The sequence below is a fragment of the Shewanella psychrotolerans genome (assembly GCF_019457595.1).
Lineage (GTDB): Bacteria > Pseudomonadota > Gammaproteobacteria > Enterobacterales > Shewanellaceae > Shewanella > Shewanella psychrotolerans.
In genome coordinates this window covers 2,595,221-2,652,891 of record NZ_CP080419.1, presented here as the reverse complement: position 1 = coordinate 2,652,891, position 57,671 = coordinate 2,595,221, and the positions used below count along the sequence as shown (strand labels likewise).

The 57,671-nt window shown below is 44.1% G+C and carries 44 protein-coding genes and 1 other annotated feature (2 of these 45 running past the window's edge); of the genes, 21 read left to right on the top strand and 23 right to left on the bottom strand.

What is annotated here, in order from left to right; all coding sequences use genetic code 11:
* The 8 genes from K0I62_RS11620 to K0I62_RS11585 form a co-directional block, all read right to left on the bottom strand.
* Positions 1-2,598, bottom strand: the 5' portion of a protein-coding gene (locus tag K0I62_RS11620; protein ID WP_220068300.1) for an efflux RND transporter permease subunit. It extends 663 nt beyond the left edge of the window; 2,598 of the gene's 3,261 nt are visible here — the first part of the coding sequence; it begins with the start codon at positions 2,596-2,598; its stop codon lies beyond the left edge, outside the window.
* A gap of 14 nt (positions 2,599-2,612) precedes the next feature.
* Complete coding sequence (locus tag K0I62_RS11615; protein WP_220068299.1) at positions 2,613-3,677, bottom strand: efflux RND transporter periplasmic adaptor subunit; 1,065 nt, start codon at positions 3,675-3,677, stop codon at positions 2,613-2,615.
* Between the two features lie 577 nt (positions 3,678-4,254).
* Positions 4,255-6,126 (bottom strand): DUF4097 family beta strand repeat-containing protein, encoded by a 1,872-nt coding sequence (locus K0I62_RS11610; protein WP_220068298.1) that lies wholly within the window; start codon positions 6,124-6,126, stop codon positions 4,255-4,257.
* Between the two features lie 7 nt (positions 6,127-6,133).
* Positions 6,134-6,721, bottom strand: a complete 588-nt coding sequence (locus K0I62_RS11605) for a hypothetical protein (RefSeq protein ID WP_258404989.1) — start codon at positions 6,719-6,721, stop codon at positions 6,134-6,136.
* A gap of 178 nt (positions 6,722-6,899) precedes the next feature.
* On the bottom strand, positions 6,900-7,310 hold the full coding sequence (locus tag K0I62_RS11600) for a PulJ/GspJ family protein (protein ID WP_220068296.1): 411 nt from the start codon (positions 7,308-7,310) through the stop codon (positions 6,900-6,902).
* Entirely contained in the window at positions 7,294-7,773 is a 480-nt protein-coding gene (locus K0I62_RS11595; RefSeq protein WP_220068295.1) for a pilus assembly FimT family protein, read from the bottom strand. Before K0I62_RS11595 ends, K0I62_RS11600 begins: the two co-directional genes overlap by 17 nt.
* The gene (locus K0I62_RS11590) at positions 7,767-8,177 is read right to left on the bottom strand and encodes a type IV pilin protein (protein WP_286670315.1); all 411 of its coding nucleotides are present in this window, start codon (positions 8,175-8,177) and stop codon (positions 7,767-7,769) included. Before K0I62_RS11590 ends, K0I62_RS11595 begins: the two co-directional genes overlap by 7 nt.
* 592 nt (positions 8,178-8,769) lie before the next feature.
* Positions 8,770-10,056: a citrate synthase gene (locus K0I62_RS11585; protein WP_220068294.1), complete on the bottom strand. Its 1,287-nt coding sequence runs from the start codon at positions 10,054-10,056 to the stop codon at positions 8,770-8,772.
* Positions 10,057-10,468: 412 nt separating this feature from the next.
* Here K0I62_RS11585 and sdhC point away from each other — a divergent pair, with 412 nt between their 5' ends.
* The 8 genes from sdhC (at position 10,469) to sucD (ending at position 20,085) form a co-directional block, all read left to right on the top strand.
* On the top strand, positions 10,469-10,864 hold the full coding sequence (gene sdhC, locus K0I62_RS11580) for a succinate dehydrogenase cytochrome b556 subunit (protein ID WP_220068293.1): 396 nt from the start codon (positions 10,469-10,471) through the stop codon (positions 10,862-10,864).
* Positions 10,858-11,205, top strand: a complete 348-nt coding sequence (gene sdhD / locus K0I62_RS11575) for a succinate dehydrogenase, hydrophobic membrane anchor protein (RefSeq protein WP_220068292.1) — start codon at positions 10,858-10,860, stop codon at positions 11,203-11,205. The genes sdhC and sdhD overlap by 7 nt, the downstream gene beginning before the upstream one ends.
* Positions 11,206-12,972 (top strand): succinate dehydrogenase flavoprotein subunit, encoded by a 1,767-nt coding sequence (sdhA, locus tag K0I62_RS11570; protein ID WP_220068291.1) that lies wholly within the window; start codon positions 11,206-11,208, stop codon positions 12,970-12,972.
* Positions 12,973-12,981: 9 nt separating this feature from the next.
* Positions 12,982-13,689, top strand: coding sequence for a succinate dehydrogenase iron-sulfur subunit (locus K0I62_RS11565; protein WP_220064302.1), 708 nt, complete (start codon positions 12,982-12,984; stop codon positions 13,687-13,689).
* Between the two features lie 211 nt (positions 13,690-13,900).
* Complete coding sequence (sucA, locus tag K0I62_RS11560) at positions 13,901-16,723, top strand: 2-oxoglutarate dehydrogenase E1 component (RefSeq protein WP_220068290.1); 2,823 nt, start codon at positions 13,901-13,903, stop codon at positions 16,721-16,723.
* A gap of 31 nt (positions 16,724-16,754) precedes the next feature.
* Entirely contained in the window at positions 16,755-17,945 is a 1,191-nt protein-coding gene (odhB, locus tag K0I62_RS11555) for a 2-oxoglutarate dehydrogenase complex dihydrolipoyllysine-residue succinyltransferase (protein WP_220068289.1), read from the top strand.
* A gap of 101 nt (positions 17,946-18,046) precedes the next feature.
* Complete coding sequence (gene sucC, locus K0I62_RS11550; RefSeq protein WP_220068288.1) at positions 18,047-19,213, top strand: ADP-forming succinate--CoA ligase subunit beta; 1,167 nt, start codon at positions 18,047-18,049, stop codon at positions 19,211-19,213.
* Complete coding sequence (gene sucD / locus K0I62_RS11545) at positions 19,213-20,085, top strand: succinate--CoA ligase subunit alpha (protein ID WP_220068287.1); 873 nt, start codon at positions 19,213-19,215, stop codon at positions 20,083-20,085. Before sucC ends, sucD begins: the two co-directional genes overlap by 1 nt.
* Before the next feature lie 568 nt (positions 20,086-20,653).
* On the opposite strand, the gene K0I62_RS11540 is transcribed toward sucD, so the two are convergent.
* On the bottom strand, positions 20,654-21,973 hold the full coding sequence (locus tag K0I62_RS11540; protein ID WP_220068286.1) for a dicarboxylate/amino acid:cation symporter: 1,320 nt from the start codon (positions 21,971-21,973) through the stop codon (positions 20,654-20,656).
* A gap of 216 nt (positions 21,974-22,189) precedes the next feature.
* Between K0I62_RS11540 and K0I62_RS11535 the strand changes: the two genes are divergently transcribed.
* Positions 22,190-24,646, top strand: a complete 2,457-nt coding sequence (locus tag K0I62_RS11535; protein ID WP_220068285.1) for an Ig-like domain-containing protein — start codon at positions 22,190-22,192, stop codon at positions 24,644-24,646.
* A gap of 178 nt (positions 24,647-24,824) precedes the next feature.
* Here the strand turns inward: K0I62_RS11535 and astB are convergent, their stop codons facing one another.
* Positions 24,825-26,162 carry an N-succinylarginine dihydrolase gene (gene astB / locus K0I62_RS11530; protein ID WP_220068284.1) on the bottom strand — a complete coding sequence of 446 codons (1,338 nt, stop codon included), beginning with the start codon at positions 26,160-26,162 and terminating at the stop codon, positions 24,825-24,827.
* Between the two features lie 359 nt (positions 26,163-26,521).
* On the opposite strand from astB, the gene topA reads away from it, so the two are divergent.
* From topA to K0I62_RS11500, 6 genes are all read left to right on the top strand, one after another.
* Positions 26,522-29,176 (top strand): type I DNA topoisomerase, encoded by a 2,655-nt coding sequence (topA, locus tag K0I62_RS11525; protein WP_220068283.1) that lies wholly within the window; start codon positions 26,522-26,524, stop codon positions 29,174-29,176.
* 739 nt (positions 29,177-29,915) lie between these two features.
* Positions 29,916-30,491: a YceI family protein gene (locus K0I62_RS11520; protein WP_220068282.1), complete on the top strand. Its 576-nt coding sequence runs from the start codon at positions 29,916-29,918 to the stop codon at positions 30,489-30,491.
* Positions 30,492-30,605: 114 nt separating this feature from the next.
* Positions 30,606-30,953: a DUF3802 family protein gene (locus K0I62_RS11515; RefSeq protein ID WP_220068281.1), complete on the top strand. Its 348-nt coding sequence runs from the start codon at positions 30,606-30,608 to the stop codon at positions 30,951-30,953.
* Positions 30,954-31,054: 101 nt separating this feature from the next.
* Positions 31,055-31,342: a hypothetical protein gene (locus K0I62_RS11510; RefSeq protein WP_220068280.1), complete on the top strand. Its 288-nt coding sequence runs from the start codon at positions 31,055-31,057 to the stop codon at positions 31,340-31,342.
* A gap of 29 nt (positions 31,343-31,371) precedes the next feature.
* Positions 31,372-31,746, top strand: a complete 375-nt coding sequence (locus tag K0I62_RS11505; RefSeq protein WP_220068279.1) for a SpoIIAA family protein — start codon at positions 31,372-31,374, stop codon at positions 31,744-31,746.
* A gap of 70 nt (positions 31,747-31,816) precedes the next feature.
* A complete protein-coding gene (locus K0I62_RS11500; RefSeq protein ID WP_220068278.1) occupies positions 31,817-32,686 on the top strand; it encodes a putative ATP-dependent zinc protease in 870 nt (289 codons plus the stop codon).
* Between the two features lie 71 nt (positions 32,687-32,757).
* On the opposite strand, the gene K0I62_RS11495 is transcribed toward K0I62_RS11500, so the two are convergent.
* Positions 32,758-35,373 carry a PAS domain-containing protein gene (locus K0I62_RS11495; protein ID WP_220068277.1) on the bottom strand — a complete coding sequence of 872 codons (2,616 nt, stop codon included), beginning with the start codon at positions 35,371-35,373 and terminating at the stop codon, positions 32,758-32,760.
* Between the two features lie 510 nt (positions 35,374-35,883).
* Here K0I62_RS11495 and pheS point away from each other — a divergent pair.
* From pheS to lpxM, 4 genes are all read left to right on the top strand, one after another.
* Positions 35,884-36,867, top strand: a complete 984-nt coding sequence (pheS, locus tag K0I62_RS11490) for a phenylalanine--tRNA ligase subunit alpha (RefSeq protein ID WP_220068276.1) — start codon at positions 35,884-35,886, stop codon at positions 36,865-36,867.
* A gap of 15 nt (positions 36,868-36,882) precedes the next feature.
* The gene (gene pheT / locus K0I62_RS11485; RefSeq protein ID WP_220068275.1) at positions 36,883-39,270 is read left to right on the top strand and encodes a phenylalanine--tRNA ligase subunit beta; all 2,388 of its coding nucleotides are present in this window, start codon (positions 36,883-36,885) and stop codon (positions 39,268-39,270) included.
* A 4-nt stretch (positions 39,271-39,274) separates the two neighbouring features.
* Entirely contained in the window at positions 39,275-39,571 is a 297-nt protein-coding gene (ihfA, locus tag K0I62_RS11480) for an integration host factor subunit alpha (protein ID WP_220061103.1), read from the top strand.
* 264 nt (positions 39,572-39,835) lie between these two features.
* Entirely contained in the window at positions 39,836-40,771 is a 936-nt protein-coding gene (gene lpxM, locus K0I62_RS11475; RefSeq protein ID WP_220068274.1) for a lauroyl-Kdo(2)-lipid IV(A) myristoyltransferase, read from the top strand.
* A 281-nt stretch (positions 40,772-41,052) separates the two neighbouring features.
* Here lpxM and K0I62_RS11470 read toward each other — a convergent pair whose 3' ends face one another.
* The 10 genes from K0I62_RS11470 to hisG all read right to left on the bottom strand — a co-directional run bounded on the left by K0I62_RS11470 (position 41,053) and on the right by hisG (position 52,348).
* Positions 41,053-43,191 carry a M3 family metallopeptidase gene (locus K0I62_RS11470; protein ID WP_220068273.1) on the bottom strand — a complete coding sequence of 713 codons (2,139 nt, stop codon included), beginning with the start codon at positions 43,189-43,191 and terminating at the stop codon, positions 41,053-41,055.
* Positions 43,192-43,727: 536 nt separating this feature from the next.
* The gene (locus K0I62_RS11465; RefSeq protein ID WP_220068272.1) at positions 43,728-44,834 is read right to left on the bottom strand and encodes a phosphoribosylaminoimidazolesuccinocarboxamide synthase; all 1,107 of its coding nucleotides are present in this window, start codon (positions 44,832-44,834) and stop codon (positions 43,728-43,730) included.
* 247 nt (positions 44,835-45,081) lie between these two features.
* Positions 45,082-45,702: a bifunctional phosphoribosyl-AMP cyclohydrolase/phosphoribosyl-ATP diphosphatase HisIE gene (hisIE, locus tag K0I62_RS11460; RefSeq protein ID WP_220068271.1), complete on the bottom strand. Its 621-nt coding sequence runs from the start codon at positions 45,700-45,702 to the stop codon at positions 45,082-45,084.
* Between the two features lie 32 nt (positions 45,703-45,734).
* The gene (gene hisF / locus K0I62_RS11455) at positions 45,735-46,508 is read right to left on the bottom strand and encodes an imidazole glycerol phosphate synthase subunit HisF (RefSeq protein ID WP_220068270.1); all 774 of its coding nucleotides are present in this window, start codon (positions 46,506-46,508) and stop codon (positions 45,735-45,737) included.
* Positions 46,490-47,227 (bottom strand): 1-(5-phosphoribosyl)-5-[(5-phosphoribosylamino)methylideneamino]imidazole-4-carboxamide isomerase, encoded by a 738-nt coding sequence (gene hisA, locus K0I62_RS11450; RefSeq protein WP_220068269.1) that lies wholly within the window; start codon positions 47,225-47,227, stop codon positions 46,490-46,492. Before hisA ends, hisF begins: the two co-directional genes overlap by 19 nt.
* Entirely contained in the window at positions 47,224-47,895 is a 672-nt protein-coding gene (gene hisH, locus K0I62_RS11445) for an imidazole glycerol phosphate synthase subunit HisH (RefSeq protein WP_220068268.1), read from the bottom strand. The genes hisA and hisH overlap by 4 nt, the downstream gene beginning before the upstream one ends.
* The gene (gene hisB, locus K0I62_RS11440) at positions 47,892-48,959 is read right to left on the bottom strand and encodes a bifunctional histidinol-phosphatase/imidazoleglycerol-phosphate dehydratase HisB (RefSeq protein WP_220068267.1); all 1,068 of its coding nucleotides are present in this window, start codon (positions 48,957-48,959) and stop codon (positions 47,892-47,894) included. Before hisB ends, hisH begins: the two co-directional genes overlap by 4 nt.
* An 81-nt stretch (positions 48,960-49,040) precedes the next feature.
* Positions 49,041-50,087: a histidinol-phosphate transaminase gene (gene hisC, locus K0I62_RS11435; protein WP_220068266.1), complete on the bottom strand. Its 1,047-nt coding sequence runs from the start codon at positions 50,085-50,087 to the stop codon at positions 49,041-49,043.
* 1 nt (position 50,088) lies between these two features.
* A complete protein-coding gene (gene hisD / locus K0I62_RS11430; RefSeq protein ID WP_220071364.1) occupies positions 50,089-51,405 on the bottom strand; it encodes a histidinol dehydrogenase in 1,317 nt (438 codons plus the stop codon).
* 43 nt (positions 51,406-51,448) lie between these two features.
* Positions 51,449-52,348, bottom strand: a complete 900-nt coding sequence (gene hisG, locus K0I62_RS11425) for an ATP phosphoribosyltransferase (protein ID WP_220068265.1) — start codon at positions 52,346-52,348, stop codon at positions 51,449-51,451.
* A gap of 62 nt (positions 52,349-52,410) precedes the next feature.
* Positions 52,411-52,531 (bottom strand) — a sequence feature (His leader region).
* Positions 52,532-52,791: 260 nt separating this feature from the next.
* Here hisG and yoaA point away from each other — a divergent pair.
* Positions 52,792-54,720, top strand: a complete 1,929-nt coding sequence (yoaA, locus tag K0I62_RS11420; protein WP_258404988.1) for a DNA repair helicase YoaA — start codon at positions 52,792-52,794, stop codon at positions 54,718-54,720.
* Positions 54,721-54,826: 106 nt separating this feature from the next.
* Here yoaA and K0I62_RS11415 read toward each other — a convergent pair whose 3' ends face one another.
* Together K0I62_RS11415 and K0I62_RS11410 are read right to left on the bottom strand one after the other, a co-directional pair.
* A complete protein-coding gene (locus K0I62_RS11415) occupies positions 54,827-56,128 on the bottom strand; it encodes an NAD(P)/FAD-dependent oxidoreductase (RefSeq protein ID WP_220068264.1) in 1,302 nt (433 codons plus the stop codon).
* Positions 56,129-56,162: 34 nt separating this feature from the next.
* Positions 56,163-57,056, bottom strand: coding sequence for a DMT family transporter (locus K0I62_RS11410; protein WP_258404987.1), 894 nt, complete (start codon positions 57,054-57,056; stop codon positions 56,163-56,165).
* 469 nt (positions 57,057-57,525) lie between these two features.
* Between K0I62_RS11410 and tsaB the strand changes: the two genes are divergently transcribed.
* Positions 57,526-57,671 carry the 5' end (the start) of a tRNA (adenosine(37)-N6)-threonylcarbamoyltransferase complex dimerization subunit type 1 TsaB gene (tsaB, locus tag K0I62_RS11405; protein WP_220068263.1) on the top strand. Its footprint extends 568 nt past the window's final position, so 146 of the gene's 714 nt are visible here — the first part of the coding sequence; it begins with the start codon at positions 57,526-57,528; its stop codon lies beyond the right edge, outside the window.

Sequence of the window (57,671 nt, the reverse complement as noted above, 5' to 3'; positions counted from 1 at the left end):
CAGGTTTGCAGAGACAATGGCTACGCGTTGTTGACTGATCCGGTTAATGGCAGAAGGGCCTAAATTTAGTGATACTTTAGCTACAGCGCTGAGTGGAATTGGCTGATTGCTATTGGGGTTAATAATCATTGAATCGATATCACTTATTTGATTGCGCTCCTCGATTTCACTGCGAACCAGGATATCTATTTTTCGGTCTCGAACAGTGTACTGACTGGCAACTGTGCCACCTATGCGCTGTGCAATACGGTTGGCAACTGTTGGGGCATCCATCCCTAATGCGGCTAAACGCGCATGATCAAAACGTATGCTGAGCTCAGGTTGACCATCGCGTAGACTGGTGTTGAGGTCGGCAAAGCGATCTGAATCGGAAAGGGCGCCCACTAAATTATCGGCTGTTTGTTTTAGTTGGGTAAGATCATAACCAATGACTTCAATTTCCAGAGGGGTTTTAAAGCTAAACAGCTCCGGGTGTTGGATTTTTGCTTCAAGCTCAGGTATGCGCATTGCCGTGGTTCGTAACACTTGGGTAACGGCATTAAAGGCTTGGTGATCGGCCAGTACGACTTGTAATCGGCCCCAGTTTTCACCGCCGCGCGAGGTGTCAGATGTCATTAGTCCACCGCTACCTGCTTGACTGTAAGCATGTTTTACATCTTCTCTGTCCTTGATCGACAACGCGAGTTTTTGCAAAATTTTGTCGGTTTCATTTACCTCTGTACCCGGTGGCAGAAGCACTTCAACATAGAATTCCCCCTGATTCATTGGTGGGATCAGTTCCATGCCTAAACGTGGCACTAAGCTCATGGTGCCAGCCGTAACAGCGATAGCAATGGCTAGTGTCAGCCAAGTCATTTTCAGTGCTTGGCCTAGTAAACGATGGTAAATCTTCTCTACCCCGTTATAAAGCCAATTAAATAAGCTACTTAACGGGCGCATCACTAACCCAGCTAACCAAGATAAGGCGCGAGTCAGCATCAATCCTAGGGTGAGTAACAGTGATGGCAGATAACTAAATAGCACCACAAATGGAAATGAACATATGGTCGCGCCATAGTGCTTGAACTTGGCCATCTTAGTATCAAGGACCGGTTTTTCACTCTTTTGCATAAGGTGTGGCAGTGTCTTAAAGCCTTCACGAGAGGCGAGCATCGGAATCGTGGTTAATGCCACTAACAGCGAGGCGAGCAGGGCAAAGGTCACTGTCAGTGCTTGATCTGAGAACAGCGCGCCAGCAACGCCATCAACAAAGACTAAGGGCACGAATACGGCTAGGGTGGTCATTGTTGATGCGAAAATCGCGCCTGCCACCTCTTTGGTTCCAGTCACTGCGGCATCCAATTTGCTCATTCCTAGCTTTTTGCAGCGGTCGATGTTTTCAAGGACGACGATGGCGTTATCAACCAGTAAACCAACCGCCAGCGCAATACCTCCTAATGACATGATATTTAAACTGATGTTAGCGAAATACATCATGTTGAAGGTGGCGATGACAGAAAAGGGAATAGAGATTGAGATGATAAGTGTGGGTACTATGTCGCGTAAGAAAAGATAGATCACCAACATGGACAGTAAGCTACCGATCAAGGCCGCAGAGGTCACTTCACTTACTGCGCTTTCGATAAATTCAGATTGGTCATAAATTACTTTTAGATCCGCTTTTTCACTGAGCTTATTGAGTTTCTCCAGTTCTGCATTCACTTTACGCGCTACTGCGACGGTATTAGCATCCCCCTCTTTATAGATGGCCAGTTCAATCGATTCTGCCGAGCCGATGCGGGTGATATCATTGCGCTCTTTATGGCTATCGATAATATCGGCAACTTCGAATAAGCGTACTAAGGTTTGGTTGTCGCGATAGATGACGATTTGACCAAGTTCTTCGAGTGAATTGAATTGGTTTAATGTACGAACTAAATACTCTTTTTCGCCTTGAACCACTTTGCCTGCTGACAAATTGATATTTTCCGCTGCAATACGCTCACGGATCTTGTCTGCATTGAGGTTAAGCTGAGTTAACTTTTGCTGATTGAGCTGGATATGAACCTCTTGTTCAAGCCCACCGGATAATCTTACCGCGGCTACGCCAGTTAATGACTCTAATTGACGCTTTAACTCCTCTTCGGCAAAGGTTCGCATCTGTTTTAGTTCGTTAGGTGTTGCATCAGGTACCGAAAGTGCTAAGCGAACGATAGGGTCAAGGTTGGGATTGAAGCGCAGCAACAATGGTTTCTTTACGTCTAAAGGCAACTCAATGGTGTCGAGTTTTTCTCGTACGTCTAAGCTCGCCATATCCATGTCGGTGCCCCATTCAAACTCAAGCACTACATCTGACATACCTGAGCGTGAGATAGAACTGATTTTTCTTAAGCCTTTTACTATCCCAGCGGCCTCTTCAATCGGCTTTGACACCAGTTGTTCAACTTCAACTGGTGCTGCTCCCACATATTGACTACGAATAGTGATTGTTGGATAGCTCAGATCGGGGAGCAATTTAACTGCAAGTCGTGAAAATCCGACCATGCCAAATAGCATCACCGCAAACATAAACATCCATACGGACACGGGACGCTTTACCGAAGTGTTAATTATTGACATAAACTTGCTTCCCGTTACTGTTGTGCTCGAGCGACGTCAAGCTCGCTGATCACTTCTACTAGAGATTGATCTTTAAGATTCTGATGACCGCGAATAACGATCTGTTCACCCGGCTCGATACCAGCCGTGACTTCTACAGTGTCAGCTTCGCGATAGCCTAGGGTGACTTCTCTACGGGAGGCGTTCTCTCCATCAATCACATACAGCGCGAATTGATTATCTTGGTTGACCACGGCGTTGTATGGCACAGTGATCACATTGGTATGGGTGTCATAGCGAAGTTCTACTCGGGTAAACATTCCCGCTTTAAGTTTTGCATCTTGATTTGGCACCGAAAGGGTGACTTTGAAAGTACCGCTTTGAGGGTCGACAATCGGGCTGATACGCAGTACTTTTGCATCGATGCTGTTATCGGTTTGCTTATTGGCAAAGAGTTGGGCGTCTTGGCCCAGGCGTAAACTATTGAGTTGAATTTCAGGCAGGTGAACAATACCGTATAACTCATCTTGATTGACCACATAGAATAGATCGTCAAATTCTTTTGCCATGTTGCCTTGTTTTACAAAACGTTTTGCGACAACACCTTCGATAGGTGAGCGAACCATGCTTTCTTCAACTTGTAGCGCGGCCAAATCTCGTTTGGCGATGGCAGCTTGAAGGTTGTATTCAAGTTTTGCCATAGAATCAGCGCTGATGAACTCTTTATTGCTCATTTTTTTCAAGCGATTGAGTTCTTGCTGAATAATTTCGACTTCGGCCTGTGAGCGTGCTAAATCGTATCGTTGGCGCTTGGCGTCAATCACGGCTAAGAGTTGGCCTTTGGTGACACGGTCACCTTCCTCAACATTAATCGATTCGATTAGCCCTGATATTCGGGTGACGACGTTGGCTTCGAGTGGAGCTTCAAGCGTGGCGGTTGTGCTATAGAAAGAGGAAACATCACCTTGTATGACCGTTGTCGTTTCAACGGGGATGGCGTACTTCTCTTCCTCTTTGGCTTTTTCCTCATTCCCACAGGCACTAAGGACGGCAACAAAAAGTAGTGGAAGGGCAAGTTTAAATTTTGATAGAGATTCCATGTGAGCTTACCTATTTTATTTATCCAATTAACACTAGTAAGCACAATCTGTGCCACTAGGTAAATCCGCGTTAAATCAGAGTTTTACATCTTTGTGTTGCAAGAAGGACTATGGTGTTAGACCTATGTGTAGCGAATTTGTTTAATTTGTGATGTTTTTGACTAATAGCAATCAGTATATAGAAGTATTTTCTACTCAGTTTTTTTGGGCAACTCATTCAAGGCGAATAGATGGATGAAGGAATGCGTGTTTTCTTGTGAGGCCTTTCAACGCAGAAGTAGGAAGGTAAAAAACGCCTAACAGGCGAGTTTTAGCACGCTTAATGCACGACTATAGGGATTTAGGAGGTAGGGTAACGCATGGCGCAGTTGCCGAGGATACTAGAGCCGAGGAGCAATTAAAGACCTTGCCTCATCAGCGCTAACCTTTAGTGCTAAATCGTCGCTGAGCGATCACATCTTTATACTAATTGGTATAAATATAGCCAGTAGATGATGGCAATATAAGCGTGAAAGCTCGACACTTTCGGGGGATCAGCCAAAGATTCATCGCCATTAAGATAGCGTTGTGGAATCAGTTAAAGGTAACGAGACCATAGTTGGGTTACATTGGTAATCGTTGAACCATTGCCATTTTCGTTAGTCTCAGAGCCTCTGGTTACTATGTGTTCTGGCTCGTATGTCGATGGCAGGTTAGATAGATCTATGGTTGTAGAGCCTCTAAATGATGAGCCTTCCGAACTAGCTTTTTGATTTCCGACGGTAAGATAGCCATGAATAACACTACTACCCGTTGTTGATATTAAGTTGGCACACACAACACTACCAAATACTTTTGTCGATGCTCCCAGAGATATATCACCTCCAGAAAATATATCATCAACATATCCACCAGCCATTAATGCTGTATTTGCCAGTGGATTACTGACGTAATTTCCTATTGAACATAGGTTAGTCGGATAAAAGTCACTATAGGTAGGGTTAATACATACGTCGGAATAACCTGAGTAGTTTGGCGCTTTTATTACAAGTTGGGCGCTGGTATCAATGTTTTCTGTTGCTAATATTGTGTTGACGAAAGTACCTTGTTTCAGATCGACACTGCCATTAAACCAAAGAATAGCAGGAACCATTTCTTTACCAGCAATAACCCATGTTTTAGAGGAAGAGTTATAAGTAAAACAACTATTATAATTGGAATGACCTTGACATATTTTCTTGTTACAGCTGCTATCACTATATGTACTTGAGGTACAGAGGTAGTCATTAAACCCGCCTGAACCTACTAAATAATAGCGACCGTCATCTATTTCACTCATATTTTTGACGTCAACAATGACCTTTCCTGTATCGTCATGATCAAAAGCCAAATTGGCTTTTGATCTTAATGTCCAAACATCAGCTTCTAGTTTATTTACTGTCATTTTTGTAAGTGGGGTAATGGAAACCGTAAATCCTGGAATCTTGCTAACATTGACCTGCCCACCGTTATAATCTAGTTCTCCAGCAACTTTACCTTCATTCACTTTACTATTACCTGATTCGGTAAAGTTACCCTCTGCTTCTAGATAACCAACAGTCGCACTCTTTATCTCTATATCTCCTTGGGTATATATAGAACCAGCTTTTGAACCAGCCCTTACATTAACATCCCCAATAGCTGTCAGCCGTTCTGAAACCGTTGTGCTGCTTTTTAAGTCTATGTTTCCATTTGCTTTAGCATTTAGTGTACTGACCGAACCTGAGAGTGTTATATCCCCCATCGCTGTTACATAACTGTAACTCCCGCTGCCAGTCAACACGACATTCTGTTCGGAGCTAACGGTGGTGATATCGTTTTGTGATCCACTAAGCGTTATATTTCCAGATGAATAAAGTAGGCTAAAACCTGAAAGGCTGCCACGACCATCAATATCGCCATTAATAAAAAATGAGGTGTTAGTATTATCTCCATTAATAATATTAATATCACCGCTAAGATCTAATGAACCTTCTATAAAAACAGCATTACCTAATGTGACAGTATTAAGACCATCATCAATACTCTCTTGGACACAATATATAGTTTCAATAGTCGATGAACTCTCAGCAATGGTGCCTGTGATATGGGAAATCACTTGAACGCCATCAACACAGCGGCTTGATGCATTATTGACTGAGATTATTTTACCAGAGAGCCCGGTATTAGCTTCAAAACTAATACTGTTATTTGCCTCGAGTGTTAATGCACCATCACGGCCAATTTGATATAAAAACTGCCTTACTGCTTCTACAGCGCTCCAAGCGCGTATTTGTGCTTGGGTAATAGCATGAACTGTTGTTCCTGTTTCTTGTGAGCTTTTAATATAGCGCATCGAGCTGGTCACCATCGCTACTAATGCAAGCCCAAAAATTGCCAGCATTATAATGCCAGCAAAGCCGCCTTGTTTGTGATACATCCCTTTACGCATAATCGATTCATCCACTGAAATTGGTTAAACAAGAAGTCCATGGAGTGTAGCTAGCAGCCTTGCTCCAACCAACACTTATCTTTAATCCTGCTTTGATCTGGGCATCACTTTCTATGCCTGCGAGCTCACTTATTTGCGATTCCAATAAAGATTTTGATACTTCACTTTCAAATGGCGAACACTTACCTACATCCAGTGAAGCGGTGATAGTTAATGGGGCATCAAGCACATCGGGTTTGATTATTCGGGTTATATCCCAGTTTTGGTTTGACCAGAGGGTTGCAATCGGTGAACAGCTGTTGCTGGCAGTTAAAGCGTAAACTGCTTTGGTATTAATGTCGGATAAAATACCTTTGCAGTGGTACTCGTTACTATTGGTTGACAGTGTCGTATTTTCTTCCCAAAAAATAGCATTACCGGTTTGGGCAGAAAATTTAATTGGCACAAGAGTTCCTGGTGTAGTGAGTTTCTGATGGTGAGAGTTAAATGTCAGTGAGGCATTTTCGACAAGGATAAGTGTTGTATTAGTTGCCGCAGTTTCAATGCCAAATCCTGCATTTTGAGTCAAATTTTGAATGGACAGTAAACCTGCCATATTTTGTTGATTTCTTATCGAAAAAGATTGGCTGCCACTAATGGGATCATAGATATGATAAACAACTGACTTATATAGCCCCATCATAGCTAAGAGTGAGACAGAGCTGACTAATAAGCCTACCATCAAGCTGATTAGTGAGAAGCCTTTGTTTTTTATTTGATTTGACTTACGCAGTTTAATTCTGAATTCGGAGTGCATAGCGGCCTAACCTCGGATCAGAAGCTGTTATCGTAAACGTGGGTAACATCACTTTTTTCTCTATATTGTTAATCGTAACAATGGACTTTTGATAACTGCAGGTTTTACTATATTCCACGTTTTGTGTGGATTTCATGTCTCGATTGAGTATCATTATTTCTGAAGTGGTCGTTGTACCAACTATAGAGCAGTCAACCTGAACCCCCTTACTGGCAAGTTCACCTCTTAGTTCATTAAGGACTAGATTTTGGACATTGTCTTCTACTTGCTGACGCATCGATGCAGCCAAACTGTAAGCGACTCCTAGACCTGAAATGCCGACTAACACTATGCCAATCATACTTTCAAGTAGGGAAAAACCGCGTTGGCGTTTACTCAAGATATCCATTGGCAGTATTACTCCATAATGCGACGTTATAAGATGTTGCGACAGAGCAAGATATAGAATCTAGTGTTGCTGTTTTTGGCAATCCCGCAGAATTAAAAGCGATGCATGCGCTGGTCTTGTCTGTGATTGAAGATGATGTAACAGGGAGTGATGCTATCCATTCTGGCGCGTTACAATTTAAATTGCTATTACTGCCTTTTTGTACACACAAGGTATTGTCTATTAATAGTAAATAAGCTGATGGATTGGTGCTATTCGTTCCTGTGCGCAGCGCTAATGCTCTAGCACTTGCATAACCTTGTGCTAAATTTTCTTCTGCATCTTTAATTTTTTGTTTCGCTAACCAGTTGATCGTGAGAGAGCTGCCATACATAGCGATGATTGAGCTGATAACAATCGTTACCATTAACTCAATTAATGATAATCCAGCTGATTTTCTGGAGTAAATGGGGGTGGCTACCATGATGTGAACCCGCACTTATCAGTTGCTGTACGTTGATTCTTTTTATTTAAAGTTAATACACAACCACTTAAAGTTTTTACTCCCTCAGCTTTAAGCTCATAAGTGTTACTGTTACTGGCGATGGTATAATTAAAATAGGTTGTTTCTGAAGGCGCCCAGCCTGTGAAAGAGTTCGTGGTAGCAGCGGTTCCTGCATCGTTAGCTGGATATGCAAGTTGATTTTTATATATAGATTCCATTTCCATAGATAAACCGACCAAATCGGTTGATGCAGCTCTTGCTCGGCTAGTGATAATAAAGTGTTGATATGACGGTAATGCGATAGAAGCCAGTATCGCTACAATTGCAACCACGACCATCAGTTCAACTAATGTAAAACCTGCTACTTTACTTATTTTATTCATTGTTTAACTAACCCTGCCTTTCCTTGCTTAGGTCGCTTAGGTCATTGATTAATTTGATATTATAATCTAAACCTACTCTACTTAAAATTGATAATATGTTAATACAAAATGATACAGAATAATACTTAAATATAATATGCCAAATGATGTAAGCGCTTGACCTTGTTTTCATCCTTAGCTTCCTCGATTTATTCTTGGTATTCCATTGCTCGGATCATTGAAGTATCTCGATACCGAAACACTGGTGTAGGCGTTATCTGTTGGGAAAATCGCTTAAGAAAAGTCTCATCCAAGCCATTTTATTTTCGCTAAATCCTACCAACGAGGATGAGAAAGGCAGGATGGAATGGCGATTTTAGAAGCTTGATTTTAAAGTTATTATTTATTGCAACTGGTATTAGACAGCTTTGCTTAGCGGTGTAAATAATATTGTTTGCGTCATATCACGAGGAGTATGAAGTGTCTGATAGAGAAATAAATAAGTCATTGATGGATAAAAAAATCCAGTACAAACAAAATGTCTGTACTGGATTTTTTAATAATGGTGGTTCGGGTTAATTAACTTCTTTAACTCAAGCCACTATAAAAAGAGCTATCGTTTGTCTATTTTAACAAAGCTACGTTCCACTGAGCCAGTATAAAGCTGACGTGGACGACTGATCTTATGACCTGGTTGGTCTAACATCTCTTTCCAGTGAGCGATCCAACCTACGGTGCGCGCTAACGCGAACAGTACGGTGAACATGCTAGTTGGAATACCGATAGCCTTCATAATGATGCCTGAGTAGAAGTCTACGTTTGGATAAAGCTTCTTAGACACAAAATATTCATCTTCAAGGGCGATGCGTTCAAGTTCCATTGCTACATCAAGCAGCGGATCATTCACTTTCAGTTCAGCAAGCACTTCATGACAGGTTTCACGCATGACTTTAGCGCGAGGGTCAAAGTTCTTATAAACGCGGTGACCGAAACCCATCAGGCGGAATGGATCATCTTTATCCTTTGCACGTTCGATAAACTCAGGAATACGATCGACAGTACCAATCTCTTCTAGCATGTTCAGGCAAGCTTCGTTTGCACCGCCATGTGCAGGTCCCCATAGTGAAGCAATACCCGCAGCGATACACGCAAATGGGTTAGCGCCTGAAGAACCAGCCAGACGCACTGTAGAGGTAGAGGCATTTTGCTCATGATCTGCGTGCAGGATAAAGATACGGTCCATAGCGCGTTCGATGATAGGGTTAACCTTATATTCTTCGCAAGGGACCGCAAACATCATGCTTAGGAAGTTGCCCGCATAGCTTAGGTCGTTACGTGGGTAAACAAATGGCTGACCAATTGAGTACTTGTAACACATAGCAGCTATAGTCGGCATCTTAGACACTAATCTAAACGCAGCAATTTCACGATGATGCTCATCGTTAACATCAAGCGAGTCTTGATAAAATGCAGACAATGCACCTGTTACACCACATAGCATGGCCATTGGGTGTGCATCACGGCGGAAACCACGGAAGAACGACGCAAGTTGCTCGTTAACCATAGTGTGTGTCTTTACCGTGTAGACAAATTTGTCGTATTGAGCCTTGTTAGGTAAGTCACCGTAAAGCAGTAGATAACAAAGATCTAAATAATCTGAATCGACGGCAAGTTCGTCGATAGCGTAACCACGGTGTAAAAGTATACCTTGGGCGCCATCAATGTAAGTGATAGCGGATTCGCAGGATGCTGTTGCTAAAAATCCTGGGTCAAATGTGAAATGACCTTTGCTACCTAGTTTACTGATGTCGATAACATCAAAACCTGCCGTTCCTTTCTTAATAGGCAGTTCAATCGAATCGTTCCCTGGTAGTTCCAATTTGGCTATATTATCAGCCATACCCCGTTCTCCTTACTTCATTCTTATGTGAGTGCGGCTTTGTCAAACGCCAATACTTTACAGTGAATGTAGATCACATTTCAATTTAAATAACTGTTTAAATTTCTTAGACCATGGTCTTAATAGGGTTAAATCGCTAGCTAATACAGTGGCTTGGGATGCTTTTTTGTTAAAAAAACAAAATTTGCATAATGTGATGTTTGTATTTGACATTTCTGGGGCGTATACTTGCCACGGCTCGCAAGGGCAGCAAACAATCCAATCCATAAACCCTATTTAGTTCGCTTTATTAGTGGTTTTTGAATTAGTTAACTGTTTGTTTCAACTTTTCTTTTGTGGCGAGATGAGGTAGTAAGTTTGCTTGCTGGTCAAATTTCGTTCGAAAGAGGTTCAATAACAAAAATAATGCTCAATGGAGCAGAGTGAGCAGAACGTGAAAAAGCAAAGACCTGTCCATCTAGATCTGCAGACCATTCGCTTTCCTGCAACAGCGATTGCGTCAATTCTTCACCGTGTATCCGGTGTCATCATGCTGTTTGCCGTCGGCATTCTTATCTGGTTGTTGAGTGAGTCACTCGCATCTGCTGAGAGTTTCGCAGGCATTCAATCTCTATTTGATAACTTCTTCGTTAAGTTTGTTGTCTGGGGAATTCTGACCGCCCTTGGTTACCATCTTGTGGTTGGCGTACGCCATCTCATTATGGATACCGGCCGCTGGGAAGAGTTGGACTCAGGTAACACTTCAGCGAAAGTCGCTTTCGTTATTGCAGCGACACTGTCAATCATTGCGGGGATTTGGGTATGGTAACAAATGCAGCAAGTCTTGGACGCAGCGGCGTTCATGATTTTATTCTTATTCGTGCTAGTGCAGTTATCCTGACTTGTTACACTCTATTCTTAGTAGGGTTTATCGCTGCTAGTGCGCCTCTCACTTATGACATCTGGCATGGTTTATTCAGCACCTTGCCGATGAAAGTGTTTACCCTATTAGCCTTGGTTGCAATATTGATCCATTCATGGATTGGTATTTGGCAGGTGCTGACGGACTACGTTAAATGCGTTAGTCTACGTGGTGTACTCCAATTCTTCTTCGTCGTGGCTGCCTTCTCTTATTTGGCTGCTGGCATTGTTATTGTGTGGGGTGTTTAAGTGAGTATTCCAGTTCGTGAATTTGATGCAGTCGTTATTGGCGCTGGTGGCGCAGGTATGCGAGCTGCACTACAGATTTCTAAAGAAGGTAAGAGCTGCGCGCTGTTATCTAAAGTATTTCCAACGCGTTCTCATACCGTGTCTGCGCAGGGTGGTATTACCGTAGCGTTAGGTAACGCCCATGAAGATCACTGGGAACAGCACATGTACGATACCGTAAAAGGTTCCGATTTTATCGGTGACCAAGACGCTATCGAATTTATGTGTCAAACAGGTCCAGAAGCCATTATCGAACTTGAGCACATGGGTCTGCCATTCTCTCGTTTTGACAACGGTAAGATTTATCAACGTCCTTTCGGTGGTCAGTCAAAGAATTTTGGTGGCGAGCAAGCAGCTCGTACCGCAGCAGCTGCTGACCGTACTGGTCATGCGTTATTGCATTGCTTATATCAGCAGAACGTAAAGCATAAGACTCAAGTTTTTTCTGAATGGTATGCGCTCGATCTCGTCAAAAACGAAGACGGCGCAATCGTGGGTTGTACAGCTATCGAAATAGAAACTGGCGAGATTGTTTATTTCAAAGCGAAAGCGACCATTCTAGCAACTGGTGGTGCAGGGCGTATCTACGCTTCGACTACTAATGCGCATATTAATACTGGTGATGGTATTGGTATGGCGATGCGCGCTGGCGTGCAGATGCAAGACATGGAAATGTGGCAGTTCCACCCAACGGGTATTGCTGGTGCAGGTGTTTTGGTGACTGAAGGCTGTCGTGGCGAAGGCGGATATCTACTGAACAAAGACGGTGAGCGTTTCATGGAGCGTTATGCACCTAATGCGAAAGATTTAGCATCACGAGACGTGGTTGCACGATCTATGATGACTGAGATTCGTGAAGGTCGCGGCCTCGATGGCCCATTAGGACCACACTGTCTATTGAAACTTGACCATTTAGGTAAAGAAACCCTAGAAGCGCGTCTTCCTGGTGTTTGTGAACTATCTCGTACCTTTGCTCACATCGATCCTGCTGATGGTCCAATCCCTGTATTGCCAACGTGTCATTATATGATGGGTGGCTTGCCAGCTAAAGTGAGCGGTCAGGTTATTCGTAAGAATGAAGATGGCAGCGAGCAAGATGTTGTCGGTCTATTTGCTGTGGGTGAAATTGCCTGTGTATCAGTACACGGAGCCAACCGTCTCGGTGGTAACTCACTGCTCGATTTAGTGGTATTTGGTCGTGCAGCCGGTCAACACTTAGGTAAAGCGCTTGACGCAACAGCTGATCCAAAAGAGGCGACAGATGCCGATATCGCTAAGTCGCTCGAGCGTCTAAACCGTTGGGAAAGCAACAAAGACGGTGAAGATCCTGCGCAAATCCGTAAAGATCTCCAGCTCTGTATGCAGCTTAACTTCTCTGTATTCCGTAGCGGTGAGGCGATGGCAGAAGGTCTCGCCGAGCTTAAGTCGATTCGAGAACGTCTCGCTAATGCTAGGTTGTCTGATAATTCAAGTGAGTTTAATACCCAACGTATTGAGTGTCTTGAGCTGGATAACCTAATGGCGACTGCGATCGCAACGGCTTATGCGGCTAACTTCCGTACCGAGAGTCGTGGCGCACATTCACGTGAAGATTATCTCGAGCGTGATGATGAGAACTGGTTATGTCATAGCGTGTTCGACCCAGTAACTGAGCAGATGACTAAGCGTGAAGTGAACATGGAGCCTAAGCTTCGTGCGGCATTCCCACCAATCAAGCGTACCTACTAAGGAAATATGATGAATTTGAAGATTGCTATTTATCGCTATAATCCTGACGTAGACACTAAGCCTTACATGAAGGACTACACGTTGGAGGTGGCAGAAGGGACCGATATGATGGTGCTTGATGTCCTAATGCAGCTTAAAGTGCAAGATCCAACCTTGGCGTTCCGTCGCTCATGTCGTGAAGGCGTATGTGGTAGTGATGGCGTAAACATGAATGGTAAAAACGGCTTAGCGTGTATTACGCCAATCTCTACCTTTAAAGGTAAGAAGATTGAGATCCGTCCGCTACCAGGCATGCCAGTCGTTCGTGACTTGATTGTAGATTTGACTCAATTCTATAAGCAGTACGAAAAAATTAAGCCTTTCTTGATTAACGATGAAAAAACGCCCGCGCGTGAGCATCTGCAATCACCTGAAGAACGCGCACACTTAGATGGTCTTTATGAGTGTATTATGTGTGCTTGTTGTTCTACAGCCTGCCCATCATTTTGGTGGAACCCAGACAAGTTCGTCGGCCCAAGTGGTTTGTTACATGCGTATCGATTCCTTATCGATAGCCGTGATACTGCTACCGAAGAGCGTTTGTCTGAGCTTGATGATGCTTACAGCGTATTCCGTTGTCACGGTATCATGAACTGTGTGGACGTTTGTCCTAAAGGACTCAATCCAACTAAAGCAATTGGGCATATTAAGTCTATGTTGCTGAAGAGAGCAGTGTAAATGCAACAAATAGAGCTAATTTTAATAATTATATAGCTCAATGAGAGTCACTTCTTTTTTGAGGAAGTGGCTCTTTGTGTAATGGAACTACAATATGCCGTGAAATCTGGACTCTAGGGGCGGCAGATATTTTGCAATTGCAGTGCGTTTAACTGGGATTGCATTTTAAGACTTTGGCTAAACACGTGTATAAAGTTTGAAAGGAATAGAAATGCACCAAGGCATCATGAAAGCCTGGCTCGATTCGTCTCACTTGAGTGGCGCGAACTCGACCTATGTAGAAGAGATGTATGAAGCCTATCAAGAGGACCCTCAGTCAGTTTCTGAAGACTGGCGAGCGGTGTTTGATAACCTCCCATATGCCAACGGTGCAACAGCAGATGTGCCGGAAGCTGCCCACTCCAAAGTACGTGAATATTTTCGTAGTTTAGCGTTAGAAGGTCGTCATAAGAGTTCAACTCGTATGACAGATCCTGATGTCGATGCTAAACAAGTTAAAGTTCTTCAGTTGATCAACGCTCATCGTTTCCGCGGTCACCAGAATGCGAATCTGGATCCCCTTGAAATTTGGAAGCGTGATACCGTTACTGAATTGGACCCAGCCTTCCATGGCTTAACTGACGAAGATATGGATCGTGAATTCAATACTGGTTCGTTTGCACATGGTGGTGACACCATGAAGCTTCGCGATCTGGTTAAAGCCCTTAAGGCCACATATTGTGGCGCTATTGGCGCTGAATACATGCATATCACGGATACCGATGAGAAACGTTGGATTCAACAGCGTTTGGAGCCATCCTTAGGTAGAGCTAATTACGATAAATCCACTAAGACCCGTATTCTCGAAGGCCTCAATGCCGCCGAAGGTATGGAAAAGTATCTCGGTGCTAAGTTTCCTGGCGCCAAACGTTTCTCGCTAGAAGGTGGTGATGCGTTAGTCCCTATGATGCGTGAGATCATCTATCGTGGTGGCGAAGCGGGTACCAAAGAGATTGTCGTGGGGATGGCTCACCGCGGTCGTTTAAATCTTCTTGTTAACATTTTGGGTAAGAAGCCTTCAGAGCTGTTTGATGAGTTTGCTGGCAAACACAGCGACGAGCTCAATGGTTCGGGTGACGTTAAATATCACCAAGGTTTTTCATCTGATTTCGAAACGCCCGGCGGTAATGTGCATTTAGCACTTGCGTTTAACCCATCGCATCTTGAAATTGTTAATCCAGTGGTTATGGGCTCTGTTCGAGCGCGCCTCGATCGCCGCGGCTGTAAGACAGGCCTGCAGGTCATGCCTATCACGATTCACGGTGACAGTGCGATTGCAGGTCAGGGGATTGTGCAAGAGACATTTAACATGTCTCAAACCCGAGCTTTTAGGGTCGGTGGCAGTATCCGCATAGTCGTGAACAACCAAGTTGGTTTTACCACTAACTTAACTGAAGATACTCGTTCAACTGAATACTGTACCGATATCGCTAAGATGGTTCAGGCCCCTATCTTCCATGTCAATGCTGATGACCCAGAAGCCGTTGCTTTTGTGGCTCAGATTGCGGTTGATTATCGTAACGAGTTTAAACGTGATGTGGTTATCGATCTGGTCTGTTATCGCCGTCATGGCCATAACGAAGCCGATGAGCCTAGTGCGACTCAGCCATTGATGTATGCCAAGATTAAGAAACATCCCACACCACGTAAGATTTATGCCGATCGTCTTATCGAAGAAAACACCTTAGCAGCTGATGAAGTGACAGGCTTAATCAACGACTATCGTGATGCGCTAGATAAAGGTGATTGTGTCGTCAAAGAATGGCGTCCGATGACGTTGCATACTGTTGACTGGACACCCTATCTTAATCGTGAATGGGATGAAACTTATCCTGGTGAGATGTCAAATGAGCGTCTACAAAACCTAGCGAATAAGATTAGCTACGTACCAGAAAGTCATAAGTTGCAATCTCGCGTAGCTAAGATCTATAAAGATCGCGCATTAATGGCTAGCGGTGAAAAGCTGCTTGATTGGGGCTTTGCCGAAACCTTAGCTTACGCCTCGATTCTCGAGGACAAGAAACGTGTGCGGATTACGGGTCAAGATTCGGGTCGTGGTACTTTCTTCCACCGCCATGCGGTGCTCCACAACCAGAACGATGCGACAGCTTATTTGCCACTTCGCCATGTTGCCGATGATCAAGGTCCTATTGATATTTCTGATTCAGTATTGTCAGAAGCTTCAGTGCTCGCGTTTGAATATGGTTATGCCACCGCAGAACCTGGTGGACTTACGATTTGGGAAGCGCAGTTTGGTGATTTCGCTAACTGTGCCCAAGTGGTTATCGATCAGTTCTTGTCATCGGGTGAGCAGAAGTGGGGCCGTTTATGCGGTCTGACTATGCTGTTGCCACATGGTTATGAAGGTCAAGGCCCTGAACACTCAAGTGCACGTCTAGAGCGTTTCTTGCAGTTATGTGCAAACCATAACATGCAAGTGTGTGTGCCATCGACACCGGCACAGGTTTACCACATGCTACGTCGTCAAGTCGTGCGTCCAATGCGTCGTCCTCTTGTCGTGATGTCGCCAAAATCATTGCTGCGTCATCCGCTGGCCGTGTCGAGCTTAGAAGAGTTAGCAAGTGGCACTTTCCAGAGCGTCATTGCTGAAATCGACGAGCTAGACAGCAGCAAGGTTGATCGCGTGGTGTTCTGTAGCGGTAAAGTGTATTTCGAACTGCTTGAGAAGCGTCGCAAAGAGAACGTTACTAATGTTGCCCTAATTCGTGTTGAGCAACTTTATCCGTTCCCGCATGAAGATATGTTGCAGATCCTTGCTCAATATCAGCACGTTAAAGATTTCGTATGGTGTCAGGAAGAGCCTCAGAACCAGGGTGCTTGGTATTGTAGCCAACACCATTTCTGGTCGGCAATCCCTGCTGGAGCCCAGTTAACCTATGCCGGTCGTGAAGCGTCTGCTGCGCCTGCTTGTGGTTACCCATCGCTCCATGCTCAGCAACAAGAATCTTTAATCAATAGCGCATTAAAACTGTAGTAATAGACAATTTATAAAAGGATAGCTTTCCATGAGTATCGAAATTAAGGTACCCGTACTGCCAGAATCCGTTGCTGATGCAACCATTGCCACATGGCATGTTAAAGCTGGTGAGCAAGTGTCGCGTGATCAAAACTTAGTCGATATCGAAACCGATAAAGTGGTACTTGAAGTGGTTGCCCCAGAAGATGGTTCAATCGTTGAATTTTTCGCTGAAGAAGGTGATACCGTACTTGGTGAAGCTGTGATTGCTAAGTTTGTAGCGGGTGCGGTTGCTGGTCAGGAAGTGTCTAAGGAAGAGGCCGAAGCGGCAGCGCCTCAAGAAGCGACTAGCGATGAGTCTAATGACACGCTAAGTCCATCGGTACGTCGTCTGATCGCCGAGCACAACTTAGATGCTGCCAAGATTAAAGGCACAGGTGTTGGCGGACGTATCACTAAAGAAGACGTTGAAGCATTCGTGAAAGCAGCGCCAGCGCCTAAGTCTTCTGCAGCGCCTGCAGTTGTTGCACCACTAGGCGAGCGTAGTCAGAAGCGTGTACCTATGACACGTCTACGTAAGACCATTGCTAATCGTCTACTTGAAGCGAAGAACTCAACTGCAATGTTGACGACTTTCAACGAAGTGAACATGAAACCTATCATGGACATTCGTAAGCAGTATCAAGAAGTGTTTGAGAAGCGTCATGGTATTCGTCTAGGTTTCATGTCTTTCTACGTGAAAGCCGTGACCGAAGCCCTGAAGCGTTTCCCTGAAGTGAATGCGTCAATCGATGGTGATGATCTTGTTTATCATAACTATTTTGATGTAAGTATTGCCGTATCAACACCTCGTGGTTTGGTCACTCCAGTGCTGCGTGATACCGATATGATGACCCTAGCGGATATCGAGCGTAATGTTCGTGAGCTAGCAATCAAAGGTCGTGACGGTAAGTTAACTGTTGAAGATATGACTGGCGGCAACTTCACCGTGACTAACGGTGGTGTGTTTGGCTCACTCATGTCGACCCCTATCCTTAACTTGCCACAGAGCGCGATTTTAGGCATGCATGCCATTAAAGATCGCCCAATGGCAGTTAATGGTCAGGTAGAAATTCTGCCTATGATGTACCTAGCATTGTCTTACGACCACCGTATTATCGATGGTCGTGAGTCTGTTGGCTTCTTGGTTGCCATTAAGGACTTCCTTGAAGACCCAACTCGTCTGCTATTAGACCTGTAAGACGACGTTGATTCGATGCCTATCGATAGGTAGGCATCACCCCTCGCTACTGGCTCAACTGAGCTGGTTGGATTTGATAAGAAGTATACGGATAGATCATCATGAATTTGCATGAGTATCAGGCAAAAGCCCTATTTGCCGAATATGGTTTACCAGTGTCAGAAGGTTTTGCATGTGACACCCCTCAAGAAGCGGTTGAAGCAGCAGGCCATATTGGCGGAGATATGTGGGTTGTTAAGTGTCAAGTACACGCAGGCGGCCGTGGTAAAGCAGGTGGCGTTAAAGTTACCGGCGATAAAGAAGAGATCAGAGCATTCGCTGAAAATTGGTTAGGTAAGAACCTTGTTACTTATCAAACTGATGAGAAAGGTCAGCCAGTTGCTAAGATTTTAGTTGAAAGCTGTACCGATATCGCTAACGAACTTTATCTTGGTGCTGTTGTTGACCGTGCGACTCGTCGCGTTGTTTTCATGGCATCAACTGAAGGTGGCGTTGAGATTGAGACTGTGGCTGAAGAAACGCCAGAGTTGATCCACAAAGCGATTATCGATCCTTTGACTGGTCCTCAACCATATCAAGCACGTGATCTTGGCTTCAAGTTGGGTCTAACTCCAATCCAAATGAAGCAGTTCACTAAAGTGTTCATGGGCCTGGCGACTATGTTCAACGACCATGATTTTGCATTGCTTGAGATCAACCCACTTGTTATCACTGAAGAAGGCAATATCCATTGCTTGGATGGCAAAATTGGTATCGATGGCAACGCATTGTTCCGTCAACCCAAAATCCGTGATATGCACGATCCATCACAAGATGATGCTCGTGAAGCGCATGCGGCTAAGTTCGAACTTAACTATGTTGCACTAGACGGTAACGTAGGTTGTATGGTTAACGGTGCAGGCCTAGCAATGGGTACCATGGACATCGTAAACCTACACGGCGGCAAGCCAGCTAACTTCCTAGACGTTGGCGGCGGAGCGACTAAAGAGCGCGTAGCTGAAGCGTTTAAGATCATTCTTTCTGACGATAACGTTAAAGCGGTTCTTGTGAACATCTTCGGTGGTATCGTACGTTGTGACATGATCGCTGAAGGCATCATTGGCGCCGTTAAAGAAGTGGGTGTTAAAGTGCCAGTAGTGGTTCGTCTTGAAGGTACTAACGCAGATCTCGGTCGCGAAGTATTGGCTAACTCTGGTCTTGACATTATTGCAGCTGAATCACTAACTGACGCTGCAGTTAAAGTTGTTGCTGCTGCGGAGGGCAAATAATGTCTGTATTAATCAATAAAGATACCAAAGTTATCTGTCAAGGTTTCACTGGTGGTCAAGGTACTTTCCATTCTGAGCAAGCAATTGCTTATGGCACAAAAATGGTTGGTGGTGTTTCTCCAGGAAAAGGCGGTCAAGTTCACTTAGGTCTTCCAGTATTTAATACTGTTAAAGACGCCGTGGCTGAAACTGGCGCAACAGCGACCGTTATCTATGTACCTGCACCTTTTTGTAAAGATGCCATTCTTGAAGCTATCGACGGTGGCATTGAGCTAATCGTTTGTATTACAGAAGGTATTCCTACTCTGGATATGCTTCAAGTTAAAGTTAAGCTTGAAGAAACTGGTGTTCGTATGATCGGTCCTAACTGTCCAGGTGTGATCACTCCGGGTGAATGTAAGATTGGTATCATGCCTGGTCACATCCACAAGCCTGGTAAAGTCGGTATTGTTTCTCGCTCTGGTACGCTAACGTACGAAGCGGTTAAGCAAACTACCGATGAAGGTTTCGGCCAATCAACTTGTGTTGGTATCGGTGGTGACCCAATCCCAGGTACTAACTTCATCGACGTATTGGAAATGTTCCAAAACGATCCATTGACCGAAGCCATTGTTATGATTGGTGAGATCGGTGGTACTGCTGAAGAAGAAGCGGCTGAGTACATCAAAGCTAACGTGACTAAGCCTGTAGTGTCTTACATTGCTGGTGTAACTGCACCTGCTGGTAAGCGCATGGGGCACGCTGGTGCCATCATCGCTGGTGGTAAAGGTACTGCAGAAGACAAGTTTGCAGCACTAGAAGCCGCAGGTGTTACAACCGTTCGTTCACTTGCCGACATCGGTAGTGCACTGCGTGCTAAGACTGGTTGGTAATACCGGTTTTGAGCATTAAAAAGGCGCCTTAGGCGCCTTTTTTGTTGTCACTTTTCAACACCTATTATTGAGGTGGCGAATGGATGATGGAACTCTTTTCCCTTGTGAGTCCATTCAACGTAGAAGTAGGAAGGTAAAAACAAGCCTAACAGGCGAGTTTTAGCACTTTTGATGCAGAGTTAACGAGTTTGGCCCTAGAACAACTATGTGCTTTACTCGTTGCAAACACCAAGGTCTTGTGTGTTTCCGACATAATTAAGACATTCCTTTTATCCTTGAAGGTCAGACGTTGTGAATATCTTTAATGCTCGACTGTATGGATATAGGAGCGAGGGTATCGCATGGAGCAGTGACCGAGGATGCTAGAGCCGAGGAGCAATTAAAGACCATGCCTTTTAAGCGCTACATACTGCCTGAACGAAAAAACGGTCCAAATCAAGGACCGTTAGAATAAGTAAGATTCGCTATCCAGTTCACGCTAATCTGCTTAAGTGATAGGAGTTAGCCTGATAGGGGATAAATTAAAGCCACCTTTTACGAAGGTGGCTTGTTACATTAATTAAAATATTTACTCTTTTACTTCCGCATTAACTTGGTCAACAAAGCTGCCAGCAGTTTTACCCGCTTGAGTATCATTAAAGGTGACTTCGTTAAATGCACCCTCTGATTTTGCAATGATAACGGTTGCCACAGAATCGCCTGTAACGTTTACAGCCGTGCGTACCATATCAAGTAGTCGGTCTACGCCCATGATCAACGCAATACCTTCTACAGGCAATCCTACTTGGTTTAAAACCATAGCTAGCATGATCAATCCAACCCCAGGCACGCCAGCTGTACCAATTGAGGCCAGTGTCGCAGTCACAACCACCATCGCATAATCGGTAATGGTTAGATCAATACCAAATACCTGAGCGATAAATACCGTCGCCACGCCCTGCATAATCGCCGTACCATCCATATTGATGGTCGCGCCTAACGGAAGGGTAAAAGAGGCTACTTTGTTGTCTACACCTAAACGGTGCTCTGCAGTTTCAATAGTTACAGGTAAGGTCGCGTTGGAGCTTGCGGTACTAAATGCAAATAGTTGCACATCGCGCATTTTACGAATAAATAGCAGTGGACTTAAACCTGAGAAGATTTTTAGGAGCGTGGGATAAACAACAAAAGCATGTATTAGCAATACACCTAATACGACGAAGAAGTATTTAACTACACTTTCGAAGGTTTCTAAGCCTAAAGTCAGTGCCAACTTGCCCATTAGGGCAAAAATACCGTAAGGCGCTAATTGCATGATTAAGGTAACGACTCGCATGATCACTTCATTTAAATCATTAAACAGTGCAGCTACGCGTTTGCCACGTTCACCGATATGTGAAACCGCAAACCCAAATATCACAGCGAAGATAATGATCTGCAGCATATTGCCTTCGGTCATCGCCTGGATAGGATTACGTGGAACCAGGTTAATAAGCACATTGGCTAGACTGGGGGCCTCTTTCACGCTGTACTGCATATTTTCAGCGGCAAGAGAAGCGTTTCCTGGGTGGATAAGTAAAGCGACTAAAATTGCCATTGAAAGGGCAATTGCAGTGGTAAATAGATAGAAGGCGATAGTTTTACCACCAAGACGTCCTAGGGTCGATGGATCACTTAACGAGCAGGTACCACATACAAGGGAGACAAAAACCAACGGCACGACCAACATCTGCAAACTTGAGATAAAGATGGTGCCAATAACGTTTAATAAACCGTCTGTAATATAGTCTTGAATAAATGCACTTTCGGGAAATAACCAGCGTAACAAGAGTCCAAATAAAATGCCTCCAGCCATACCGATAAGTATTTTACTCGTTAATCCGAGCTTTTTATTTTGAGTTAGAGCCATAGTGCTTCCTGTATTATTTTTATGCTTTTTAATTTGCGCCTAAAGCCTAGCAAGAAACTAAAGCCGATGAAACGGCTAAATGGTTAAAGTTTTTGGCCGTTTTGAGCAAATAAACGCGATTAGTTATGGAAAAGTTATAGGAAAATTGTGTAATGTTAATCTATAAGTAATAAGCAGATGCTTAATATTATAATCTGAGTAACAGGGAGTCTGACAATGAAGTCAGCGTTTAAAGTTTTTACCTCATATTTATTTTTACTTTTTATCGTAGCGTGTAGTGGTGGGGGCAGTATTACAGATGATGGTTCAGGGGGGGCACCCGAACCTGGAACTATTACTGTTAATCTATCGATCGACAACACTCAAATTTCAGTTGCTGAGCCTGCAACACTGACTGCAACGGTTAAAGATTCAACAGGGTCTCCCGTGAGTACACTTGTTTCATTTTCTCTAAACGATGACTCTTATGGAACATTTGCACCGGGAACCGGCCAAGTCGCAACAGATGCTAGTGGCGTAGCAACCATCCAATTGAATACAGCGGCAATCAATACTGGTGCCACTGTAACAGCTACAACCTCTTCAGGAGAGAGTGCATCGGTTAACGTGACTATGGTGGGTGATGGTGGTGAAGCCGGAGGCGGTGCACAGGTCTCCTTGGTATTGACTGATATTTCTGGTAATCCCATTCAATCTATTAGTACTTTAGTCCCTGGTAAGTTAACGGCGACCGTGACTGGGATTGCTAAACCCACGATTGTTACTTTTGCCAGCTCAATAGGCGACTTACCGATTAAAACTGCTGTGACAGACTCTGCAGGTAAGGCAACAGTAGATATCTATGCTGGAAGTTCTTTAGGTGCAGGTGAAGTCACTGCGACCTTATCTACCAATGAGGTGGGGAAGACTATCGTCGTTGTTGGTGCAACTAATGTGGTGATGGGGAGTGGGTCTCCTTTTGTAAAGGGCGCTGCAGAAATCAGTACAGATAATCTATCGGCGGGTGGTACCGCAACGATTTCAGTTTTGATTCAAGATGATCAAGGTAACCCTTTTACTCAGCCTGTAGATGTTAATTTTTCATCTACCTGTGCGACAAAGAATCCGGCACAAGCAGAAATTAGCTCACCAGTATCGTCGAGTAACGGTGTAGCGACTTCAACATATCGCGCCCAAGGTTGCGTTGGTGAGGATCAGATTAATGTGACTGCTAATGCGGGGGGGATTAGTCTTTCTGCGACAGGTACAATTAATGTGCTTCAGGCTGATATCGGCAGTATCGTATTTGTATCGGCGACTCCTGAAAATATCAGTATTTTAGGCACTGGTGGCGTTGAGTCATCTGTTGTCAAATTTAAAGTACTCGATAAAAACAGTAATCCAGTTGCCAACCAAAATGTCCTATTCTCACTTAACACTATGGTGGGAGGTGTAGGCTTATCTCCTAGTCAGGCGACAACGGATAATGCAGGTATGGTCCAAACCGTTGTTACTACAGGTACAGTAGCGACATCACTGCGCGTAACTGCAACGGTTGACGATGGTTCAATTCCTGCTATTGCAAGTCAGTCAAGCCAGCTTATTGTGTCAACTGGGATTCCGGATCAGGATAGTTTCTCACTGTCTGCTGAAGTGTTGAATGCAGAGGGTTGGAACCAAGAAGGTACAGAGGTAGTTATCACTGCTCGCATGGCGGATGCATTTAACAACCCTGTTCCCGATGGTACAACGGTCTCCTTTACCACCGAAGGTGGCTCTATTGAAGATGCATGTCAGACAGTAAAAGGCGTCTGTTCAGTTAAATGGACTAGCCAGTTACCACGTCCAGAGGGGGAAACTATTGTTTCTGGTGCAGGTGTGATGGTGCGCGATCCTAACGCAGCGATTGTTTATTATCCTACATTGGATGTATACGGGAATATATATGGTCAGAAATATGGTGGACGAGCGACGATCACCGCAACAGCTATTGGGGAAGAGTCATTTCCAGATCTTAATGGTAATGGCCGTTTCGATGCCAGCGAGATGAATGAGTTTATCGATGGTACCGATGTCACTGGTCAAGCATTCGATCTTGACGATGCATACAATGACTACAACGAAGATGGTGTATTTAATCCGCAGCAAACTGGCGGCCAAGTTGGTGGTTCGTTAGAAGAGTTAGTCGATTTTAATTCCAATGGCGTCTTCGATGTCAAAGATGGAAAATATAATGGCGTATTGTGTTCTGATCCTGTGCACGCAGGTTGTGCCGATGGCGTCAGCGATTCCAAGTCGATATTTGTTCGTCGTAGCTTAGTCATGGTGATGTCTGGTAGCGTGGCTTATGGTACATCACCAGCCAATATTCTTATCGATGATAAAGATGGTGAACATTATGGCGGCAGTATCAACATTATTGGTAAAGGATCCGCTTCAGTATCCTTTACCATTTCAGACCTACATAATCAGCAAATGCCAGCAGGCTCTACTGTCAGATTTAAGACTAGCGCTGGCTCGGTTGTTAGCGCTGCAGAGTATACTTGGCCAAGTTCTAATTATAATGGTGGTAGAGAGTTTACCGTGACGCTAAAAGGTGAAGATGAACCTAATACTGGTGTATTTATCGTTGAAGTTGAAACTCCAGCGGGTACCTTATCGGAAGTTGTATCGATTGGAATTAATATTTTATAAATATTAATGTAAAGAAAAAAGCGCCAGTGGCGCTTTTTTCTTGGTGTTTATAACTCTTACTCATAGATGCTGCTGGGGTTTTGTATATCAATAAGAGCTAAATGAAATTAAGCGAGGTGGTTGTAAAAAGCCACCTACAAAAGGTGGCTTGGGAAATTAGATCTATGCGAAATAAAGTTTATTTCTGGAACTGATAAACACTGCCTAATTTCATTATCTGTGTTAGTTCATCAAGTGCAGTACGAGACTCGATAATAAGTTGAGGATCGGCTAGATCATCTACGGCAAGTTCGTCACGATAATGTTTATCTACCCACAGGTTTAAACGTTCAAACAGTTCATTGTTCATAAGTGTATGTTGATTAACTGCGGCGACTTCCATCTCGTTCATCGCTACCCGTAAACGCAGGCAAGCGGGACCACCGCCATTTTGCATGCTTTGTTTTACATCGAAGTAGTGTACCTGTTTGATTGGTGTGCCAAGCGTGACCACCTCATTTAGATAAGCAAATACCGCTGGGTTCTCTTGGCAGTTAGTTGGGGCTATTATCGCCATCTCTCCATTAGGTAGCGTAATGATCTGAGTATTAAACAGGTAGCTCTTTACTGCATCTTGAATACTGACTTTAGCCGTTGGGACTTCAATAAAATAAAGCGATTGACCATTAAACTTATGCTGGATCTCGGCAAGTTTTTCTTTGGTATTCAGAAATGCTTGCTCATGATAGAAAAGCACGTTTTGATTACCCACGGCAATCACATCATTATGAAAAACACCTTGGTCTATTACATTGGGATTTTGCTGAATGAACACACTGCTATCGTCGTCAAGTTGATGCAAGCGTGCAATCGCTTGTGAAGCCTCCAATGTTTGACGAGCAGGATATTTTTTTGGCTTTGGCGCCAATGGGTTTGTGGCTTCTTGGCCGTAAACAAATAGCTCAAGCCCTGCGTGACCATACTCGCTACATAGGCGAGTGTGATTGGCTGCTCCTTCATCACCAAAATTTGCATGTTCTGGCAAATGTTGATGATGGCTGAAATAGCGAGAGTTATTAAAGGTCGCTGCCAGAATATCGCCAGTAGTTGTTGGTTCAATGCTGCGATGAAGCTTATCGACGAGGTTCGCTGGTGTAAAATGTATTTTTCCGTCATGGGTATCGGCGCTTGGCGATACGGTTGCTGCATTTGCCGTCCACATGCTTGAGGCGCTGCAACATGCTCTAAGGACTGCAGGAGCCTGTTTAGCGGCTTTACTCAATACTTCTGCATCTGTACCTGAAAATCCAATTCTACGCAGTGTATGGAGATCTGGGCGCTCCTGAGGCGCTAGTATACCTTGGACCATGCCCATGTCTGCGAGTGCTTTCGCCTTTTTTAACCCTTGTTTAGCAGCAGCTTTAGGGCTAGATATCGCAGCAGCATTGCTTAGGGATGCCACATTACCATATGACAGTCCTGCATAATTATGGGTTGGGCCGACAAGTCCATCAAAATTTGCTTCGTAATGCTTCATTGCATATCCTTCAAGGTTATTATTGTTTTTAACCAGTCGGTCACACAATATAAAATATGTTGTTAAACTGGCTGAATTTGTGGTCCAGTATACTTGAGGTTGCGCACTTAACAAGTTAGGGAAAGTTCGGCAATATTGTGCTATATGCTTAGAAATGCATAACTATTACTTGTTAGATGGCTAATAATGAAATATTAGTTTTTAATTACGCAATATTATTTTTCACATTTTTTTCAAAAATGGTTAAAAAGTGGCTCTCCGTAACAAATAAAACAGGGATTAGCTTGAAAGTATGGGCACAACCCTCTATATATGGAGCCAATTTACAGAATTTTGAGACTTTTGGCGCAGATCATTCTATGGGTAAATCGCTAGTTATTGTCGAATCACCGGCCAAAGCCAAGACTATTAATAAATATCTCGGCAAAGATTACATCGTAAAATCGAGTGTAGGGCACATCCGTGACCTGCCAACATCTTCGACTAGTGAGGCGGGTTCGGTGACGAAATCGCCCGCTGAAGTACGTAAGATGTCTCCTGAAGACAAGGCAATATATAAGGCGAAAAAAGCTAAGCAAGCGCTGGTGGCTCGAATGGGGGTTGACCCAGAACATGGTTGGAAAGCCAAATACCAAACCTTGCCAGGTAAAGAAAAGGTAGTTAAAGAACTGCAATCTCTTGCTGAAAATGCCGACCATATCTTTCTCGCAACCGATTTGGATAGAGAAGGAGAAGCTATCGCTTGGCATTTACAAGAAGTGATTGGTGGTGATCCGGCGCGTTACCAACGTGTGGTGTTCAATGAGATCACTAAGACTGCAATTCAAGATGCATTTAGTCATCCATCTACGTTAAACACCAATATGGTGAACGCACAGCAGGCTCGTCGTTTCTTAGACCGAGTGGTTGGTTTTATGGTGTCACCACTGCTATGGAAGAAGGTGGCTAGAGGTTTATCCGCTGGCCGGGTTCAATCCGTTGCAACTCGATTAGTCGTTGAGCGCGAAGGTGAGATTAAGGCGTTTGTTCCTGAAGAGTTTTGGGATATCCACGCGCAGCTTAATACCTTGTCCAATGACGCCCTTAAAATGCAAGTTGCCAAGTATCAAGGCAAAGCATTTAATCCGATAAATGAAGCTCAGGCGATGGCTGCGGTTAATGCGCTGTCTGATGCTAATTTTGTCGTGACGGCGAGGGAAGATAAAGGGACATCGAGTAAACCATCGGCACCTTACATCACATCGACGCTGCAACAAGCAGCGAGTACTCGATTAGGTTTTGGTGTTAAAAAGACCATGATGATGGCACAGCGTCTGTATGAAGCGGGTCATATCACCTATATGCGTACCGATTCTACCAATTTGAGCCAAGAGGCTTTAGACAGCGTTCGCGATATGATTGCCAGTGAATTTGGTGATAAGTATTTGCCTGATGCGCCTATTCGATATGGCAGCAAAGAGGGCGCGCAAGAGGCGCACGAAGCGATTCGACCTTCAAATGTCAAAGTGACCGCGGCTAGCTTGAGCGACATGGAGCGTGATGCCCAGCGTCTGTACGAATTGATTTGGCGTCAATTTGTAGCTTGTCAGATGACGCCTGCAAAATATGATGCGACGCGTTTAACCGTTACCGCGGCTGAATATGAGCTAAAAGCATCGGGTCGAACGCTTAAATTTGACGGTTGGACTCGAGTCCAAACTGCAATTAAGAAGAAAAACGAAGAAGATAATACTTTGCCGTATGTCGCTCAAGGTGACAAGTTGGCGCTTGAAGAGCTGTTGCCTAAGCAGCACTTTACTAAGCCGCCAGCGCGTTATAGTGAAGCGTCGTTAGTTAAAGAGTTAGAAAAACGCGGTATTGGCCGTCCATCGACCTATGCCACGATTATTTCAACCATTCAAGATCGCGGCTATGTTAAAGTTGACAATCGTCGGTTCTATGCTGAAAAAATGGGCGAGATTGTAAGCGAAAGTCTTGTGGGTAGTTTCGAAGAGTTGATGAGCTACGACTTTACTGCTGGAATGGAACAGACTCTCGACAACGTGGCTCAAGGGCAGCTTGAATGGAAAAAAGTGCTGGACAACTTTTATAAAGATTTGACCGCCCAGCTCGAAAAAGCAGAGTTACCACCAGAAGAGGGCGGAATGCGTCCTAACGAAATGGTGTTGACTGACATTAAGTGTCCAACATGTGATCGTCCAATGGGCATTCGCACCGGTACTACTGGCGTGTTTTTGGGTTGCTCTGGTTATGCACTTCCTCCGAAAGAGCGTTGTAAGACGACCATGAATCTTACTGCCGGAGAAGAAGCGATTAGTGAAAATAGCGAAGATGCTGAAACCGACGCATTGCGTGCAAAGCATAGATGTGGTGTTTGTGGTACGGCAATGGACAGCTATTTAATTGATGAAACTCGTAAGCTGCATGTGTGTGGTAACAACCCTATGTGCGGTGGGTACGAAGTCGAACAAGGTCAATTTAAGATAAAAGGCTATGAAGGCCCAATTCTCGAATGCGATCGTTGTGGCAATGACATGGAGCTTAAGAATGGCCGTTTTGGTAAATATTTCGGCTGTACTAATAGTGAATGTAAAAACACGCGCAAGTTACTAAAAAGCGGTGAGGCTGCACCACCAAAAGAAGACCCAATTCATTTGCCAGAGCTTAAATGCACTAAGTCAGACGGCTACTTTGTGTTGAGAGATGGCGCTGCTGGGATCTTTATGGCCGCCAGTACGTTCCCTAAATCACGTGAAACTCGACCACCTTTGGTTGAGGAACTCGTGACTTACCGAGATTTGCTCTGGCCAAAGTACCAGTACTTAGCTGATGCGCCAGTTACTGACGATGACGGTAATAAAGCATTCGTTAGGTTTAGCCGCAAGACTAAAGAGCAATATGTTTCAACAGAAGTCGATGGAAAGGCGACTGGCTGGACTGCGAAGTATGTTGATGGTAAATGGGTGACAGAGGCTAAAGCAAAAGCTAAGCCTAAACCAAAGAAAAAAGCTTAATCAAAAAAGGCCCTAACTCACTCAGTTAGGGCCTTTTTTATTGTTTGTGTTATCACAGAAAAAGCGGAGATGTTATACCAATCAGTATAAGAAAGTGGCTCTACTCAGCGTGTTTTTTGGCAACGCATTCAAGGCGAATAGATGATGGAATGCTTGTTCCTTGTGAGGCTATTCAATGCGAAGTCGCAAGGTAAAAAATACGCCTAACAAACGAGTTCTAGCACTTTTGATGCCGTGTTAACGAGTTTGTCCCTAGTTTAACTATGCTCTTCACTCGTTAAAAACAACAAGGTCTTGTATGTTGTCAACATACTTAAGACATTCCCTTCATCCCTAGAGGTCAGAAGCTGTGGATGTCTTTAATGCACGACGAGATGGATATAGGAGCTAGGGTAACGCATGGAGCCGTAGAGCCGAGGAGCAATTAAAGACCTTGCCTCATAAGTGTTAAATGCTTGCTGAGCGATCACATCTTTATACTGATTGGTATTAATTAGTTGTTGGTTAATGGCTTAGTGTCGAAGAGTTGATGAAGTGGAACTGAGCTTTTAAAGTATTATCTCTTGGATTGATGAGCTTGAGCCGTTCTAAAATGACGATAGACTTAATTCAATGGGTATAATCGTCCAAAGTGATGAATATTAGGCTAATATAGATAACGAGACGTTGTTGCAGATAAAGCAGGCTGGCTATTTTATTTGGTAAATGGAATCAATCATTAGCGATAGGGAGAATTAAGATGAAAGCAGTGTTATTCGGTTTAGGAATCAGTTTATTTAGTGCAATGGCATTGGCGGATAATTGGCAAGTCAATAGCCAAGATTCCGTTGTTAATTTTATCTCAGTGAAAAAGGGTGATGTTGCCGAGGTGCACAAGTTTACTCAAGTCTCTGGCATACTAGATTCAAGTGGTGACTTTAGTCTTTCAATACCACTCTCTAGTGTTTGGACCAATGTTGAGATCCGTGACATTAGAATGAAAGAGGTTTTATTTGAAACAGCCCAATATCCTTCAGTAGATTTAATGGCTAAGGTCGATATAAATACTATTGAAAAGTTATCTATTGGGGAGATGCGATCTTTATCGCTTGATGCGATTTTGGTCTTACATGGTGAAAAAAAGTCAATATTAGTCAATGTGCGTGTTGCTAAGTTGGCTCAGGATAAAATGTTGGTGATGAGTGAGTCTCCAATTATCGTCAACGCAGCTGATTTTGATTTAGCATCAGGTGTCGATAAGCTGCGAGAACTGGCTGGGTTGAGTGCAATAAGTCAGGCTGTTCCTGTTTCGTTTGTGTTAACGCTTAGACGTTAAAAACGTGCACTAACAACAAGACTAACCACTTAATTTGTTTCATAATGATGTTCATGACATAGAGTGAACATGGCTACAATCATGGTTTACGTATAATGCTTGTTAGGGCAAATAATGGTTACAGATAAAGAAGGCTATATACATTTAATACAATATCTTACAGAGCATCTCGGGCTATTCGAATCGTCTGAAAATATGGTCGATAGCGGCGATACTGTTATGGAATTGTTTGAAGAGCAATTAGCCGCGCAGATCATTATGGTTTGTGGCCAAAATCCGACCTTGTCGTTCGCCGAACGTAATATCGTCATTCGTGAGGTCGATGCCATTGTCTATGATCTCGAGGAGATTTTAGCTGGTGTGGCGAATCATAAAGCGACAACTGAACAAACCATTTTTATCACCGAATTTTCTGGTTTGATCAAAAATCTATTTGATCAAGAGATTGCCAAAATGCAGTAATACGATTATTTGTATCAGTAACAGATATTTACAACTGTATTCTTGTTAAAGATCTCCAATCTGCCTAAAGTTAGGCTAGGTTTGTGATTGGAGTTTAATGCATGTTTTCTCGCTCAACCAATAAGCAGCATTTTGTTATCTACGCGATATTGGTGGTGTTTTGGGCTGCATTTCAGCAGTTTAGTGCAAATGCATTTGAGTTGGGTTGGGGTTTTATTCCGTTCGTTATTTCGCTTCCATTTGTCCCTTTTATTTTAGTGTGGCTTGGCGTCCAATTTGCAAGACATTACCGTTATGTTAAATTAGGGCCAGATGTCGCGGGGCATTTTACTCACTGTGTATGCATTGGAGTCTTATTTGGTCTCTTTGTTTATCATTTCGTTTATTAAATTAAAATTACAGTAGTAGGAAGCGGATTATGATTGAGTTACTTAATGGGTTTAGTCATGATGTTGTTGCCATTCGTGCTCATGGGGTGCTCACTAGTGACGACTATGATCAGCTATTAGTTCCTGCGATCGAGTCCAAATTAAAAGATCATGCAACTATTAAGCTATGGTATGAATTTGGCGAACAGTTTGAAGGTATTTCGGTCGAGACTCTTTGGGATGATGCAAAGTTAGGCTTTTTTCATTTGACGGATTTTTCAAGAATTGCCATTATCACAGATAATGACTGGTTGACGAGTATGGCTAAAGTTATTGCCTGTATGGTGCCTTGTCCGGTCAATGTTTTTTCTCGACAAGATCTGCAATTAGCACAAGATTGGTTGATGCAAGTCGAATCCGTTTAGCGAGTATATTGATTTGAAAATTGCCGGCATAGATGTCGGCTTTTTGTTTTATAAGGTTTAAGGGTTCAAGATGCTTAAGAGATTATTTTTATGTTCAATACTTTTATCTATATCAGCCACAGCTGCGGAGAAAGAGATTATTGGGCCAACCGCTGTCATGTCTGTCGAAGAAGCTGGGCTAAGCTATGAAGCGCGTATAGATACTGGCGCGGCCAACACCTCACTAAATGCCTTTGATATAGACATTGAAGGCGGCAGTGCTAAAAAGATGAAAGATAATGTGGGTAAAACCATATGGTTTACGACAAAAAATGCGAAAGGCGAACAGAAACGACTCAGTGCAAAAATAGTTAAGACCTCGACGGTCAGTAACTCTCAAGGTAGAGAAACTCGCTATATGGTTGCCCTAAATGTGCGTTTTGATGGTAAGAGCCGTAAGGTTAATGTCAACCTTAGAGATCGTGAACATATGGACTATAAGTTACTGATCGGACGAAATTGGTTAAAGGATAGGTATATCGTTGATGTTGCAGAGAAGCGTATTATAGGGCCTGTAGCGCCTATTAGTATTGTTGAAACGGGATTGATTTTTGAAACTCGTATCGATAGTGGGGCTGTTGAAAACTCACTTCATGCCGTCGACTTAAAGATTGAAGGTGGAGTAGAAGAGATGGAGCTCAATGTTGGTAAGATGCTCTATTTTACTACTGAGAATGAGAAAGGCGAATCTCATCGCGTTCATGCCCGTATCGTAGAAACTTCTCTTATCAGAAATGCTCAAGGAAGCGAGGTACGTTATATGGTTGAGCTGAATGTGGGAGAGCCAGGATTAGAATATAAGGTTAAAGTTAATTTGCGTGATCGTTCCAAAATGACCAATAAATTCCTGATTGGTCGCAATTGGTTACAGGGGCATTATCTCGTGGATGTCTCTATGTAAGGGACTGACCTGTTAGGATTATTCCTCCACATTAAATTGACTAACGCTGAACGCTATTTTGTGTGGAAAAATCAGTGTGGAAGTTTTAGCTGACATTCTATTTCGGTGAACTCTGTTGCAACCGATGTTATCGACAAGCAACCATCATAATGAGAAAGCAGCCAGTGATGAATATCAACTAAAGTACCATGACGGTTTAGGTCATTTAGCTGCAATTTTATATTGTCTAAACTGGTTGATGTGATGCCAACACCGGTATCTCTAAATGTAATCTTAAGTACGCCATTAAAAACGTTAGCGCTTACTTGAAGTTGTTTTGTTTTATCGGTAACAAGATCATCAGGAAAAGCATGGAAAATGGTGTTGTTGATCAATTGATAGCATAGGGTAAATAGATGCCATGCAGGCATTGCTATTGATAGCTGGGGCGTACAGCTAATTGTCCAATTTATTTTTTTACTACTCAATTTCGGTGCTAATGTGGCAAAGATATCTTGTAGAAATGGCTCGAGCATAATTGATTTGCTCTGCTGCTCTACCGCCAGTAAAGGCTTGGTGTGGCGCAATATGTCTATTTGCTCCGTTAGCTTTTCCATTAACACAGCTGAATGTGGGTGACTTTCATTTAAGTATTCAACTTTGGCGGCTATGACCACTAGCTGTTCTAATGCTGTTAACTGCTGTCGATTTAATTCAGTTATCATTTGTAGCATTAGTTTTTGATATGTTACTTCCGTCGGTCCGATTTTATCGGGATCTGTTTTACTATTTTTTTGCTCAATCAAAACGGCTTTAGCATGTTCACGGTGCTGCTCAATAGCTTGTTGTAATGATGTCACCTTGGTCGATAGCGATATAATCGTTTGTTCTTGTTCTGATAGTTTTTCCTTTAAGCTATTGATATCCATTGCCATCGCGCCCAATGCGATAAGATTACCTTCGGTATCTTTTATGGGATATTTAGTGATTAAGAAAACACGCTCACCATAAATGGTAGGCATAGGTTGTTCGAAACTTTGTGCATTATCGGTGGCTTTGATGATGGCATCATGACTCGTAATAACTTGAGCAATATTCTCTGGGTAGATATCGACGTCTCTTGTGCCGAGGATTTTATTGCGCTCGACGCCTAATATTTCACAAAATTTATCATTAACTAACGTGTATCGACCATCAGTATCTTTAATGCATATCACGTTTTGTGACGCATTCAATAGTGAATTAATTAGTTCCTTTTTGGTTTCTAGTTCTGTTTGCGCTATACGCTGCATTGCGAGTTGCTGCTCTAGTGCTAAGTTGCTGGCGTCAAGACTTGCATAAGCGATCTCGAGTTGGTTACTTCTAGCGATAAAGGCTTTTGATAACTGTCCAAGTTCATCATGACGTTTATTGGCATCTAGTTCTAGCTGCCCTAAGTTGCCACTTTGAAGTGCCGAAACGACTTTAAAAATCGGTATAATAAACAGCTTGTGTTGAAATACAAACAAGATGATTAGCGCGAGTAGTTGAGCTAATAATAGAAAGGCACCCAGTTTTATGGCGATGGCATTAGCTTGTTGAGATAGGCTTGAAAGTGGTGTGACTAAGATTATTTTCCATTGTGTCTGTGCCATGGTGAGAATGGACACTAATACGGGTTCATCGAATAGTGGGCTCGACGCTAATTCTAAGGTGACGGTATTGGCTTTAAATGGCTTAGGTTGCAGAGCCGAATTAATTAATGCCGAGAGTCGCTGACGTTTATCCTTTGGCGTATTGTCGAGCAATGCTTGTAGTTGTGCTGTTTGATAGGCGGGATATTGTATCGATTGTTCATAGAACTGTTGATCGAGTAAATTTACTGCGTCTTCAATTTTGGCCAACTCAGGATAAAGCGCGATAAGTTGATGTAATGGTTGTCCCAATAGTGACGGATTTTGTGATTTTTCGCTTAGTTGATCGAATGGGGCTGACAGTAAATTATTGTATCCATCTAGTGCTAAAATATATCCCTTAGATAATGGATTTTGATCTGAAAAATTAAAATACTTGTTTAATCCTGCAAGAGACACATCTACAGTAGCGACACCAATGAATTGGTGCTCGGCACGCATAGGAACAGAAGCGGTGATCATTACCTCTTTGGTAAAAGGATCGATATAGGTTTCAGACCAATGGGTATGACTATTTTGAAAATATTTTACTGGTTGGTACCACTTTTCTTGATGATATCCTGGGCCACTTGGAGAGTCATATCCGTTTACTCGAGTAAACTTGTCTGCTTTATTTCTGGCCCAAAAGAAACTGTGAAACTGTTTATCAATTAAGAAGGCATGCGGTTCGGGCCAGATACCACCACCAGCGATGAGTTGAGTCTTATTTTCAACCGTTAATAGGGAGGGGAGCAGCTCATCAATAATTTGGGGTTGGTCTTTATAGGTTTCGCCAATGATACCGATACTATTAGCTATGACATCTATTTTCGATAAGATATTTTGAAGCTGTGCGATAACCGATTGGCCATAGTTTTGACTAAGGCTGAGTTGAGTATCCATATGGTGTTTTTTTTCTGTCGAAAAAATTAGCCAAATACTCAAAGTGATGATCAAGGTTGCAACCACAAATTGGACGATAGTAAATTTAAAAATAAGGCTATTTTTCCATTTAGTATCAGGTGTAAATACCTTATTTGGGATGTCGATTACCATTTTCCTTGGTCAACTCCAGATCGCATAATGTTATTGTCCAAGATTAATTCAAAATGCATTAGGAATGAATCGATCTTTTTAAATTATTGTTAAATTTTGTCGTTTATTCATTGCGACAAGTAACAAAGTCCCTCCAATAAAGCGGATATATTGAAATCATCATAAAACACAGCACTTTATCTTCATGCTGAGGAGGTTATAAGCCATGGTGCTAAATACAGTCAGCCAAGCCAAGAATAACAGTTCTTGATTGTCTATGTGCCATGTTAGTTCGAATCAAAATGACATAGAGGGTGCGATGAGGGGGCGATTTTTGTGCAACTCCATGTTATGTGGTTTAGTTAGATTGCTTTTCTCTCGGATTTCGTTAGAAAAATACCAAATAAGCCCTAGTCAAACGGCCTATGGTCACGTAAAATTTGTCTCTTTTTCTATTTTCGCAAGATGAATAGTTAGCACATAGCAAGTCTTGGCTCTCAACCTTGGGGGGCAGGCGTACTGGAAGAGATGATGTCACAGTTAACAGAAATCGTAGAACAGGCCTTGCAGGCTATCGAAGGGACAGATGATCTGAAAGCCCTCGATGATCTTCGTGTCGATTACCTAGGTAAAAAAGGTAAGATCACCGACATGATGAAGATGATGGGTAAGCTTAGCGCAGAAGAGAAACCCGCTTTTGGTCAAGCCGTTAACCAAGCTAAGCAAGCCGTGCAACAAAAACTATCTGAACGTATTGATGGTTTAAAAGCATTGGAACTGGAAGCGAAATTAGCGCAAGAAAGCATTGACGTTACGCTACCAGGTCGCTGTATTGATAACGGTGGGCTTCACCCTGTGACGCGTACAATCGAACGTATCGAAACCTTCTTTGGTGAACTTGGTTTTAGCGTAAAGCAGGGGCCTGAAATCGAAGATGATTTCCATAACTTCGATGCACTGAATATTTCTGAGCATCATCCTGCCCGTGCCGATCATGATACTTTCTATTTTAATCCAAAGTTGATGCTGCGTACTCAAACGTCCGGTGTACAGATCCGTACGATGGAAAATGAGCAGCCACCGCTGAGAATTATCTCTCCTGGTCGTGTTTATCGTAACGATTACGACCAAACACATACGCCAATGTTCCATCAAGTAGAAGGCTTGATGGTGGATGAAAATGTTAATTTTGCCGAACTGAAAGGGATCTTACACGATTTCCTACGCAACTTTTTTGAAGAAGATTTGCAAGTGCGCTTCCGTCCTTCCTATTTCCCTTTCACTGAGCCTTCAGCGGAAGTGGATGTGATGGGCAAAAACGGCAAGTGGTTAGAAGTATTGGGTTGCGGCATGGTGCATCCAAATGTACTGCGCAGCGTAGGAATTGATCCTGAAAAGTATCAAGGGTTTGCTTTCGGTATGGGTGTAGAGCGTCTCTCTATGCTGCGTTACGGAGTTAACGATCTGCGTTCATTCTTCGAAAACGATCTACGTTTTCTTAAGCAATTCAAATAACGGAGCGAGTAAAAAATGAAATTTAGTGAATCTTGGCTTCGTGAATGGGTTAATCCTGATGTAACTCGTGAAGCGCTTTCGCACCAGATCACCATGGCTGGCCTAGAGGTCGATGGTATTGATGCCGTGGCGGGTGAATTCTCTGGCGTTATCATAGGCGAAGTCGTTGAATGTGGTCAGCATCCTGATGCAGACAAATTACGCGTAACCAAAATCAATGTGGGTCAAGACGAATTGATCGATATCGTATGCGGCGCGCCAAATTGTCGTTTAGGCCTCAAAGTTGCTGTTGCAATGGTGGGTGCTGTATTACCCGGTGATTTTAAGATCAAGAAGGCTAAACTTCGTGGTCAACCCTCATTTGGTATGCTTTGTTCTTATGGCGAGCTTGGTATTGATATCGAGAGCGATGGCATTATTGAGCTGCCACTCGATGCGCCAATTGGCAGCGATGTGCGTGACTACCTTGATCTTAATGATGCCGTCATTGATGTGGATCTGACCGCGAACCGTGCAGATTGCTTAGGCATGGCTGGTTTGGCTCGTGAAGTGGGTGTGTTGAATCGTCAAGCGGTGACCGAGCCGACTTGGGAAGCGGTAACCCCATCGATTGATGATGCCATCACTATCGATAACCAAGCGCCTGCATCATGCCCTCGTTACCTTGGTCGTGTGGTAAAGAACGTCAATGTTAAAGCACCGTCTCCTTTGTGGATGCAAGAGAAGCTACGCCGCAGTGGTATTCGATCAATTGACCCGATTGTAGACATTACCAACTATGTGTTGATCGAGTTTGGTCAGCCTATGCATGCGTTTGATTTAGCGACTTTAGCAGGCGATATTATTATCCGCTTAGCTGATGGTGAAGAAAAGCTTACTTTACTCGATGGTAATGAAATTACGGTGCCCTCCGATACATTAGTTATTGCCGATAAACAAAAAGCGTTGGCTCTTGCTGGCGTATTTGGTGGTGAAGCATCAGGCGTAACCGATGATACTAAAGACATTCTGCTTGAGTGTGCGTTTTTTGCACCACTCGCGATTATGGGGAAGTCTCGTCGATTAGGTTTACATACGGACTCATCACATCGTTTTGAACGCGGTGTCGATCCTGAGCTGCAAGCTAAAGTGATGGATAGAGCAACACGTCTTGTGCTTGATATCTGTGGCGGTGAAGCTGGCCCAGTTGTTGAGTCCAAATCAGATGAACATCTTCCTAAGCCTGTAAGCATTCAGCTGCGCCGTAGCAAGCTCGATAGAGTTCTTGGTCACCATATCAGTGATAGCGACGTGACAGAGATTTTAGAGCGCCTAGGCTTTAGTGTTGAGTTCGCTGGTGAGACTTGGAATGTGATCACCGCGACATACCGTTTCGATATGGCGATTGAAGAAGATCTCATCGAAGAAGTTGCGCGTATTTATGGATACAATAATATTCCAAATACCGCCCCAGTAGCAGCGCTACGTATGCCAGATCATAAAGAGTCAGACATCAGCTTAAAGCGTGTACGCGCTATGATGGTTGCTCGTGGTTTCCAAGAAGCAGTAACTTATAGTTTTGTTGATCCAAAGCTTCAAGAACTCCTTCACCCCAGTGAAGCAGCGATGATTTTGCCTAACCCAATATCAGTCGAAATGTCGGCGATGCGTTTGTCTATGTTCACAGGCTTGTTAACCGCAGTGGGGTATAACCAAAGCCGTCAACAAAACCGTGTTAGATTGTTTGAAACGGGTCTGCGTTTCGTTCCTGATGAAACTGCCGAATCAAATGTACGTCAGCAGCCTATGCTGGGCGCGGTGATTTCTGGTAACCAAAATGATGAACATTGGACAATGGAATCAAAAACCGTTGACTTCTTCGATCTTAAAGGTGACTTAGAAGCAATTATCGGCTTGACAGTTTCTGACGAAGAATTTACTTTTAGATCAGCAACACATCCAGCTCTTCATCCAGGGCAATGTGCTGAAATATTAAGAAATGATCGTGTAATTGGTGTCATCGGTGCAGTTCATCCTAGCCTTGAAAAGCCATTTGGACTGAACGGAAAAACATTTGTTTTTGAACTCGAATTAGATGCTTTATTACATGCAAGTTTGCCGCAAGCTCAGGCTGTATCTAAGTTTCCAGCAAACCGTAGAGACATCGCTATTGTTGTTGATGAGCAAGTGTCTGCAGGAAGTGTCGTAAATTTGATAAGAAAAGTTGGCGAAAATCAGTTGGTTGGCTTAAACTTGTTCGATGTATACCAAGGTAAAGGTGTTGAACCAGGTAAAAAGAGTCTGGCGATAGCACTTACACTACAAGATAACGCTCGTACACTTGAAGAAAAAGAGATTGCCGAGATGGTTGATAAGGTAGTTTCTGAACTCAAGTCAGAGTTCAACGCATTGTTGAGGGATTAAAAGTATGGCACTTACCAAAGCCGAAATGGCAGAACATCTTTTTGAAACGCTTGGTATTAATAAGCGAGTGGCTAAAGAGATGGTTGAGACGTTTTTCGAAGAAATTCGTCAAGCACTCGAAAACGGTGAGCAGGTCAAGTTATCTGGCTTTGGCAACTTTGACCTTAGGGACAAGAATCAAAGACCGGGAAGAAACCCTAAAACAGGCGAGGATATTCCAATTTCTGCTCGTCGAGTGGTGACTTTCCGTCCAGGACAGAAGCTGAAGAGTCGAGTTGAAGAGGCTAATGCCGGTAAATAGCTAGACTGAGTTAAAAGTTAAGGCCACTCATTGAGTGGCTTTTTCTGTTTTTTATGTGCCTAGTTGTATCTAACCCCTTGTGGTTTCAACTATTTAGCCCATTTGATGGTTGGCGCGATCCATATAGATGTCGTTTTTTTGATTAGTGCAAAGCACGAGTCTTTTTAACCTATGCCTGTATTGGTCCGTTTTCGCTGCAATTAAATTAAGTTGTCTATTTAAGTTTTGTTGATACAACACTTTGCAAGTTTGAGGTTGAGTTTCTTGTCTAGAAAACCAAAATATTTTGATCGTCGTTTTAAGGCTGAACTATTACATCCTAAGCATTGGCCGACATGGATTGCGATAGCTATATTGGTCGTTTTTGGCTTAATGCCTGCCTGGTTACGGGATCCTATCGCGCGAATGCTCGCTAAGTTGGTGAAGAAGATAGCCCAAAAGCCGTTACGTGTTGCACGGGCAAATCTACAAGCCTGTTTTCCAGAAAAGTCTGAGTCAGAAATTGTGCAGTTACTCGATGATAACATTGAAAACTTTGTGATGACCTTGCTTGCGCAATCAGAGTTGCTCATTCGTTCTACAGCCAATTTACGCCGCAGAGTTGAGCTAGAAGGCTTTGAGCATGTGCAGCAAGCTCGAGACGCTGGGCAACCTGTAATTTTCATCATGCCTCATGTTTGGGGGATCGAGTATGCTGGATTAAGATTAAATGTCGACTTGCCCATGGTTTCTATGGCCAAAGCACATCGCAATAAATTATTTGATTGGTTTAACAATAGGATGCGCAGCTCTCAAGGCGGAAATATCTATATGCGTGAAGCGGGTATTCGCGCTCTGCTTTCGGAGTTGAAAAATGATAATAGTTTTTTCTATCTGCCCGATGAAGATTTAGGGCCGGAAAAAAGCGTATTTGCGCCGTTTTTTGCCACGGTTAAAGCCACCCTTCCTGTTGTTGGTCGGTTAGCAACAGCAGGAAATGCGCAAGTGATGCCGGTTAAGATAGGCTACGATCAAAAACGTAGAAAGTATAAGCTGACGGTCATGGCACCGATAGCACCAGAGCAGATGCAAGGCAAGGAGAATGAAGCGCTTGCACTCAATAGGGCTGTAGAGCAGGTAATAAGTGCTTACCCTGAGCAATATATGTGGTTCTTAAAAGTATTACGTACGCGTCCTCCAGGAGAGCCATCAATCTATTAGTGATATTCACCATTTTATTGGTGCTTAAGTCTGACTTGAGTGATGGCAGCTAAAAGATGGAAAGCAGAAAGGTGACTTAGGCTATAAGCTTTACTCACTTTTTTAATTTTATCCCTAAATCACCTAATACAGCAGGTGGATTCTTTACTGGCTGTCGATATCGGTTATTGCTAGTTCAAGTTAACTGATTATTATAAATAAAAACGGCAACCTAAATAGGCTGCCGTTTTTTTGGCTTGTTTAAGACACTATGTCTTAGTCAACGAGTCGGCTTAATCAACTTAGTCAACAAGTCCTCTACGTTTCAGTAGCGCATCAACCGTGGGTTTTCTGCCGGTAAACTTAATGTAGTCTTGCATCAAGTCTTCACTATTTCCTTTAGACAATACATTATTACGGAAGCTATTACCGTTTGATAATGATAAGCCCCCGTTATGACTCATATAGCTAAATGCATCGGCTGCGAATACTTCGGTCCATAGGTAGGCGTAGTAACCCGCAGAATAGCCACCAGTAAAGGCATGGCTAAAGTAAGCCGATTTGTAACGTGGTGGAATAGGCGCAAAATCGATTCCGTGTTTAGCCAGAGCCTCATGTTCAAACTTAGCGACATCGTTAATGTTAGCGTCGACGCCAATTGAGTGCCATTCCATATCCAAAATAGCAGCGGCTAGATATTCTGTCGTGTCGAAACCTTGACCGAATTTACTTGCTGCTAATACCTTCTCGAGTAATTTTGCAGGGATAGGTTCGCCAGTTTGGTAGTGCTTGGCATAGTTGGCGATAACCTGAGGGTCAATTGCCCAATCTTCGTTTGCTTGTGAAGGAAACTCGACGAAATCACGTGCAGTGGCGGTACCCGCTAAACTTGGGTATTTCACATCAGAGAATAGCCCATGAACAGCATGACCAAATTCGTGGAACATGGTGGTCACTTCATCGAAGGTCATTAGCGTTGGTCCTGACGCAGGCTTAGGAATGTTTAACGCATTATAGATAACAGGCTTATTACCCAGTAAACCGCTTTGAGTCACAAATTCATCCATCCAGGCTCCGCCATTTTTTCCTTCTCGAGCATAGGGATCAAGATAAAAAATACCGAAAGATGAACCGTCTTTATTAAAGACTTCATAGGCGAGTACGTCAGGGTTCCATACTGGTAGATCGTTGCGAGGTTTTACCGTGATGCCGTAAAGTTTCTCCATGGCGAAGAACATACCGTCGTTTAATACGCGGTTAAATTCAAAGTAGGGCGTAACTAAACTCTGATCGAGATCGTATTTTTCCTTTCTGACTTTTTCCGCATAATAAGCCCAATCCCATGGTGCTAATTCAAATTTCTCACCAGTTTTTGCGATTTCAGCTTGGATATCTGCCGCTTCCTGCTTAGCTTTTTCTACCGCTTGGGGGGCCAAGTTATCTAAGATCTCGTAGACAGCGGCAGGTTTTTTAGCCATTTGGTCAGCAACGGTATAATCAGCCCATGAGTCGTAACCGAGCAGTGCGGCTTTTTCTGCATGTAAATGTGACTGCTTAATAATATTGGGGCCGTTAAGATCCATCGCACGGTTAGCGGAAGTTTCCCATACCCGTTGACGAAGCGCACGGTTGTTCAGGCTGGTGAGAATAGGTTGTCTGGTGGTGTTCACCAGTGTGATAAGATAGCCCTCTTTACCAGCGTCTTTGGCCGCTTGAGCTAAGGTGGATATTTCAGCTTCAGATAAACCATCAAGCTCGGCTTTGTCATTAACCATGATCACGTCATTTTTGAAAGAACTGAGTACATTCTTTGAAAATTCGGTGGTTAAGCTGGCTAATTGGCTATTGAGATCACGCATCTTCTGTTTGTCAGCGTCAGATAACTTGGCACCAGCACGCTCAAACGCTTGATAATAAAACTCGACTAAACGTTGATCTTCTGCTGATAACGCTTTGCGTGACTGATAGACAGCCTCAACGCGGGAAAATAGCTCAGGATTTAAATAGATATTGTCGCTATGAGCCGCTAGCTTAGGAGCGAGCTCCGCTTGAAGTGCTTGCACTTCATCGGATGAATTCATGCTGGCGAGGTTGAAAAAGGTCTTAGAAACTGTTGTTAACAAGGCCCCTGATTTTTCCATGGCTACAATTGTATTATCGAATGTAGGTGCCGCTTTATTGGCTGTGATTTTTGCTATATCGGCGTCATGTTCGGCAATGCCTTGGCTAAATGCGGGGGCATAGTCAGCCATTGTGATTTGATCAAATTGTGGCGCTTGATATTGCAAATCACTTTTATGCATTAGTACGTTACTTGCTTGAACTTCAGTTGATGCGGCAGTATTCGTTTTTACGGGGTCTTCTTTTTTCGCTGGTGCTTCACTGCAGCCGGTAAGGGCTAAGCTCGCTAAAATAGCGGTGGTGATAATGGACTTACGCATGGATTCTCCCTGGGTGATTGCGAGCAACATGTTATTGAGTTTTATAGTCTGTTGCCGTGTTAAACCTATATTGACGCGTAACCATACCAAGTGAGGGTGATCTATATCAAATACAAATTTTAAGTTTCAATTAATGATAAATTGAGATCATGTCGATTGATTGTGTCTCGGTTGGTTTAATGTGATGGTTTTTAGATTTCAATATTGAGTTTGATAATAAATACCAATGTTAAGTAAGTGTTTTGATTGAGTTCTTTGTCTTACTTTCGAATGCTAGACTGTTGATCTTTAAAGTATTTGATTATCCTGTGTGAAACATTCTTGTAACTTAATTAAAGCTGGGTAACATCGATTATGTGAGGCATTTATCATGATGGGGTTGGCTATATTTCATAATGTGCTAATTGTAAGTAATTATTTCTGATCAAAGTCTTACATTAAATTTTGTTCATTGTGTTCGCCAATGCCGGAGAACATTTAATAAAAAAGCGCAATCACCTAAAAGGTCGATTGCGCTTTTTTGTATATCATTTAATTTATTCCACGATAAGCTGATACTCGTCACGGAGGATATCAATGACTTCCTGACGTGGGTTGTCACTTAAGACAAGTTTTTTGCCTATGATAGTTTCAGCTATACCAACATAGGTATTTGAGATATCCATCATCACTTCTGTTGGCAACTTATTATCACGAGCGAGAGCAAAACGCTCGGGCATACGCTCTTTGTTCAGCAGAATATCAGGATCAGGGAAGTGATTTAGTAACCACTGGCGGAAGCCCTCTTTTGATTTCTCAACGATCTTGCCGTTGCGGCGAGCTTCACCATCCCAAATTCGTGATGAGTCAGGAGTGCCGACTTCATCCATGTAGATAAGCTTCTCTTGGCCGCTGGCATCTTTTACGTAGCCAAACTCAAATTTGGTATCGACAAAAATTTGATCTTGTTCTGCTAAAGCATCACTGATGACGGCAAAGCCTTCCTTTAGCAGCTTTTCATATAAATCGATATCGCTTTTCGCATGGAAGTTAAATCCTTCTAGATGACGCTCAAGATCGGCGCGAGATACATTAACATCATCAGCTTCCGGCACGCCTTCAAGACCCGTTAACACGCCTTTGGTTGATGGGGTGATTAATACTTCATCTAGCTTTTGATCCTTCTCTAAGCCTTCAGGTAGCGTGATACCGCAAAAATCACGCTCGCCTTTGCTATAAGCGCGCCACATCGATCCAGTAATGTACTGTCTTGCAATCGCCTCAACCATCACTGGTTTAGCTTTTTGTACGATCCACACAAATGGATGTGGTACATCGAGAATATGACTATCGGCCAGTCCTTTCTCTTTAAACAGTTTGAACCAATGATTTGAGATGGCATTAAGTGCAGCGCCTTTTCCAGGTACGCCATTTAAGCCGTTTTCACCTTGCCAAATGCAGTCAAAGGCCGAAATACGGTCGCTGATCACCATAATGGCCAGTGGCGTATCAGCTGGTACGTCATATCCTTTTTGCTCGATAAGACGGGCACTGTCTTCGGCGGTGAGCCAATATACACTGCGTACTTTGCCAGAATGAACTGCTTTATCTGTACGGATCGGCAGATCATCGTTAACGGCTAAAACTTTGTTTGATTGATTCATAGGGTTTTATTTTTTATGTAATGAGTAGAGGGATAAATTACGCCGAAATTGTAGCAGAACTCGCGACTGACAACAGCTCTTTCGCCATAAAAGCGCCTAGAAAACAGTGTGTTTTATTTTGCAGATGATCAATCTCTTAGAGCTGGATATAAAAGTGCTAAAACTCTTACTTTTATGGGATTTTAAGCAATAAAAAGGAGGTCGCTCAGCATAGAGTTAGCTCCTTCTTAATTTATATCTAACAGTATTACTGACTAGACTTGCGATGGCGTGCTAGTAAGTTAGCCGTAATATCTGCCAATGTTAATTCTTGATCTTCAAGTAGCACTAACAAGTGATAGATAAGATCGGATGCTTCGTCGATTAGTTCGGGTTTATCATTCGTCGCTGCAGCGAGCGCGGTTTCTAATCCTTCTTCGCCAACTTTTTGGGCGATACGTTTAGTGCCTCGCTCAAACAGGTGAGCCGTGTAACTGCTCTTGGCATCTTGGCCCTTGCGGGATTTGATGAGTTTCGCCAAGTTATCGATAAACGTATGCGCATCCCCGTCTGGCCAGCAGCTTTCCCGTTCGAGGTGACAAGTGGGACCATTGGGGATCACTTGCACTAATAAGCTGTCATTGTCGCAGTCACAATCGATGGCCACTAAATCTAGGGTGTTACCAGAGGTCTCACCTTTGGTCCACAGCCGCTGTTTACTGCGACTAAAGAAGGTGACCATTTTGGTGTCTAGGGTTTTTGTTAATGCGGCTTTATCCATATAGCCGAGCATTAATACTTTACCTGTAAGGTAGTTTTGCACCACGGCAGGCATAAGTCCCTGCTGTTTATCCCAATCGAGTTGGGCAAATTGTTCAATGGTTTTCATTGTTTATCCTTAAGCTTAATAACTGACGTCGCTTAAATTCGCATGCTAATGCCGTTGTCGATGAGGTAACGTTTTAATGCTTGAATGTCGATGATCCCTTTATGAAATACACTTGCGGCTAATGCTGCATCCACTTTGGCCTCTTCAAACACTTCTTTAAAGTGCGCCATCGTGCCAGCGCCACCAGAGGCAATTAATGGGACATCGCATATCGCCCTGATCATTGAGAGCTGTTTTAGATCATAGCCTTGGCGCACGCCGTCTTGGTTCATCACATTGAGTACGATTTCGCCGCAGCCGCGCTTTTGCACCTCTTCGACCCAGTCTTGGGTATACCATTGGGTATCTTTGGTGGCGGCTTCGTCACCGGTAAACTGTTTCACCTTGTAGCTGTGACTGTCGGCGTCATAAAAGGAGTCGATGCCGATGACGATGCATTGGCGGCCAAACTCATCTTGCAGGCGATCGATAAGGCTAGGATCGCTCAAAGCCGGTGAGTTGATGGAGATCTTATCGGCACCAAAGGCAAGCTTCTCACGCGCCTGCTCGATACTCTTGATGCCACCAGCAACACAGAAGGGGATATCTATCTGCTCAGCGACGCGGCTAACCCAGCTTTTATCGACAACTCTGTCGTGAGCGCTGGCGGTGATGTCGTAAAACACCAGTTCATCGGCGCCCTCGAGCGCGTAACGTGCGGCCAGTGGCACGATATCGCCGACAATTTCATGGTTACGAAACTGCACGCCTTTAACCACTTTACCTTCGCGTACATCGAGACAGGGGACTATGCGTTTGGCCAACATTGGATTGCCTCCGAAGCAGTAAAGTTTTCAATTAACAGTGCTTTGCCGATAATAATCCCGCTAGCGCCGCTATCTCTTACTGCTGCAACATCCTCGAGGCTAGCGATGCCACCAGAGGCTTGCCATGCAATATCGGGATAAAGTTGAGCTATTTCTTGGTATAATTCGGTGTTGCTGCCCTTAAGCGTACCATCACGGCTGATGTCGGTCACCAGCGCGTGTTTTAGGCCAAAAGGCTTAAAAGCCTCGACCAGTGATTCAAGGGTTTTACCACCACCCGACTGCCAACCCGATACGGCAACGATTTTTTCGCCTTGCTCATTGATATTGACATCGAGTGCTAAGCAGATGGCGTCGCTGCCATATTTGGTAAACCAGCTTTGGACCAGCGCGGTCTCTTTCACTGCGAGCGAGCCTATTACCACCCGTTTGACGCCGATTTCGAGCAGCTCAGCCACTTGTGCCTCACTGCGAATACCACCGCCCACTTGAATATTGGCATCGAGTCCGTTTACTAACTCAGCGATCAATGTTGTTTGGCGTTGCTCTGGGTCTTTCGCACCAGTAAGGTCAACGATATGTAGCCATTTGGCGCCTTGAGCTTGATAAGATTGCAGCTGGCTTAATGGGCTTAAGGCAAAAGTCGTTTGTTGGTTATAGTCGCCTTGATAGAGGCGAACCACTTGGCCGTCGATAAGATCGATTGCAGGAATGATCATTGGGCGGCCTCCGATCTTTGTGGGGTTAGATTGTCACGGGTCATTTTCATAAAATTTTTCAGGATCTGCGCGCCAATGGCGGCACTTTTTTCAGGGTGAAATTGCACCCCCATAAAATTATCTTTAGCGATAGCAGCGCTAAAAGCTTCACCATATTCACTCTTGGCTATGGTGTATTGACTGATTGGCGCGCGGTAGCTATGAACAAAATAGACATAACTGCCAGCGGCAATTCCTGCAAACAGTGGGTGGTCAGTTGGCGTTATCTGGTTCCAGCCCATGTGAGGCAGTGGTAGTCCATGGCTATCGAGGTCGCCAATCTCTGTGTCGATAAGTTCTAAGCAACGACAACCGTCAGTGCTGCTTTGAGCCGCAAAGTTACCGCGCTCAGTCGATGAGTTGGTCATCATCTGCATGCCAAGGCAGACGCCCAGTACGGGTTGGGTTAATGACTTAATGGTATCAACGAGGGACTTGTCATTAAGTGATGCCATAGCCGCTTGAGCGCTACCCACACCGGGTAGTACGACCCGGGTAGCTGCGTTGATCTTGGCCAAATCGTCACAAATTTCAACATCGGCACCGATGCGCTCAAAAGCATAGCGAACCGAGCTTAAATTGGCGCAGCCTGTGTCGATGATTATGGTGCTGTCTTTATCATTGCTCATAACACACCTTTACTTGATGGCAAGGCATCACCCTCGACTTTGACGGCTTGGCGAAGGGTACGACCAAGCACTTTAAATAGACTTTCAACTTTGTGGTGATCGTTATCGCCATTGGTAGATAAGTGCAGAGTACAGCGCAGTCCGTCGGCGAAAGAGCGGAAAAAATGCGGCACCATTTCGGTGGCCATTTCGCCCACCATTTCACGTTCAAATTGGCCGTCAAACTTAATGAATGGTCGACCTGATAGGTCCAGCAAACAAGATGCACTGGCTTCATCCATCGGGATGCTAAAGCCAAAGCGGGCGATGCCGCGCTTGTCACCCAGGGCTTGTCTTAGTGCGTCACCAATAGCCAACGCGGTATCTTCAACGCTGTGGTGATCGTCAATCTCTAAGTCGCCATCGACGCTGACATCCATCTTAAAGCTGCCGTGGGTAGCGATTTGGTCGAGCATGTGGTCAAAAAAGCCTATGCCTGTATTGATGTCACTTTTCTGTTGGCTATCTAAATCAATAGTGACGCGAATGTCGGTTTCTTTGGTGGTACGTACAACGGTTGCAACGCGATCGTTGCTTAGCAGCTTATCGGCAATCGCATCCCAGTTTAGGGTCTCACGGTTGTATTGCAGTCCCGCTATTCCCATGGCATCGGCAAGACCTAGATCGGTTTCTCGGTCGCCAATTACGGCTGATGCGGTAAAATCGACGCGGCCTTCGGTAAGATAGGATTTTACTAAACCCAATTTAGGTTTGCGACAACTGCAGTTTTCATCATTAAAGTGAGGGCAGATAAGCACCTCATCGAAGACCACACCTTGACTGGTTAAGATCTGCATCATCATGTTTTGCGGGGCATCAAAATCATCTTTTGGGAATGACGGTGTGCCTAATCCATCTTGGTTACTGACCATCACGAGCCGATAACCCGCTTTTTGTAGCTTAAGTAGTGCAGGGATAACTTGTGGCTCAAAGACCAACTTGGCTAAGCTATCAACTTGTTTGTCGGTGATTGGCTCTTCGATGATGGTGCCATCTCTATCGATAAAAAGGATCTTTTGCTTCATCTTTATTCTACCTTCAATTTCAATTCTTATTCTGTGCCGCTATCTAGGGTTATATTGGTTAATGTCAGTGCTTCGCGGCCACTAATCGACGAGCAGATTGATTAACGTATCAGTTTGCTCATCGCTGGCAAAACTAAAGCGAATACTGTCAGCAAGGGCGGGGTCTTTGTAAGCGCGGGTAACAACACCACCTTGTTTAAGTTTATTTTGCATCTCGGTCACATCATTAAAGCTCGCCAGCACAAAGTTGCCATTGGCGGGTAGCACTTTAGCACCGATGCGCAGTAAGGCTTCACTGAGTCGTAAACCATTTTGTTTAAGTTGGCTGACTTGTTGTTTCATGGTGTCGATCCCTTGTGGGTTTAGCGCCTCGCAAGCAAGATTCGATACTGGCAAAGGCACTGGGTAGGGCGCGATGACTCGCATCACCATTTCAATGATCTCACTATTGGCGAGCATAAAGCCGCAGCGCGCGCCAGCCAGCGCAAATGCTTTGGACAAGGTGCGTAGCACTATGAGGTTGTCAAACTGGTCGATAAGGTTGGCAACGCTGTAGTCTGGGCAAAACTCGATATAGGCTTCATCGACAACAACGAGTGCATCAGGCAGCTTTGCGATAACCTGCGCTATTACCTCTGGGCTAATGACTGTACCAGTGGGATTGTTGGGGTTACAAATAAACACTAACTTAGCATCAGTAACTTGTTCTGCGATATCATTTGGCAGTTGATACTCATCATTGAGACGCAGGGCATTAACGCCGACATTAAAGGTTTGTGCGCTAATGGCGTACATACCATAGGTCGGGCCAAAACAGGCGATACTATCTTTGCCCGGCACACAAAATGTGCGGATCAATAGTTCAATGGCTTCATCGGCACCGCGACTAGTGACGACTTGTTCGCAGCGCACCTTGGCGTATTGCGCATAGGCGTTAATGAGTGCTGGTGGCTGACATTCAGGATAACGGTTGAGATTATCGATATCACTGTTGTTAAAAGGCGACTCATTGGCATTGATCCAAATTTGACCCTCACCTCCAATGCGGCGTGCAGATTGATAGGGCTGCAGCGTCAGTAGTTCTGGGCGTGCAAGTCGCTCGGCAATAGTTAACTTCTGCTGACCCATATTAGGCTTCCTTCTCTATATTTGTTTCGGTTTCAATGCTAAGTAGGCGCACTGCAACGGCATTTCTGTGCGCATCGAGTTGCTCGGCGCTAGCAAGTGTCATTACGCTTTGGCCTAGCCCCATTAAACCTTCTGCACTGAGTTCTTGCACGGTAAATCGGCGGCTAAAATCGGCAAGTGATAGGCTAGATACGGCTCTGCTATAACCGTAAGTGGGTAACACATGATTGGTGCCACTGGCGTAATCGCCAACCGACTCAGGTGTGTAAGCCCCTAAAAATACCGACCCTGCTGCGCGAATTTGCTTAAGTAGCTCACGGGGCGCATTGGTTTGAATAATTAAGTGTTCTGGGCCATAACGGTTGGATACCTTGGCCGCTTCGTTCATATCGTCAACTAATATGGTACGGCTGCAACTTAATGCCGTTGTCGCAATATCGGCTCTAGGTAATAGCGCAAGTTGCTGCTGCAGTGCTTGATTGACTTCATTAGCGAGGTTTTGACTGTCGGTGACCAGCATTACTTGAGAGTCTGGGCCGTGCTCCGCTTGAGATAATAGGTCGGCGGCAATAAAGCTGGGGTTAGCGTCTTCATCTGCGATAACTAAGACCTCTGATGGGCCCGCTGGCATATCGATACTCACCACGCAGCGACTATCTTGGGATACCAGACGTTTAGCTTCGGTGACATAGCGATTACCGGGGCCAAAAATCTTATCTACCGCAGGGATCGTCTCAGTGCCTAATGCGAGGGCTGCGATGGCTTGGGCACCGCCCACTTGAAAAATCTCTGTGATCCCACATGCATTGGCAGCGTAGACGATGGCATCATCAATAGGGGGAGGGCTGACCAATACACGTTGCTCACATCCCGCAATGTTGGCTGGCAATGCGAGCATCAATACGGTGGAAATGAGCGGTGCACTGCCTCCAGGAATATAGAGCCCCACTTTCTCGATAGGCTCACTGCGAAGCTCACAGCGCACACCCGTTTGAGTTTCAACATCAATACCTTGAAATGCTTGCGCTTTATGGAAGGTCTCAATGTTGCTCATCGCTTGCGCGATGGCAGTTTTTATCTCATCGTTAACCCTAGCGCAAGCGGCCTTTATCTCAACGTCAGACAGTGCAAGTTCATCTAACTCGACGTCATCAAACTGCTTTGAAAACTGCTTGAGCGCGACATCACCTTCGTTAGCCACCTTATCAATAATGTTTTTGACACTTTGCTCTAGCGCCAAATCGCCAACGAGGGGAGAGCGCTGCAACGCCTGTTGTTGCTCAGCAAGGCTTAACTCTGCCCACTTGAGTTGTTGCATCTCGACCTTAATCACATTAGTACTCGTCGTTAATGTCATAGTGTTAACCCATCATTTTTTCGATTGGCATGACCAGTATTGAACTGGCTCCGAGCTGAGTCAGCTCCTCCATAGTATCCCAGAACAGATCTTCAGTGCTTACCGCGTGGATAGCGACGCGATTGGTATCATCATTCAAGGGCAGTACGGTTGGGTTCTCTGCACCAGGTAACAGGGCCACAATTTGATCGAGAGTTTCGGTAGGGGCGTGTAGTAGAATATATTTACTCTCTTTGGCACGTACAACGCCATTGATACGAGAGAGGATTTTGTTGATCAACGCTTGCTTTTTTGGGGTTTGCTCTTGTGTCGATTGAATGATGCAAGCCATAGATTGGTAGATCACTTCAGTTTCATACAGGCCATTTGCTTCTAGAGTGGCCCCAGTTGATACCAAGTCACAGATCCCATCGGCAAGGCCTGCACGAGGCGCGACTTCCACCGATCCCTTGAGCATACAGTCGCGATAACTTATGCCCTTTTTTTGCATATAACGGCGAAGTAGATTCGGGTAAGAGGTGGCGATTCTAAGCCCTTCGAGTGAGGTCGCATCTTGATAACTAAATTCGGTTGGTACGGCAAGTGATAGTCGACAGGCGCCAAAATCAAGCTCTCTCAGCTTGAGGCATTCCGATGGTTTGCCTAAGGTTTGACGCTCAATCTGCTCCTCTTCGAGCACGTTTTCACCAATGATGCCGAGATCAACCACGCCATCCATGACTAAACCAGGAATATCATCGTCACGCACACGCAGAAGGTCGATTGGCATATTGTCAGAGTGTGCGATAAGGCGTTGTTCGTTAACGTTAAACTTAACACCACAACTTTTTAATAGCTTTTGTGATTCTTTAGATAGGCGCCCCGATTTCTGGATGGCGATACGTAATCTGTTTGACTCTGACATAACTGACTTCCTCTACGTTGATTCAATAAAATTAATTGTATAAAAACAAAAGCTTAAATTTAAAACTAAAAACCCCCGGAATTCCTTCCAGGGGTTTTTGATCTTTCTTGAATCAACCGCCAGAAGGAAATAGTCCTCCGGCAGTAAGCGTCCGAAGGCTACCGCATATGATGGTGATGATGGATAGTGTTCAAACGCTGTGTCATATTCTTTTCTCGTGTCGATAATTGTGTAATTTGGCGATGCTTTCGCCTAAGTTGTATTTAAACTAATCAAGATTGGATGTTTATGCAACCCTTATTTTACTGCAATGAAAAATATTCACCTTTTCGAGCAAACTTGTTATCCAAATAGCTATCTTGGTAACGGCCTCTACTTGTACTCAAAGGTGAAACACGGATAATGCCTGCATCACTTTATATCAGATTGAGCATGGACCTAGATTGACCAGCAGCAGATTAACCCAAGAGGTGCAGCGGATATTTGCTAATGACGGCGTCATTGCCCATTTAGTGAGTGGCTACAGTTGTCGACCTCAACAGCAACAAATGGCGTCGGCAGTGAGCGAGGCCATTTGGAATGGTCAAAATCTGGTCGTGGAGGCGGGAACCGGTGTGGGGAAAACCTATGCCTATCTTGTTCCTGCGCTGTTAAGTGGTAAGCAAATTATTGTCAGTACCGGCAGTAAAAACTTACAAGAACAGCTGTTTTTTAAAGACTTGCCTGCACTGCAACAGATGCTCGATATCAAACTGAAGGTCGCGTTACTTAAAGGGCGTAGTAACTATCTGTGTCAGCGCAATATGGAGCGGCAACTCAGCGGCGCCGATGTGATGGATAGCCAAGTGTTAGATGATCTTTTGCGGATCAATCAATGGGCGGGTCAGACCATCGATGGCGACATCGGCGGGATAAATTCAGTTTCGGAGAACTCAGCGGCGCTGCCGTTAGTCGTGAGCTCAAAAGAGAGTTGCATCGGCAAGGCCTGCGAGCATTATGAAGCCTGTTTTACCCGTAAAGCGCGGCAAAAGGCGATGGATGCTAAGGTGATCGTGGTTAACCATCATCTGTTTTTTGCCGATAGTATTCTAAAAGAGACCGGGTTTGCCGAGCTATTGCCCGATACCGATGCGGTTATCTTCGATGAGGCTCACCTGCTGCCCGATATTGCGGTGACTTATTTTGGTCAGCAACTGAGTATCAAAAGTTTACTTAATCTTATTGAACAATTTGCCAACCTTTATCGACAATCTATGGCTGACTCGCCGCAGATAGCAGCCATGACGGCACGTTGTTTAACCCAACTTGAACAATGGCAATCTTTAATGTTTGCAACAGAGCAAGTGGATTGGCGTTACTTACTCGGTAATCGAGAGTTGATGGCCGCCTCGTGGGGATTGCTAGAGGAGCTAACTGCCTATAAAAATATGTTGCTCGGATATCTTGGCCGTAATGAAGAGTTCGATGATTGTGTTGAAAAACTCGATGCTTACTTAAGTAAATTGGCGGTATTTTTCCAATGTGATAATCACAATAGCGCCTACAGCGTCGAATATGGCTATCGACATATCCTGCTGCGTATTTCACCTATCAATGTGGCCAAGGAGTGTGAAGCACTGTTTCGAGCTGACACCAGTTGGATCTTTACCTCAGCGACCTTACAAATTAATCGTGATCTTAGTCTATTCACCAAATCACTTGGGCTTAATGCTGCTAAAAGCTTGATCTTAGATAGTCCATTTGACTATGGCCGCCAAGCGCTATTTTGTGTGCCTCGTCATCTTGGCAGCGTCAGCCAACATGATAATGCCACTAAGCAGCTGGTTGATGTGGCGATAAAAGCTATCAATGCCGCTAAAGGTCGCACTTTCATGCTGTTTACTAGTCATCGAATGCTCAATCAGGTGGCGCAAGCGCTACACGGTCGAGTGCAATATCCCTTATTAGTGCAGGGCCAGGCGGGCAAACAAACCTTGCTGAAAAAGTATCGTCAATTGGGCAATGCGGTCTTGTTGGGGACGGGGGCGTTTTGGGAGGGCGTCGATGTGCGCGGTAAGCTGTTAAGCTGCGTTATTATTGATAAACTGCCGTTTATGTCACCCGATGACACCTTGTATAAGGCGAGAGCCGAAGGGGTTATGCGTGAAGGTAACGACCCTTTTATGAGCTTATCTTTGCCGCAAGCGGTTATCACCTTAAATCAAGGCGTAGGTCGATTGATCCGTGATGAAAAAGATCGCGGCGTATTGATCTTGTGTGATAACCGTATCGTTAATCGCCCCTACGGACAGGCATTTATCAACTCTTTGCCACCCATGCATCGTACCCGAGATCTGAGTGTAGCCATCGATTTTCTTGAGCAGATAGAATGATGACAACCGAAGGATAAAACGGCTCAAATGATCCGTTTTATCCCGAGTTTCTATAGGTGCTATCTTATCTTCTACAGGTTTAAATTCAGTCGATAATCTTTTGTTCTCAGTGTAGCTTCATTCTTGGGCGCACGACTCGCATCACTTTTTCTGCCACCCATAAGGCAAAGGTTTTAGCCACGCCATGAATCGCTTTTTGGTGCATACGATAAAGCGAGATATACATAAAGCGGGCAATTTTACCTTCGACAAACATGCTGTTTTTGGTCAAGTTACCCATTAAACTACCGACGGTACTAAAGCGCGATAAGTTAACTAACGACCCATGATCGATATATTCATATTCAATCAAACTTTTACCCTTGATTTCATTAAGAATATTAGTTTCGACGCATTGGGCCATCTGATGGGCAGATTGCGCTCTCGGTGGCACAAAACTGCCATCAGCTTGCTTACAGGCGCAGCAGTCGCCGATCACATAGAGTGAGTCATTGGTGAGACTTTGCAGTGTCGGCTTGACCACTATCTGATTGGCGCGATTAAGCTCTAATCCATCTATTTGTCGAATAAATTCTGGCGCCTTAACGCCTGCCGCCCACAGCATAAGGTGTGCATCGATAAGTTCAGATTCTGAGGTTAAGAATCCTTTCGCTGTGGCTTCGCTGATGCGGGTGTTTTGCCTGACTTCTACCCCAAGTTTTGTGAGTTCGCGAGTGGCTGATGCGGCAATTCGCTCTGGTAGTGCGGGGAGAATTCGAGGCCCAGCTTCAATCAAGCTAATGCTGAGTTTATCGGCGGTCATTTTGCTTAAGCCATAGACTTTAAGGAGTTCGGTGACGTGATATAGCTCTGCTGACAACTCAACGCCTGTGGCGCCGCCGCCAACAATAGCAATTTTTAGTGCACCGAGTTCATCCGATTGATGTACTCGGGTAAAGCTATCTAACAATGCATCGTGAAATCGATTGGCCTGCTGGTGGGAGTCTAAAAAGTAGCAGTGCTCTTGTACTCCAGGCGTGCCAAAATCGTTACTTACGCTGCCAACTGCGAGTACCAATTTATCGTAACTCAATTGTCTGCTGGGCAATAGCGATTCGCCGTTGGCGTTAACAATGGGGGCTAAAGTAATACATTTTTGTTTTAAGTCGATATTATTGAGTTCACCCAGTTGAAATTGGTACCCATGCTTTACGGCGTGAGCCGAATAAACCACACCATCGAGATCGGCATCGAGTGAACCAGTTGCGACTTCATGTAGTAGCGGCTTCCAAATGTGGGTGCGGTTTTTATCGATTAAGATAATTTCTGCTTCTCCCTTCTTGCCGAGCTTATGGCCTAACTGGGTGGCGAGACCGAGTCCGCCAGCGCCGCCTCCAACAATAACAATCCTCATTTGTTTGATGCTCATACTCGCTTCCTATGTAATGCTTTGCCGTTATTGCCTATGACAACTTATTGCTAAATCTCACCTGTATGAGACCTGCAATAGTGATCAAACCGCAACCGATTAATTGTATAAATGTTAGATATTGTGAAAACAGTGTCCAACCTATGAGAACCACGGTAACCGGCTCTATATAGGCTAAGGTTCCGAATGTCGCTGCAGGTAATGCACGTAGTGCTTTAACCGCAAATAGGATGGCCAAGAAACCTGGTAATAAGCCAATGAGGAGCAACCAGCCCCATTGCTGCGTTGTTGGTATCACCGGATTGGAGAAGGTAAATGGTAATAAACAGCAGGCGCCCACAATAAGCTGCACTAAGGTACTCTGATAGGGCGTACTGATCACGGGGCGGCGATTAATTAACATAAATCCGCTGTAGGTCAGTAGTGCTAGTAGAGCATAACCATAGCCTAACCATTGCTTTGGATCATCATTTAGGGCGTCTAAACTTGGCAGAATAAACAACACACCCATAAGGGCAGTCAATATCGCCATAATATTAAATCTATTAAGTTTTTCTGCAAATAGGACGTGCGCAAACAGCGCCGTGACCAATGGGGCCAGATAGATCACCATCACTGCATTTGCCATGTTGATGTAGTTAATGGCTTCGACATAAAAAGCCATAAAGCCCGCTAGCATTGCGCCATTAATGACATTTTGTTTGCTGGGTTGATGCAGAATTTGAACGCTTTTACCCGTTAGCGTCATATAGACGATTAAGCAGAACGCGCCAATAAACAGCCGATAAAAAGTAATTGTCGAGGCGTCAAGGTGAGCGGCTTGTGCCAGTGCACCTATGGTTCCCATCATTACTGCTGATAACAGTGCCAGTCCCATGGCGTTCATTTCGCTGCTTGGCGTCGCTATATTCAACTGAGCATTGTTCAAGATGGCTTCCTAGATGACGTATTGGTCGTGTGTTTGTTTCCAGTGGTTTGTCATTTTCCAGTTTGTGATTGGTCAATCTGTAAACGAAAAGCGTGTTAATTGGCAGCCGGTTCATTGCTCAAGTGTGAATTAACGGCCTAATGTCTTATAGTTGCCGCTATGGTATCGGTTTTTGCTGTATTAGAAAATCGAAAATTGATAAACCAAAATGATAATCGTCGAGGAGCAATATTATGGGGAATAGCGCTAAGTTGTTAACGACAATTAAGTAAGTTTGGCTATACCTAAGCGTCAATTACGCTATAATCTGCGCCATTAATCGTCGATGTGTTGCCGTTATCAGTGATGACTGATGTCCAATAGTATAGATATTGTTGGACAGATTAAATGCCACTTGTTAGATGTGACTTTTGAAGTGGTTTAGGTATGACGGCACCCATGACGCTCGCTTTTTACTTTGGTTAGACACATGCCCCAAAATACAAATGATGTTACCCAGTTAACTATTCTTGCGCTCGATACCTGTACTGAGTCTTGTTCAGTTGCATTGACTCATAATGGCCATATTTATGCTGAGCAAGCCGATGCGCCACGTGAACATAGTCAGCGTCTTCT

Excerpts from the sequence above, each read along its gene's own strand:
- sucA (WP_220068290.1), top strand. The coding sequence starts at position 13,901 with ATGCACCAAGGCATCATGAAAGCCTGGCTCGATTCGTCTCACTTGAGT.
- K0I62_RS11535 (WP_220068285.1), top strand. The coding sequence starts at position 22,190 with ATGAAGTCAGCGTTTAAAGTTTTTACCTCATATTTATTTTTACTTTTT.
- ihfA (WP_220061103.1), top strand. The coding sequence starts at position 39,275 with ATGGCACTTACCAAAGCCGAAATGGCAGAACATCTTTTTGAAACGCTT.
- pheS (WP_220068276.1), top strand. The coding sequence starts at position 35,884 with ATGTCACAGTTAACAGAAATCGTAGAACAGGCCTTGCAGGCTATCGAA.
- sdhC (WP_220068293.1), top strand. The coding sequence starts at position 10,469 with ATGGAGCAGAGTGAGCAGAACGTGAAAAAGCAAAGACCTGTCCATCTA.
- K0I62_RS11615 (WP_220068299.1), bottom strand. The coding sequence starts at position 3,677 with ATGGAATCTCTATCAAAATTTAAACTTGCCCTTCCACTACTTTTTGTT.
- K0I62_RS11605 (WP_258404989.1), bottom strand. The coding sequence starts at position 6,721 with ATGGCAGGTTTACTGTCCATTCAAAATTTGACTCAAAATGCAGGATTT.
- sdhD (WP_220068292.1), top strand. The coding sequence starts at position 10,858 with ATGGTAACAAATGCAGCAAGTCTTGGACGCAGCGGCGTTCATGATTTT.
- K0I62_RS11500 (WP_220068278.1), top strand. The coding sequence starts at position 31,817 with ATGCTTAAGAGATTATTTTTATGTTCAATACTTTTATCTATATCAGCC.
- K0I62_RS11565 (WP_220064302.1), top strand. The coding sequence starts at position 12,982 with ATGAATTTGAAGATTGCTATTTATCGCTATAATCCTGACGTAGACACT.
- pheT (WP_220068275.1), top strand. The coding sequence starts at position 36,883 with ATGAAATTTAGTGAATCTTGGCTTCGTGAATGGGTTAATCCTGATGTA.
- hisIE (WP_220068271.1), bottom strand. The coding sequence starts at position 45,702 with ATGAAAACCATTGAACAATTTGCCCAACTCGATTGGGATAAACAGCAG.
- odhB (WP_220068289.1), top strand. The coding sequence starts at position 16,755 with ATGAGTATCGAAATTAAGGTACCCGTACTGCCAGAATCCGTTGCTGAT.
- K0I62_RS11415 (WP_220068264.1), bottom strand. The coding sequence starts at position 56,128 with ATGAGCATCAAACAAATGAGGATTGTTATTGTTGGAGGCGGCGCTGGC.
- K0I62_RS11585 (WP_220068294.1), bottom strand. The coding sequence starts at position 10,056 with ATGGCTGATAATATAGCCAAATTGGAACTACCAGGGAACGATTCGATT.
- K0I62_RS11520 (WP_220068282.1), top strand. The coding sequence starts at position 29,916 with ATGAAAGCAGTGTTATTCGGTTTAGGAATCAGTTTATTTAGTGCAATG.
- K0I62_RS11595 (WP_220068295.1), bottom strand. The coding sequence starts at position 7,773 with ATGGTAGCCACCCCCATTTACTCCAGAAAATCAGCTGGATTATCATTA.
- K0I62_RS11540 (WP_220068286.1), bottom strand. The coding sequence starts at position 21,973 with ATGGCTCTAACTCAAAATAAAAAGCTCGGATTAACGAGTAAAATACTT.
- hisF (WP_220068270.1), bottom strand. The coding sequence starts at position 46,508 with ATGTTGGCCAAACGCATAGTCCCCTGTCTCGATGTACGCGAAGGTAAA.
- hisG (WP_220068265.1), bottom strand. The coding sequence starts at position 52,348 with ATGTCAGAGTCAAACAGATTACGTATCGCCATCCAGAAATCGGGGCGC.
- K0I62_RS11505 (WP_220068279.1), top strand. The coding sequence starts at position 31,372 with ATGATTGAGTTACTTAATGGGTTTAGTCATGATGTTGTTGCCATTCGT.
- astB (WP_220068284.1), bottom strand. The coding sequence starts at position 26,162 with ATGAAGCATTACGAAGCAAATTTTGATGGACTTGTCGGCCCAACCCAT.
- hisD (WP_220071364.1), bottom strand. The coding sequence starts at position 51,405 with ATGCAACAACTCAAGTGGGCAGAGTTAAGCCTTGCTGAGCAACAACAG.
- K0I62_RS11515 (WP_220068281.1), top strand. The coding sequence starts at position 30,606 with ATGGTTACAGATAAAGAAGGCTATATACATTTAATACAATATCTTACA.
- hisA (WP_220068269.1), bottom strand. The coding sequence starts at position 47,227 with ATGATCATTCCTGCAATCGATCTTATCGACGGCCAAGTGGTTCGCCTC.
- K0I62_RS11590 (WP_286670315.1), bottom strand. The coding sequence starts at position 8,177 with ATGAATAAAATAAGTAAAGTAGCAGGTTTTACATTAGTTGAACTGATG.
- topA (WP_220068283.1), top strand. The coding sequence starts at position 26,522 with ATGGGTAAATCGCTAGTTATTGTCGAATCACCGGCCAAAGCCAAGACT.
- K0I62_RS11600 (WP_220068296.1), bottom strand. The coding sequence starts at position 7,310 with ATGGATATCTTGAGTAAACGCCAACGCGGTTTTTCCCTACTTGAAAGT.
- K0I62_RS11610 (WP_220068298.1), bottom strand. The coding sequence starts at position 6,126 with ATGCGTAAAGGGATGTATCACAAACAAGGCGGCTTTGCTGGCATTATA.
- sucD (WP_220068287.1), top strand. The coding sequence starts at position 19,213 with ATGTCTGTATTAATCAATAAAGATACCAAAGTTATCTGTCAAGGTTTC.
- K0I62_RS11495 (WP_220068277.1), bottom strand. The coding sequence starts at position 35,373 with ATGGTAATCGACATCCCAAATAAGGTATTTACACCTGATACTAAATGG.
- K0I62_RS11465 (WP_220068272.1), bottom strand. The coding sequence starts at position 44,834 with ATGAATCAATCAAACAAAGTTTTAGCCGTTAACGATGATCTGCCGATC.
- sucC (WP_220068288.1), top strand. The coding sequence starts at position 18,047 with ATGAATTTGCATGAGTATCAGGCAAAAGCCCTATTTGCCGAATATGGT.
- K0I62_RS11470 (WP_220068273.1), bottom strand. The coding sequence starts at position 43,191 with ATGCGTAAGTCCATTATCACCACCGCTATTTTAGCGAGCTTAGCCCTT.
- K0I62_RS11510 (WP_220068280.1), top strand. The coding sequence starts at position 31,055 with ATGTTTTCTCGCTCAACCAATAAGCAGCATTTTGTTATCTACGCGATA.
- hisC (WP_220068266.1), bottom strand. The coding sequence starts at position 50,087 with ATGGGTCAGCAGAAGTTAACTATTGCCGAGCGACTTGCACGCCCAGAA.
- hisB (WP_220068267.1), bottom strand. The coding sequence starts at position 48,959 with ATGAAGCAAAAGATCCTTTTTATCGATAGAGATGGCACCATCATCGAA.
- hisH (WP_220068268.1), bottom strand. The coding sequence starts at position 47,895 with ATGAGCAATGATAAAGACAGCACCATAATCATCGACACAGGCTGCGCC.